Source organism: Pseudoflavonifractor sp. MSJ-30 (genome assembly GCF_018918045.1).
Taxonomy (GTDB): Bacteria; Bacillota; Clostridia; order Oscillospirales; family Oscillospiraceae; genus Faecousia.
Genome location: NZ_JAHLPU010000022.1, coordinates 57672 through 114260 on the forward strand (window position 1 = coordinate 57672; position 56589 = coordinate 114260).

57 protein-coding genes, 1 tRNA gene, 1 pseudogene and 1 riboswitch (2 of these 60 running past the window's edge) are annotated in these 56589 nt (G+C 54.3%); of the genes and pseudogenes, 23 read left to right on the plus strand and 36 right to left on the minus strand.

What is annotated here, in order from left to right; translation table 11 throughout:
* The 6 genes in view from KQI10_RS03350 to KQI10_RS03375 are tightly spaced (at most 18 nt apart) and all read left to right on the plus strand, a layout consistent with a single transcriptional unit that may run on beyond the window.
* A protein-coding gene (locus KQI10_RS03350; RefSeq protein WP_216565992.1) for a glycosyltransferase crosses the window boundary here: on the plus strand, window positions 1–473 show its 3' portion. Its footprint begins 637 nt before the window's first position; 473 of the gene's 1110 nt are visible here — the last part of the coding sequence; its start codon lies beyond the left edge, outside the window; it ends in the stop codon at window positions 471–473.
* Window positions 470–1729 carry a hypothetical protein gene (locus tag KQI10_RS03355; RefSeq protein ID WP_216565993.1) on the plus strand — a complete coding sequence of 420 codons (1260 nt, stop codon included), beginning with the start codon at window positions 470–472 and terminating at the stop codon, window positions 1727–1729. The genes KQI10_RS03350 and KQI10_RS03355 overlap by 4 nt, the downstream gene beginning before the upstream one ends.
* Window positions 1730–1747: 18 nt before the next feature.
* Complete coding sequence (locus KQI10_RS03360) at window positions 1748–2908, plus strand: glycosyltransferase (RefSeq protein WP_216565994.1); 1161 nt, start codon at window positions 1748–1750, stop codon at window positions 2906–2908.
* A gap of 4 nt (window positions 2909–2912) precedes the next feature.
* Window positions 2913–4178 (plus strand): glycosyltransferase family 4 protein, encoded by a 1266-nt coding sequence (locus tag KQI10_RS03365; RefSeq protein ID WP_216565995.1) that lies wholly within the window; start codon window positions 2913–2915, stop codon window positions 4176–4178.
* A 14-nt stretch (window positions 4179–4192) separates the two neighbouring features.
* Window positions 4193–5581: a lipopolysaccharide biosynthesis protein gene (locus KQI10_RS03370; RefSeq protein ID WP_216565996.1), complete on the plus strand. Its 1389-nt coding sequence runs from the start codon at window positions 4193–4195 to the stop codon at window positions 5579–5581.
* Window positions 5582–5593: 12 nt separating this feature from the next.
* Window positions 5594–6724 (plus strand): glycosyltransferase family 4 protein, encoded by a 1131-nt coding sequence (locus tag KQI10_RS03375; protein WP_216565997.1) that lies wholly within the window; start codon window positions 5594–5596, stop codon window positions 6722–6724.
* A gap of 380 nt (window positions 6725–7104) precedes the next feature.
* Here the strand turns inward: KQI10_RS03375 and hcp are convergent, their stop codons facing one another.
* Window positions 7105–8706, minus strand: coding sequence for a hydroxylamine reductase (hcp, locus tag KQI10_RS03380; protein WP_216565998.1), 1602 nt, complete (start codon window positions 8704–8706; stop codon window positions 7105–7107).
* 15 nt (window positions 8707–8721) lie between these two features.
* Window positions 8722–9426, minus strand: a complete 705-nt coding sequence (locus tag KQI10_RS03385; RefSeq protein WP_216565999.1) for an ATP-binding protein — start codon at window positions 9424–9426, stop codon at window positions 8722–8724.
* Between the two features lie 92 nt (window positions 9427–9518).
* On the opposite strand from KQI10_RS03385, the gene KQI10_RS03390 reads away from it, so the two are divergent.
* A complete protein-coding gene (locus KQI10_RS03390; protein ID WP_371818346.1) occupies window positions 9519–10211 on the plus strand; it encodes a Crp/Fnr family transcriptional regulator in 693 nt (230 codons plus the stop codon).
* A 100-nt stretch (window positions 10212–10311) separates the two neighbouring features.
* On the opposite strand, the gene KQI10_RS03395 is transcribed toward KQI10_RS03390, so the two are convergent.
* Entirely contained in the window at window positions 10312–10749 is a 438-nt protein-coding gene (locus KQI10_RS03395; protein ID WP_216566001.1) for a MerR family transcriptional regulator, read from the minus strand.
* Between the two features lie 106 nt (window positions 10750–10855).
* Here KQI10_RS03395 and KQI10_RS03400 point away from each other — a divergent pair, with 106 nt between their 5' ends.
* From KQI10_RS03400 to KQI10_RS03410, 3 genes and pseudogenes are all read left to right on the plus strand, one after another.
* Complete coding sequence (locus KQI10_RS03400) at window positions 10856–11395, plus strand: flavodoxin family protein (protein WP_216566002.1); 540 nt, start codon at window positions 10856–10858, stop codon at window positions 11393–11395.
* A 3-nt stretch (window positions 11396–11398) separates the two neighbouring features.
* A complete protein-coding gene (locus KQI10_RS03405; RefSeq protein WP_216566003.1) occupies window positions 11399–12163 on the plus strand; it encodes a carboxymuconolactone decarboxylase family protein in 765 nt (254 codons plus the stop codon).
* Window positions 12164–12211: 48 nt separating this feature from the next.
* Window positions 12212–12739: pseudogene (locus tag KQI10_RS03410) on the plus strand (alpha/beta hydrolase); the annotation flags it as partial.
* Window positions 12740–12790: 51 nt separating this feature from the next.
* Here KQI10_RS03410 and KQI10_RS03415 read toward each other — a convergent pair.
* Window positions 12791–13093, minus strand: a complete 303-nt coding sequence (locus tag KQI10_RS03415; RefSeq protein WP_216566004.1) for a type II toxin-antitoxin system RelE/ParE family toxin — start codon at window positions 13091–13093, stop codon at window positions 12791–12793.
* Window positions 13080–13352, minus strand: a complete 273-nt coding sequence (locus KQI10_RS03420; protein ID WP_216566005.1) for a type II toxin-antitoxin system Phd/YefM family antitoxin — start codon at window positions 13350–13352, stop codon at window positions 13080–13082. The genes KQI10_RS03415 and KQI10_RS03420 overlap by 14 nt, the downstream gene beginning before the upstream one ends.
* 278 nt (window positions 13353–13630) lie before the next feature.
* Between KQI10_RS03420 and KQI10_RS03425 the strand changes: the two genes are divergently transcribed.
* The 4 genes from KQI10_RS03425 to KQI10_RS03440 all read left to right on the plus strand — a co-directional run bounded on the left by KQI10_RS03425 (window position 13631) and on the right by KQI10_RS03440 (window position 16961).
* Complete coding sequence (locus KQI10_RS03425; protein WP_371818347.1) at window positions 13631–14203, plus strand: DNA-3-methyladenine glycosylase I; 573 nt, start codon at window positions 13631–13633, stop codon at window positions 14201–14203.
* Between the two features lie 298 nt (window positions 14204–14501).
* Window positions 14502–15116: a class I SAM-dependent methyltransferase gene (locus KQI10_RS03430; protein ID WP_216566006.1), complete on the plus strand. Its 615-nt coding sequence runs from the start codon at window positions 14502–14504 to the stop codon at window positions 15114–15116.
* A gap of 211 nt (window positions 15117–15327) precedes the next feature.
* Window positions 15328–15651 carry a helix-turn-helix transcriptional regulator gene (locus KQI10_RS03435; RefSeq protein ID WP_371818348.1) on the plus strand — a complete coding sequence of 108 codons (324 nt, stop codon included), beginning with the start codon at window positions 15328–15330 and terminating at the stop codon, window positions 15649–15651.
* Between the two features lie 56 nt (window positions 15652–15707).
* Entirely contained in the window at window positions 15708–16961 is a 1254-nt protein-coding gene (locus tag KQI10_RS03440) for an erythromycin esterase family protein (RefSeq protein ID WP_216566008.1), read from the plus strand.
* A gap of 306 nt (window positions 16962–17267) precedes the next feature.
* Here the strand turns inward: KQI10_RS03440 and KQI10_RS03445 are convergent, their stop codons facing one another.
* On the minus strand, window positions 17268–18650 hold the full coding sequence (locus KQI10_RS03445) for an exopolysaccharide biosynthesis polyprenyl glycosylphosphotransferase (protein WP_253285103.1): 1383 nt from the start codon (window positions 18648–18650) through the stop codon (window positions 17268–17270).
* A 187-nt stretch (window positions 18651–18837) separates the two neighbouring features.
* Here KQI10_RS03445 and KQI10_RS03450 point away from each other — a divergent pair, with 187 nt between their 5' ends.
* Complete coding sequence (locus tag KQI10_RS03450; protein ID WP_216566009.1) at window positions 18838–19431, plus strand: VanZ family protein; 594 nt, start codon at window positions 18838–18840, stop codon at window positions 19429–19431.
* 56 nt (window positions 19432–19487) lie between these two features.
* Here KQI10_RS03450 and KQI10_RS03455 read toward each other — a convergent pair whose 3' ends face one another.
* The 11 genes from KQI10_RS03455 to KQI10_RS03505 all read right to left on the minus strand — a co-directional run bounded on the left by KQI10_RS03455 (window position 19488) and on the right by KQI10_RS03505 (window position 27841).
* Window positions 19488–20681, minus strand: a complete 1194-nt coding sequence (locus KQI10_RS03455; RefSeq protein ID WP_216566010.1) for a pyridoxal phosphate-dependent aminotransferase — start codon at window positions 20679–20681, stop codon at window positions 19488–19490.
* Window positions 20617–20886 (minus strand): hypothetical protein, encoded by a 270-nt coding sequence (locus tag KQI10_RS03460; RefSeq protein WP_216566011.1) that lies wholly within the window; start codon window positions 20884–20886, stop codon window positions 20617–20619. Before KQI10_RS03460 ends, KQI10_RS03455 begins: the two co-directional genes overlap by 65 nt.
* A 271-nt stretch (window positions 20887–21157) precedes the next feature.
* Window positions 21158–21871, minus strand: coding sequence for an imm11 family protein (locus tag KQI10_RS03465; protein ID WP_216566012.1), 714 nt, complete (start codon window positions 21869–21871; stop codon window positions 21158–21160).
* A gap of 153 nt (window positions 21872–22024) precedes the next feature.
* Window positions 22025–22663: a helix-turn-helix transcriptional regulator gene (locus KQI10_RS03470; RefSeq protein ID WP_216566013.1), complete on the minus strand. Its 639-nt coding sequence runs from the start codon at window positions 22661–22663 to the stop codon at window positions 22025–22027.
* Window positions 22629–23321: a DUF3990 domain-containing protein gene (locus KQI10_RS03475; RefSeq protein ID WP_216566014.1), complete on the minus strand. Its 693-nt coding sequence runs from the start codon at window positions 23319–23321 to the stop codon at window positions 22629–22631. Before KQI10_RS03475 ends, KQI10_RS03470 begins: the two co-directional genes overlap by 35 nt.
* 312 nt (window positions 23322–23633) lie before the next feature.
* Window positions 23634–23720 (minus strand) — tRNA-Leu (locus KQI10_RS03480).
* Window positions 23721–23769: 49 nt separating this feature from the next.
* Complete coding sequence (gene yfbR, locus KQI10_RS03485) at window positions 23770–24345, minus strand: 5'-deoxynucleotidase (protein WP_216566015.1); 576 nt, start codon at window positions 24343–24345, stop codon at window positions 23770–23772.
* On the minus strand, window positions 24335–24964 hold the full coding sequence (locus KQI10_RS03490) for an HAD family hydrolase (RefSeq protein ID WP_216566016.1): 630 nt from the start codon (window positions 24962–24964) through the stop codon (window positions 24335–24337). Before KQI10_RS03490 ends, yfbR begins: the two co-directional genes overlap by 11 nt.
* A complete protein-coding gene (locus KQI10_RS03495) occupies window positions 24961–25947 on the minus strand; it encodes an ATP-binding protein (protein WP_216566017.1) in 987 nt (328 codons plus the stop codon). Before KQI10_RS03495 ends, KQI10_RS03490 begins: the two co-directional genes overlap by 4 nt.
* Window positions 25948–25950: 3 nt before the next feature.
* Window positions 25951–26829, minus strand: a complete 879-nt coding sequence (locus KQI10_RS03500; RefSeq protein WP_216566018.1) for a DnaD domain protein — start codon at window positions 26827–26829, stop codon at window positions 25951–25953.
* A 184-nt stretch (window positions 26830–27013) separates the two neighbouring features.
* The gene (locus KQI10_RS03505; RefSeq protein ID WP_216566019.1) at window positions 27014–27841 is read right to left on the minus strand and encodes a mechanosensitive ion channel family protein; all 828 of its coding nucleotides are present in this window, start codon (window positions 27839–27841) and stop codon (window positions 27014–27016) included.
* Window positions 27842–28084: 243 nt separating this feature from the next.
* Here KQI10_RS03505 and KQI10_RS03510 point away from each other — a divergent pair, with 243 nt between their 5' ends.
* On the plus strand, window positions 28085–29374 hold the full coding sequence (locus tag KQI10_RS03510) for a cation:proton antiporter (RefSeq protein WP_216566020.1): 1290 nt from the start codon (window positions 28085–28087) through the stop codon (window positions 29372–29374).
* A gap of 45 nt (window positions 29375–29419) precedes the next feature.
* Here the strand turns inward: KQI10_RS03510 and KQI10_RS03515 are convergent, their stop codons facing one another.
* From KQI10_RS03515 to KQI10_RS03595, 17 genes are all read right to left on the minus strand, one after another.
* A complete protein-coding gene (locus KQI10_RS03515) occupies window positions 29420–30196 on the minus strand; it encodes an ABC transporter ATP-binding protein (protein ID WP_216566021.1) in 777 nt (258 codons plus the stop codon).
* Window positions 30193–31206 carry an iron ABC transporter permease gene (locus tag KQI10_RS03520; protein ID WP_216566022.1) on the minus strand — a complete coding sequence of 338 codons (1014 nt, stop codon included), beginning with the start codon at window positions 31204–31206 and terminating at the stop codon, window positions 30193–30195. The genes KQI10_RS03515 and KQI10_RS03520 overlap by 4 nt, the downstream gene beginning before the upstream one ends.
* A gap of 9 nt (window positions 31207–31215) precedes the next feature.
* Window positions 31216–32364, minus strand: a complete 1149-nt coding sequence (locus KQI10_RS03525; protein WP_216566023.1) for an ABC transporter substrate-binding protein — start codon at window positions 32362–32364, stop codon at window positions 31216–31218.
* Window positions 32361–33245, minus strand: a complete 885-nt coding sequence (locus tag KQI10_RS03530; protein WP_216566024.1) for an iron transporter — start codon at window positions 33243–33245, stop codon at window positions 32361–32363. Before KQI10_RS03530 ends, KQI10_RS03525 begins: the two co-directional genes overlap by 4 nt.
* A gap of 74 nt (window positions 33246–33319) precedes the next feature.
* Window positions 33320–34555, minus strand: a complete 1236-nt coding sequence (locus tag KQI10_RS03535; RefSeq protein WP_216566025.1) for a sirohydrochlorin cobaltochelatase — start codon at window positions 34553–34555, stop codon at window positions 33320–33322.
* Between the two features lie 148 nt (window positions 34556–34703).
* Window positions 34704–34877, minus strand: a riboswitch (cobalamin riboswitch).
* Between the two features lie 89 nt (window positions 34878–34966).
* A complete protein-coding gene (locus tag KQI10_RS03540) occupies window positions 34967–37330 on the minus strand; it encodes a LuxR C-terminal-related transcriptional regulator (RefSeq protein WP_216566026.1) in 2364 nt (787 codons plus the stop codon).
* A gap of 218 nt (window positions 37331–37548) precedes the next feature.
* A complete protein-coding gene (locus tag KQI10_RS03545; protein WP_216566027.1) occupies window positions 37549–37743 on the minus strand; it encodes a hypothetical protein in 195 nt (64 codons plus the stop codon).
* Between the two features lie 221 nt (window positions 37744–37964).
* The gene (locus tag KQI10_RS03550) at window positions 37965–40412 is read right to left on the minus strand and encodes a glycoside hydrolase family 2 TIM barrel-domain containing protein (protein ID WP_216566028.1); all 2448 of its coding nucleotides are present in this window, start codon (window positions 40410–40412) and stop codon (window positions 37965–37967) included.
* A 64-nt stretch (window positions 40413–40476) separates the two neighbouring features.
* A complete protein-coding gene (locus KQI10_RS03555) occupies window positions 40477–41469 on the minus strand; it encodes an ABC transporter permease (RefSeq protein WP_216566029.1) in 993 nt (330 codons plus the stop codon).
* 52 nt (window positions 41470–41521) lie between these two features.
* On the minus strand, window positions 41522–42736 hold the full coding sequence (locus tag KQI10_RS03560) for a hypothetical protein (protein WP_216566030.1): 1215 nt from the start codon (window positions 42734–42736) through the stop codon (window positions 41522–41524).
* A 59-nt stretch (window positions 42737–42795) separates the two neighbouring features.
* Window positions 42796–43794 (minus strand): ABC transporter permease, encoded by a 999-nt coding sequence (locus KQI10_RS03565; RefSeq protein WP_216566031.1) that lies wholly within the window; start codon window positions 43792–43794, stop codon window positions 42796–42798.
* A 12-nt stretch (window positions 43795–43806) separates the two neighbouring features.
* Entirely contained in the window at window positions 43807–45318 is a 1512-nt protein-coding gene (locus KQI10_RS03570) for a sugar ABC transporter ATP-binding protein (protein ID WP_216566032.1), read from the minus strand.
* Window positions 45319–45588: 270 nt separating this feature from the next.
* Window positions 45589–46668, minus strand: a complete 1080-nt coding sequence (locus tag KQI10_RS03575) for an AraC family transcriptional regulator (RefSeq protein WP_216566033.1) — start codon at window positions 46666–46668, stop codon at window positions 45589–45591.
* A 19-nt stretch (window positions 46669–46687) separates the two neighbouring features.
* On the minus strand, window positions 46688–47206 hold the full coding sequence (locus tag KQI10_RS03580) for a DUF2284 domain-containing protein (RefSeq protein WP_216566034.1): 519 nt from the start codon (window positions 47204–47206) through the stop codon (window positions 46688–46690).
* Between the two features lie 18 nt (window positions 47207–47224).
* Window positions 47225–48538, minus strand: a complete 1314-nt coding sequence (locus tag KQI10_RS03585; RefSeq protein WP_216566035.1) for an MATE family efflux transporter — start codon at window positions 48536–48538, stop codon at window positions 47225–47227.
* Between the two features lie 12 nt (window positions 48539–48550).
* Window positions 48551–49246, minus strand: coding sequence for a DNA/RNA non-specific endonuclease (locus tag KQI10_RS03590; protein ID WP_216566036.1), 696 nt, complete (start codon window positions 49244–49246; stop codon window positions 48551–48553).
* A gap of 2 nt (window positions 49247–49248) precedes the next feature.
* Complete coding sequence (locus KQI10_RS03595) at window positions 49249–49653, minus strand: ribonuclease Z (RefSeq protein WP_216566037.1); 405 nt, start codon at window positions 49651–49653, stop codon at window positions 49249–49251.
* 192 nt (window positions 49654–49845) lie between these two features.
* On the opposite strand from KQI10_RS03595, the gene KQI10_RS11795 reads away from it, so the two are divergent.
* From KQI10_RS11795 to KQI10_RS03615, 5 genes are all read left to right on the plus strand, one after another.
* On the plus strand, window positions 49846–49980 hold the full coding sequence (locus tag KQI10_RS11795; RefSeq protein WP_256445295.1) for a hypothetical protein: 135 nt from the start codon (window positions 49846–49848) through the stop codon (window positions 49978–49980).
* The gene (ruvC, locus tag KQI10_RS03600; RefSeq protein WP_216566038.1) at window positions 49980–50474 is read left to right on the plus strand and encodes a crossover junction endodeoxyribonuclease RuvC; all 495 of its coding nucleotides are present in this window, start codon (window positions 49980–49982) and stop codon (window positions 50472–50474) included. The genes KQI10_RS11795 and ruvC overlap by 1 nt, the downstream gene beginning before the upstream one ends.
* A 199-nt stretch (window positions 50475–50673) precedes the next feature.
* Window positions 50674–51276, plus strand: a complete 603-nt coding sequence (gene ruvA / locus KQI10_RS03605) for a Holliday junction branch migration protein RuvA (protein WP_216566039.1) — start codon at window positions 50674–50676, stop codon at window positions 51274–51276.
* Between the two features lie 15 nt (window positions 51277–51291).
* Window positions 51292–52329, plus strand: a complete 1038-nt coding sequence (ruvB, locus tag KQI10_RS03610; protein WP_216566040.1) for a Holliday junction branch migration DNA helicase RuvB — start codon at window positions 51292–51294, stop codon at window positions 52327–52329.
* Window positions 52330–52560: 231 nt separating this feature from the next.
* Window positions 52561–52839 carry a zinc-ribbon domain containing protein gene (locus KQI10_RS03615; RefSeq protein WP_216566041.1) on the plus strand — a complete coding sequence of 93 codons (279 nt, stop codon included), beginning with the start codon at window positions 52561–52563 and terminating at the stop codon, window positions 52837–52839.
* Between the two features lie 47 nt (window positions 52840–52886).
* Here KQI10_RS03615 and KQI10_RS03620 read toward each other — a convergent pair whose 3' ends face one another.
* The gene (locus KQI10_RS03620; RefSeq protein ID WP_216566042.1) at window positions 52887–53291 is read right to left on the minus strand and encodes a YolD-like family protein; all 405 of its coding nucleotides are present in this window, start codon (window positions 53289–53291) and stop codon (window positions 52887–52889) included.
* 9 nt (window positions 53292–53300) lie between these two features.
* Window positions 53301–54836: a DNA methylase gene (locus KQI10_RS03625; RefSeq protein ID WP_216566043.1), complete on the minus strand. Its 1536-nt coding sequence runs from the start codon at window positions 54834–54836 to the stop codon at window positions 53301–53303.
* A gap of 75 nt (window positions 54837–54911) precedes the next feature.
* Here KQI10_RS03625 and KQI10_RS03630 point away from each other — a divergent pair, with 75 nt between their 5' ends.
* The gene (locus tag KQI10_RS03630) at window positions 54912–56018 is read left to right on the plus strand and encodes a hypothetical protein (RefSeq protein WP_216566044.1); all 1107 of its coding nucleotides are present in this window, start codon (window positions 54912–54914) and stop codon (window positions 56016–56018) included.
* A gap of 187 nt (window positions 56019–56205) precedes the next feature.
* Window positions 56206–56589, plus strand: partial view of an RHS repeat-associated core domain-containing protein gene (locus KQI10_RS03635; RefSeq protein ID WP_216566045.1) — the 5' portion only. The gene runs 9 nt beyond the window's last position; the window shows 384 of its 393 coding nt (coding positions 1–384); it begins with the start codon at window positions 56206–56208; its stop codon lies beyond the right edge, outside the window.

Consider the following 56589-nt stretch of genomic DNA (forward strand, 5'->3'; position numbering starts at 1 on the left):
ATTCCTCGGTCTTTAAGCCCACTTCCGGCGACTTTCGGAAACTCTGGAATCTGGAGGATGCCTTTCTTGTGCTGGGCGTTGCCAACGTATGGGAACCCCGAAAGGGTCTGGCAGACTTCATTCAATTGGCGACCCTTCTGCCTGCCCCCTGCCGCATTGTGCTGATTGGACTTTCCCCGGCGCAAATGCAGGGACTGCCTGCCAATATTCTGGGGCTTCCCCGCACCGGCAGTGCCCGGGAGTTGGCCGAAATATATACGACCGCCGATGTGTACGTCTGCCCCAGTCTGGAGGAGACCTTCGGCATGACCGTTCTGGAAGCCGCCAGCTGCGGCACCACACCTATCGTCTACGAAAATACCGCCTGTCAGGAGGTAGCCGCCGCCCATGGCGGCATCAGCGTCCCCCCGGGTGCGGAACACTTGGCCAAAGCCATTCTTGAAATTCTGGAACGCAAACAGGAGGAAGCATGATCGATCGTTACCCATTCCCCGAAAAGACGGTTTACAAAGTCCTGCTTGCCGCCTATCTGTTTCTGATTTTATATTTCACCCGGGTCAGTCAGGTCTCCCATTATCTGATCGGGTTTTACAGGGCGCAGTTCGTCTCTCTGCTGCTGACCGCCGGGGCGGCGCTGTTCTTCCTGATCTACAGGCGAAAAGACTTCAAGCGCATCGTCCTCAACTACCGGGTGGCGCTGGCGCTTCTGTTCGCCGCCGCCATTCTGATTCCCATGGTTTGCAAGCGGGATTGGCAGATGATGTATTTCAGCATTCTGTTCAGCATCCTCATTGGGGTATTCCTCTCCTATTTTGTCACCTGCTGCCAGGCGGCGAAAGTTTACACACTGATCCTTACCGCGCTGGCTGCCTATTCTCTGCTGACCTTTTTCCTGCTGCGTCCCCTGGCGGACCGGGGAATTCTGCCGCCTCCCGTTTTTGTAAACGACTACGGCGGAGAATTCTACAATTTTCTCTTCGCCTTTGTCCCTAAAACTCTGGTGCGGGAACGGAATTTCGGTATTTTTCGGGAGCCGGGCGTATATCAGTTCTTCCTGGTTCTTGCCCTGTATCTGAGCTTTTATCATGTCGATTGGGAGAAGCATTGGCATATGTGGCTCTGCACCGGGATCCTTTGTGTGACGATTCTCAGCACCTTCTCCACCGGCGCCGTTCTGGCCATGGGACTGCTGCTGATCACTGTGTATTTTGAGCGAAAGCTCTACCGGGAAAAGTCGGGCAGGATCCTCACCATCGCCGCCCTCGTCCTGACCGCGGCAGTGCTGGGCTATCTCGTCATTTGCAAACCGCCGCTGTACACAACACTTGTGTATATGTTCCGGAAGGTCACCCCGGGCAACCCTTCCTTTGACGACCGGTTTGAGAGCATTCGGGTAAATCTGCACTTGCTGTCCTTTAATCCCAAGGTAGGCCGGAACGTCTCCTATATTCTGGAGATCATTCAGGACAACACCAGTTCCACCACCATTCTCTTTGCCATTCTGGGCGTTATCAGCGGCTGGCTCCATGTTATCGCCTGGGCCTGTCTGGTCTTCCGGGGCAAAGGACATGTTGTTTACAAACTGGTCTGCCTGCTGGCTTTGGCCATCACCTTCAATACGCAGAATCTGATCTCCGAACCCTACCTGTGGATTTTCCCCATCATGGCGCTGGTCGAATGCGTTGGGGAGCTTCCTGCCCGGATCGCATCCAAAAAGAAAACCGCTTGAAGAAAGCCGGAGGGCGTTATGCACGTTATCTATGCCGTAACCACCTGTTCTGAACGGGCTTATCGGGCACTGTTTGCGGATACCCCGCAGAAGCCCGCCTTTCAGTCCCAAAAATACCACCGGCTGCTGATTGAGGGTCTGGCCGCCCACACAAAAGTGGACGTCGTAGCCTCGCTGCCCCTGAACCGCAGCCTGATGACGGAAAATAAGGTCTCTCTCCCCCCCGAGCAGGAGGGCGGCGCCGCCTATCACTATGTCACCGCCTACCGGAACCCCCTCCGGAAAATTCTCTCCGGCGCATGGCAGGTCTATACCATGGTCTCTGCCCTGGCGCAGCCGGACAGCGTGGTCTTTGTGGACTGCCTGAACTGCACCACCGCTTTTTTTGCCCAGCTGGCGGCCCGGAGAAAGGGCTGCCGCTGCGTGGGCATCATTACGGACCTTCCGGATATGCTGGACTACAACCGGCTCTACCGGCATCTGACAAACAAGGTCATTGCCCGGTGCACAGACTATGTTCTGCTGACCGAGCAGATGAACAGCCGGGTCAATCCCAACGGCAAACCCCATGTGATTCTGGAGGGCCACGCGGATATTGCCATGGCCAAAGAACAGCCCTCCCTTTCCCGGAAACGCAGCCCCCGCGCCTGCCTGTACGCCGGAAGCGTCCGGAAAATCTACGGGCTGGAAACGTTGGTGCAGGGCTTCCGGCTGGCAGATCTGCCGGACACCCAGCTGCTGATCTATGGACCGGGGGACTATGTAGAAGAGCTGAAGCGCATCGATGACCCACGGATCGTCTACGGCGGTATGCTGCTCAGCAGCGAAATCGTGGGGAAGGAAATGGAGGCCGCTCTTCTGGTGAACCCCCGGCCAACAGACGCGGAATACGTCAAATATTCCTTCCCTTCCAAAACCATGGAATATATGGCTTCCGGCACCCCCGTGCTGACGACCAATCTGCCCGGTATGCCCCGGGAATATCTTCCCTATGTGAACCTCATTGAAGAGGAGACCCCTCAGGGCATCGCCAACGCTCTGAAAAAAGTGCTGGCGCAGTCCGATGAAGCTCTGATGGAGCAGGGGATCAGGGCAAGACGCTTCGTGCTGGAACAGCGAAACAACCTGGTTCAGGCGAAGAAAATACTCACCATGCTGGAATCCACCGAAAGGATCTGAGACCATGCGGCTTTTGTGGCTTTGCAATTTGATACCCGGCACCATCCAGCAGGCCATTACCGGCACCGCCGGAAACGGCCTGTGGATTGACCACACGCTGGAAGACCTGCACGGTATGCCGGAAACGAATCTGCGCGTCCTGTGCCGGGGGCAGAAGGCTGCCGAGGGCACTGCCGATGACCGGCTGAGCTACCGTGTCTTTGAGGAACCGGTAATGCACCGGTATGAGCTTTCTCTGGAGCCGCTGTTCCGGCAGGAGCTTCGGCAGTTTAAGCCGGATATAATCCACATCTGGGGCACGGAATACAGCCACACCCTGGCAATGCTGCGGGCCTGTCGGGAGGAAGGACTGCTGGACCGGACCATTGTGGGCATTCAGGGTCTGTGCGGCATCTGCGGAAAGCACTACGGCGAGGGTCTGCCGAAGGCAGCCCTCCGTAGCTTCAGTCTGCGGGATCTGCTGCGGCTGGACAATGTGCCCATGCAGCGCCGGCACTACCTGCAGCGGGGGCAAATGGAGGCAGCCGCCCTCGCCATGACAAAGCATGTTTTGGGCCGCACCCACTGGGATGAGGCCGCCTGCAAAATGCTGGCCCCTCAGGCAAAGTACCACTTCTGCGGCGAAACTCTGCGGCAGAGCTTCTATTCCGGCACCTGGGAATACAATGCCTGCCGGAAGCACACCATCTTCGCCTCCGGTCCGGACACCCCCATCAAGGGCTTCCACCATCTTCTGGAAGCTCTGGTCCTGGTTCTGAAGCAGTACCCGGACGCCTGCGTCACCGTTCCCGGGCCGGATATCTTCCGGTCTTCCGGCAGAGCGCGGCTTCTGGAACAGACCTATCATCAGTACCTGCGCCGCTATGCCGCCCGGTACGGCCTGACAAATCATGTCCGCTTTCTGAACCGTCTGGACGCGGAGCAGATGAAGCAGGCCTTTTTAAGCGCCAACGTCTTCGTGCTGCCCTCCGTCATGGAGAACTCCCCCAATATTCTGGGCGAGGCCATGCTTCTGGGGCTTCCCTGCATCGCCGCGGACGTAGGCGGCGTGTCCTCCATGCTGCACGCCCCTGAGGAGGGGCTGCTCTACCAGTCCTCCGCCCCTTATGTGCTGGCGCAGGATATCTGCCGGGTCTTTGCCATGGAAGCGGACGCCTCCAATATGGGCGCCGCCGCCCGGCGCAGAGCGCTGCTCACCCACGATCCGAAGCAAAACCTGGACACCCTTCTGGACATCTACCGCAGCCTCTCCCAGGCTGACGAACCCTAACAGGATCTCATTTCATGAAAAAACGAACCCGTGTCGGCTTTTTGAATATTTTGAGCACCTGCCTGCTCTACGGCATTTCGATCATCACAGCCCCTCTGTTCTCCCGGCTTTTGGGCACAGGCGGCTACGGAAACGTGTCCAATTACAATGTCTGGGTCAGCATTCTCTCCATCGCTGCCACTCTGCAGACCCAGGCCACATTGGCAAACGCCATGGTAGAGTACCCGGAAAGCCTGCAGGACAAATACCAATCCAGCGTGCTGAGCCTGTCCTTTCTGGCCTTTGCCATTGTCTCCGCTCTGATTCTGCTGTTTCTGAATCCTATCAGCCACGCCCTGAATCTTTCCAAATTCTTTATTCTTCTGGTGCTTTTCCAGTCCATCGGAACCTACGGCGTGAACTTCATGAACCGGAAGCTTACCTACGAGATGAAGGCCGGCCGGAATATGCTGCTGTCCCTAGGCACAACCCTGGCGACCCTGGGGCTTTCCCTGCTGTTTGTACTGATGCTTCCCCAGGAACTGCGGTATTACGGGCGGATTGTGGCCATCGCGGCGGTCTATGGGCTTCTTGGCCTGGGGCTGTGCGTCTTCATCTGGGCCAAGGGCAGAACCTTTTACAACCGGGAATTCTGGCGCTTCTGCATTCCTCTGGCCATTCCCTATGTGTTCTATAACCTTGCGGATCTGCTGCTGGGCCACTGCGATGTGATCATGCTCCGGCAGATGATTGGAGACAGTGTCAGCGGCATCTATTCCATGGCTTTCCAGCTGGGGACTGTGCTCTACACCATTTTCACCGCTCTGAATAACACATGGGTACCCTTCTTCTATGAGGACACCAAACAGGGAAACGGAGATGCCGTCCGGAGCAGCGCCAAAAATTATCTGGAACTGTTCACCGTCCTCTCCGCCGGATTCATCCTGCTGGGCACAGAGGTCTACCATCTCTTCGCCGACCGGAGTTTCTGGGGCTCCACCAATTTGGTCCCTTTGTTCGCTCTGAGCCACTATCTGAATTTTCTGTGCACCTTTCCCATTACCTATGAGCAATACCATAAGCAGGTGAAAATGGTAGCCGCGGCCACCATCGTCTCCTCTTCCATCAATATTCTGCTGAATTACCTGCTGATCCCGCCCTTGGGAATGCTGGGCGCGGCTCTGGCGACGGTTCTGTCCCACGGACTGCAATTCGCCGCCCACTACATCGCCACCCGATTCTTCCTGGGGAAAGGGGACTACCCCTTCGGCATCACATTATGCGGGAAGTACGCCCTGTGCTTTGGGGCGGTGCTTCTGCTCGTGTACCTGCTGCCCAACGCCTGGCTGATCCGCTGGGGGCTGGGTGCGGTCATCGGCATCTGGGAGCTGCTGCGCATCCGCAAGCGCAAGGCTTTGATATAGGGAGGAATTCTTTTGACCGGAAAAAAAGTGCTTTTTGTTGCCACGGTGGTCAAGACCCACATTGTACAATTTCATATTCCCTATCTCAAAATGCTGCACGATGCCGGCTGGGAGACTGCCGTCGCCGCCAAAAACGACTACGATGATCCCAAGGACTGCGTTATCCCCTATTGCGACCACTATTTCCCCGTCTCCTTCGGCCGCTCTCCCTTCACCCGGGACAACCTCCGGGCCTATCGGGAGTTGAAGCGCATTATCAATACCGGGGACTTTGACATGATCCACTGCCATACCCCAGTCGCCGCTTTTCTCACCCGTCTTGCCGCCCGGGGCGCCCGGAAAAAGGGCTGCAAAGTGCTCTACACCGCCCACGGCTACCACTTCTACAAGGGTGCGCCCCTTCTGAACTGGCTGCTGTTCTTCCCGGCGGAGTGGTTCGCCTCCTTCTTCACGGATGTGCTCATCACCATCAACCGGGAAGACTACGAATTCTCCAAGAAGTACTTTCACGCCAGGCGCCTGGAATATGTCCGGGGCGTTGGCGTCCGGCTGGAGCGCTTCCAGAACCATTCCGGAGAACGGGACGCCGTGCGTACCTCCTTGGGGCTTCAGGAGGATGACTTTGTCCTGCTGTCCGTTGCGGAAATGACAAAAAACAAGAATCACCGCATGATGCTGGAGGCCCTTGCCCGGATCCCGGACCAAAAGGTGCATCTGCTCTGCGCCGGACGGGGACAGGAGCTGGAAAACAACAAGGCCCTCTGTCAGGAACTGGGTCTTGAAGACCGGGTGCACTTTCTGGGCTACCGGTCCGATGTTCCCATGCTGTACGCCGCGGCGGATGCCTTTCTCTTTATCTCCTTCCGGGAGGGCCTGAGCCTGTCTCTGATGGAAGCCATGTCCAGTGGCCTGCCCAGCATCGTCAGCCCCATCCGTGGGAACGTGGACCTGATTTCTGACGGAAAGGAGGGCATCTATGCCCGGCTGGATCCCCAGTCCGTGGCCGGTGCCATTACTGCCCTGAGATCAAATCCGTCTCTCCGCGCCCAATTGGGTGCCGCCGCCAGAGAAAAAGTCCAGGCCTTCAGCTTGGACACCGTCGAAAAGCGGATGGAAGAGATTTATCGGTCTGTTTCGGAATAGCAGCATATGTGACCAACACATAATATTGCTGTCACTTCCTCGGTCCCTTGGCTGCCTGATTCGTTGAGGTAGTCTCGGACTGCGGCACGCATGAATTCTGAGGAATACTGCAGATTCTTTGTGTGCTGAAATCCTTCCGGCTCAAATGTTTCAAAATGCAAGGAAAGATTTTCTCTGGCGGACAGCAGGAAGCACGGTGTCCATTTGCGGCAATCGGATCGCGAAAAAATACTGGAATACGATGCTTAACGAGCAAAAGGCAAGCCCGGCAAGGTTTCAATACTTGCCGGGCTGTGTCTTTGTATAGGGGACAGGGAGAGAAAGTGGAATTGAAAGGTATTGATGCGTGGGGAAGTGCTTTGAGTGGCGGAATCCTCGCTTTATTTCTGGTTCAGGAGGGCGTTCATGTCTTCTTCCGGTGTAGTAATAGGCGCGATGCCATAGTTTTCCACCAGGAAGTTCAGAATATTGGGGGACAAAAACGCCGGGAGAGAGGGACCAAGGCGGATGTTTTTAATACCGAGATGCAGAAGAGTCAGCAGGATACAGACCGCTTTCTGCTCATACCAGGACAGAACGAAGGAGAGGGGAAGTTCATTTACAGAACATCCAAAAGCCTCCGCAAGTGCCACGGCAACCTGAATTGCGCCGTAGGCATCATTACACTGGCCCATATCCATCAGCCGGGGCAGACCGCTGACTTCTCCCAGATCAAGATCGTTGAAACGGAATTTTCCACAGGCGAGGGTGAGGATGATGCTGTCAGAAGGGGCTTGTTTCACGAATTCTGTGTAATAGTTTCGGCCCGGTTTCGCACCGTCACAACCGGCAACCAGGAAGAAATGGCGGATGGCACCGGATTTTACGGCTTCTACGACTGTACCCGCATGGGATAGGATGGCTGCATGACCAAAACCGGTTGTCACCTTCGTGCCGCCATTGATACCGGAGAATTGCCGGTCTTCTTTGTAACCGCCCAGTTCCAGCGCTTTTTTGATAACCGGCGCAAAATCCTTCTGTTCGTCAATATGAACAGCACCCGGGAAAGCAACTACTTCTGTTGTAAATACTCTGTCTGCATAGCTGTTCTTGGGCGGCATCAGGCAGTTTGTGGTGTAGAGAATCGGGGCGGGAAGATAATCAAATTCCTTTTGCTGATTTTGCCATGCGGTTCCGAAATGTCCTTTCAGGTGAGAGAACTTTTTTAAGAAGGGGTAGGCATGGGCCGGGAGCATTTCACCGTGGGTGTAGACGTTGACCCCTTTTCCCTGGGTTTGTTCCAGCAAAAGCTGAAGGTCCTTCAGATCATGACCGGTCACAACAATAAACGGCCCTTTTTCTACGGCAAGGGTCACAGCGGTCGGTTCCGGTGTCCCATAGGTCTGTGTATTGGCCTTGTCCAGAAGTGCCATGCACTTCAAATTGATTTCCCCGACTTTCAGCACGGTAGGAAGCAGCCCTTCGACACTTTCTTCATAACCGATTTTAAATAGAGCTTCGCAGAAAAACTGATCCACATCGGCATCTTCATAATTCAGAACACTTGCATGATAAGCATAGGCTGCCATTCCGCGAATTCCGAACAGAATAAGCGATTTTAAGGAACGGATATCTTCATCGGCATTCCATAGCTGCCGCATATCGTATTCGTCTGTCTTACCGCAGGGGGATTGACAGCTGCTGCAATCGGGAACCAGCCGTTCTTTCTCGGCTCTGACTTTTTGTATCATCTTTTCGATGGCCGCATTGTCAAAGCTTACGTTTGTAACTGTCGTAAACAGCCCTTCAATGATGACCTGCCCGGTCCTTTTGGAAACGGTTTCCGCACCATCGACTGCTCTTGCCAGACCAATCAACGCACCTGTCAGTTCATCCTGCAATGCAGCGGTGTCTGCCTTTTTCCCACAGACACCGGCACTTCCTGTGCATCCCGTACATCCAAGTGTCTGCTCACACTGAAAACAAAACATCTTCTGCTCCATAGTTGTATGCTCCTTTTACTCTATCATTTTACCGTCAATACTGATGGTGACAACCTGCCAGGGGATGAATTTCCCGCTGTTTTGAAGTGCTTTCTTGGCCGCCATCTCCAGACCGCCGCAGCAGGGAACTTCCATTCTTACAATGGTTACGCTTTGAATGTCGTTACCTTGAATGATTGCGGTCAGCTTTTCGCTGTAATCCACCTGGTCCAATTTGGGGCAGCCGATGAGGGTCAGCTTGTTCCGGATAAAATCCTGGTGAAAGCTTGCGTAAGCATAAGCGGTGCAATCGGCGGCAATCAAAAGCTTTGCGCCGTTAAAATAGGGTGCGCTGACCGGTGCCAGTTTGATTTGTACCGGCCAGTTCCGGAGTGCGGACATCTGCCCTGGGTTGGGAGCGGGGGTGCCGGTTTCGGGTGCTGCCGGACGCCGGATCTGCATACTTTTCGCGCCGGGACAGCCCGTGTGTTTGGATGCTGTCTGGTTTTTCTGGGCTTCTTTCACGGCTTTTTCATCGTATGCGGGCGCTTCCCGTTCTTCAAAGGAAATGGCACCTGTTGGGCATTCCGGGAGACAGTCGCCCAGCCCGTCGCAGAAGTGTTCTCTCACCAATTCCGCTTTTCCGTTTCTGATCTCAATGGCCCCTTCGTGGCAGGCCTGGGCACAGGCACCGCACCCGTTGCAGCGTTCCCGGTCGATCCGAATAATTTTTCTTATCATTTTTTGACCTCCGTCAGTAGCATTTCTTGTTTTTCTGTTAGAATTATAGTATTATAAATACAACTTGTATGTTTGATTTCCAACATGGAGGGATGATTTTGAAAAAATATTTGCCCATTCTCAGAAACAGTCCGTTTTTCAAAGGCCTTACGGACCAAGAAATCCTGTCCATCCTGCACTGTGTAAACGCAGCAACTGTATTCAAAGAACGGGATTCTTATATTTTCAGAGCGGGAGACGCCACCGAGGTCATGGGGCTGGTGGTGTCAGGCGGTGTTCTCATTATTCAGGAAGACCTTTGGGGGCATCGGAATATTCTGTCCAAGTGCTACGCAGGTGACTTCTTCGGGGAACCCTATGCGGCCAGCCCCGGAGCCATTCTGAATATCAGCGTGGTAGCGGACGAGGATTGTGAGATCATCTTCTTAAACGTCCAGAGACTACTGATCTCCTGCCAGACGGCCTGCGAACACCACCAGAAGCTGATTCGCAACCTGGTCAGCGTGCTTGCCAATAAAATCCTGATTTTTAACGATAAAATCACCCATGTTGGCAAGCGAACCACCAGGGATAAACTGCTGTCGTATCTGTCGGCAGAGTCCACCAGACATTCGTCACTCTCCTTCGATATTCCCTTTGACCGGCAGCAGTTGGCAGACTACCTTTGCATTGACCGAGCGGCAATGTCTACGGAGATTTCCAAGCTGCAAAAAGAAGGGCTTTTAAAAACCAATAGAAATCATTTTGAGTTGACCGTCAGCAGCTCTGTGTCTGAAAAAATATAATATATCAGGAGCCGCGGAAGAAGGCTTGATGACCATCCCACTGTGCTGGATTCAAATGCACTTAGAATGCGGTGCTCACTGAACATAGGCACAGCCCGGCTTAGCCATGCGCGTTTTCATACGCTCTTTGGATTTCCTTCGGCAGGTGGTCGGGAATCAGTTCCTTTAGTCTGTCTTCACTGCCGTCCTTGATTGCCTGCTCATAATACCAACATTTGAATTTCAGCATATCCAGCGCCCGATTCATGTGCGCGATCTCCGCTTCCATGTGGGCTTTCCGCTCCTCAAACATGGCCCTGCGTTGGGGATAAGTGGATGGGCCTTCAGCGCACCAATCCATGAACTGCCGGATGTCCTTGATCTCCATACCAGCCTTTTTCAAACACTCAATCACTCGGAGCGCCTCGATCTCCTGCTCACTGAATCTGCGAATACCAGATGAGCGTTCCATGTTCGGAAAAAGCCCCTGCTTGTCATAATAGCGCAGCGTGGAGATGGGCATTCCGAACATCTCCGCCACTTGTCCGATCGAATACATAAAAATTCCTCCGAAAATTTTCAAAAATTATCTTGACCTAAAGTCAGGTTTAGGTGCTACTATGAGAATAACACAAAGAATATAAAAATGCAAGGAGTGTTCTACGATGAATAGAAAAGTACTAATCATTTCCTCAAGTCCCCGTAAGGGCGGCAACTCCGAAACACTGGCGGCAGCGTTTGCCAAGGGCACACGGGAGGCGGGCCATCAGGTAGAAACTGTGTATCTGCGAGAAAAGCAGGTTGGCTTCTGCAAAGGCTGTCTTGCCTGCCTGAAGTTGGGGCACTGCGTCATCCAAGACGATGCCGTAGAAATTGCCGCCAAAATGCATGATGCCAATGTGCTGGTGTTCGCAACACCCGTCTACTATTACTGCGTCAGCGGTCAGCTCAAGACTATGCTGGATCGTGCCAACCCATTGTTCGATACGGACTACGCCTTTACGAAAGCCTACTTGCTGGCAACAGCGGCAGAGGACGCACCGGAAACCTTTGCGGGCACAGAGAAGGCCGTGCAGGGCTGGGTAGACTGCTTCCCTCGCTGTGCACTGGCTGGCACAGTGTTTGCAGGCGGCGTAAACGGCGTGGGAGAGATCGCAGGGCATATTGCGCTGGAGCAGGCCTATCAGATGGGCAAGGAGGTGTGAGCCATGGCAGTTAAACAAACGGCAGGCAGAGAGGCTCTGGGGGAATTCGCTCCCAAATTTGCGGAATTGAATGATGATGTGCTGTTTGGGCAGGTGTGGAGCCGGGAAGACAATCTTTCCCTGCGGGACCGCAGCATTGTAACAGTGGTAGCGCTGATGGCGCAGGGACTGACGGATTCGTCCTTTCAGTACCATCTAACCACTGCAAAGAACAACGGCGTGACCAAAATGGAAATTGCGGAGATCCTGACCCACGCGGCATTTTATGCGGGCTGGCCCAAGGCATGGACGGCCTTCCGTATGGCAAAGGAGGTATGGGCAGAGAACGATACCGCCGACGCAAAGGCCAAGCATCAGAATGAAATGGTCTTTCCCATCGGCGCACCCAATAACGCTTTTGCGAAATATTTTATCGGGCAAAGCTATCTCGCGCCTCTTTCTACGCAGCAGGTTGGCATTTACAATGTGACCTTTGAACCTGGCTGCCGCAACAACTGGCACATTCATCATGCGAAAAACGGCGGCGGACAGATTCTCGTCTGCGTAGCCGGACGAGGTTACTATCAGGAATGGGGCAAACCGGCACAGGAGCTTCGCCCCGGCGATGTGGTAAATATTCCTGTGGGCGTAAAGCACTGGCACGGCGCAGCGCCGGATAGCTGGTTCTCTCATCTGGCAGTAGAGGTTCCGGGGGACGAAACCTCCAATGAATGGTTGGAAGCCGTGGACAACACAACATATTTTAAGGCAACAGGCAAGGAGGTCTGAATATGAAAAAACTGAATATGACATAGGAATGAGACAAGGTGTTCCCGAAAAGCGACCGCTGCTATGACCATGTACGATATGACCCGTGTAACTGCCAACGGATATTTTGATGCTGAGGATTCTGAGCAGGCACGTTTTGAAAAGAGAAAGGCGTTGAATGCACAGCGTACGGAAGATTACAGGAGTGGTACTTATGCATTGGCAGGCGGTGTGGTCGATCCGCTGCCGGAGGATGCGCCTCAGTTTGTGAAGGACTATTACGCCTACTACAAAACGCCACGTGGCTACCATCCCCGCAGCCTGAACTCCAACGGCGGTTGGAATGTGACATCCTCGCTGTCGTTCCTGAATATGCCAATTTTGCAATACAGCTGCGAAATCCGCTCCGCCGTACTACTGGTACACGGAGAGAAAGCGCACTCCCGCTATTTCAGTGAGACAGCTTACAGCAAGCTGACCGGGGACAACAAGGAATTGCTCATTATCCCCGGTGCAAACCACACCGACCTCTACGATCAGATGGACGTCATTCCGTTTGAAAAGCTGAAAGTGTTTTTTGAGAAATATCTGAAATGAGACATTCCTTATCATATAAAAACGGAGTGGGCATTTTCGCCCACTCCGAAATCATAGCAGCTGTTTATAGTCTCTTTTGGCGTACAGAATTCTCCGAATCTGAACAACGGGACCGACGATCACATAAAAAACCAGGTAATTTCCTACTATGAGGTAGCGGTAGCCCTTGGCGGCCAACGCCAGGTCTCTGGGGCGGGGGCAGCGTTCCGGCATAGTGGACAGGCTGGCAATTTCACTGACAAGTCTATCATAAAAGTTCAGGGCCGCTTCTTTGGAAAGGGTATTGAGATAGTCGATCACATCAATAAGGTCCTGCTGCGCAGTTGGGAAAATGCGAACATCATACCGTTCCATGGATACGCTCCCGCATCTGCTTGGCAACCGTCATAAAATCCTCCCCGACTGCACCGTAGGAAATCTCTGCTTCCGCAACTGCTAACTTGCCATACAAGTCGATCAGTGCCATTTGATGTTCATATTCTTCGATGTTCATAACAACCATATCACCAGTGCCGTTTCGTGTGATATAAACAGGCTCCCTGCTTTGGCGGCAGAAATCCGAAATATCATTGGCACTGTTTCTCAAATCAGAAATGGGGCGGATACTTGGCATTGTCATCACTCCTTTGCGTTTTTAGTATAGCAAGATTATGAGTAAATATCAATGCCTATTTTGCTATTTTCTGCAAGAATCTTGTGACAGGCTGATAACCTGGGCTATTCCTGCTCCATAATCTTACAGTGGCCACTGGTATATTGTACAGAAACAGCAGCCTCAAATAGGCCAAAACAACGAATACGATCCGGACTCTATGATTATGATTGCTTGCCTGATATAATGGTGCTAAGCTAAAGATATGAAAACTTGGTTTATAGGATAAAGGAGCTGAGATGCAGATGGAATGGTCAGACGGAAAGAAACGCTGCTGTTGGGCAAACCCCAAAAATGAACGGTACATCCGTTACCATGATGAAGAATGGGGCGTTCCTGTTTACGATGATGGGAAGCTGTTTGAAATGCTGGTGCTGGAATGCTTTCAGGCCGGGCTGTCCTGGGAGTGTGTTCTGAACAAGCGGGAGGCGTTTCGGGCAGCCTTCGATGGGTTTGATTTGGAGGCGGTCTGCGCATACGGGGAGGACAAGGTGGAAGCCCTGATTCATGACCCCGGAATCATCCGGAACCGACTGAAAATACAGGCGGCTGTTACCAATGCCCGGGCGTTTCGTGAAATACGGGGGGAATATGGCAGCTTTGCCGGGTATCTCTGGCACTGGACTGCCGGAAAAGTGGTCTGCGAAAGTGGGCTGACACATTCGGAGCTTTCAGACCGGATTTCAAAGGACCTGAAGAAACGGGGCATGAAATTTGTTGGGACGACGGTGATCTACGCATATTTGCAGGCAGTCGGCGTGATCTATTCTCACGATGAGGGCTGTTTTTTAGAACGCAAGACGGTGGTATAGAGAGGTGCATGGAAATAAATGGGCAGCTGCATTCAGCATGCAGAAATACGCACCGCGCCTTGCCGTCGACGTCCGATTTCGGGCAACGGAATACCCTATGCGGATGATACGCCAGAGCCTTGGATAGAATGGAAATCTTGACATCTGCCGGAGATGGTCTGTCATCAAAACAGGCGGGCCCACCAATGCAAGAAGATGAACTTTTGAAACTGGCAGGGCGTTTCGGATTTTCTCATTTTGAGATGGTATAATTTGGCGAAGATTGAGAAGCAATTCGGGACTTGAGGAGGAAGCAAGGATGCTCAACAACAAAGAGTTCGACCTTTGGGCGGATGGTTATGACAAGACTGTCGGCATTTCTGATGAGGAAAACACATACCCTTTTGCTGGTTATAAAAAGGTGCTTGGGTTCATTTTTCAGATCATCATGGAAGCCCCCAATGCCGTTGTGCTGGATATTGGATTCGGAACAGGCACATTAACGACAAAACCATACGAGCGAGGCTGCACCGTTTATGGGCAGGATTTTTCATCAAGAATGATTGCGTTGGCATCTGAGAAAATGCCAGATGCGCATTTATATCAGGGAGACTTTACAAAAGGGCTTGTTAACCCCCTGCGCAGCGTTCGTTATGATTATATTGTTGCGACGTACTCGCTGCATCATTTGACGGATGCGCAAAAGAGCGGCTTCCTGTCAGACTTGCGTAACTGCTTAAAGGAAAACGGTAAAATTATAATCGGCGATGTGGCCTTTGAAACACGAAAGGATTTAGAACAGTGTAAACGGAAGACAGGAGACACATGGGATGAGGATGAAATCTACTTTGTCGTGGAGGAACTGAGGAAAGACTTTCCGGGCCTTTCCTTTACGCAAATGTCCGATTGCGCGGGTGTCCTGATTTTGGACTGATAACTTCTAAATGAATCAAATAAATCAAGGTTTGTTAATTTACATATATGCCTTTTACATAAAAAAGTGTTATTTTAGTTCCGCAACCGTTCGCAACCAAAGAAATATCGTGATAGTTGGTGGTAGCAACCATGAAATTTCGCTATCATGAAGTCACGAAAAGAGGTGATTATAAGTGAAATACGATTTTTTAGGAGTTGTTGTTTTTGGTATTGTACTGCTAATCGGGGTGGCGGTGATAGCGGCATTTATCACTGTGGGAATTTTCCTCATAAGAGCATTGAGTAGATATATCAAATCAGGCAATGTCAGAAGAGAAAAGTCCAGCATCAAGAAATCTCTCGGTGAGGTTTTGAAACAGCATCGTGAAGAGTGCAAGATGACGCAGGAGTTTGTTGCAGAATCTATCGGCGTAAGCAGGCAGGCTGTCTCTAAATGGGAGACTGGCGCATCTGACCCAAGCACTTCCAATCTGCTTACACTTGCAAAATTGTTCAACACTACGGCAGAAGAACTATTACGTGAAGTACAATAAGCGTGGAAAACGGATGTAAGACAACTGATTCATTATAAAGGAAAAGGCTATCAGATATGAAGAATAAAAAGACAAGAAGATTTAAGATAAGATATATCGTTTTTGGATTATTAGGTATTATGGCTTTAGCGGCACTTGTATTTATGCGTTTTGGAGGTTTTGGCACAGGAGAAAATGTGAATCCGGAAGATTTTTTAGCTTATGCTGAACCCGTGGAAAATATAACCGTGCCTGAAAGTGCAAAAATAATTGCATTGGGAGAAGCTACTCACGGAAATGCAGAATTTCAGCAGTTGAAGCTGGAAGTGTTCAAGCAGATGGTAAAAAATAATGGTGTTAGGGCGTTTGCCCTTGAAGGTGACTACGGCGGTTGCGAGCAGGTAAACCGATATATACACGGCGGTGAGGGGACAGCACAGGAAGCAGCCGCAGCGATTGGATTTTCCATTTATAGAACGGAAGAGATAACAGAACTTATCTCCTATATGCGCCAGTACAATGAAAGTGCATTGGAAGGCGAAGACCTTCGCTTTTACGGTTTTGATATGCAGAGGATTTCTTACAGCATGAGGTTTTTGAAAGAAACCTGCAAAGAACTGGAAGTGGACACAACAAACTTGCAGAAACTTGTGGAAGGCGAAAACTGGAGCAGTGAATGCGATTTATCTACTCGAATTGAAACCCTTACACAAGTGAAGAAAGAATTGGAAAGCAAGAACGGTTCGGAAAATGCAATTCACTTTGTAGATATTTTAATGCAGCATTCCGAGCTTCAAACTCTGACAAATGATGATGGTGCTACATTAAGAGATCAATTTATGGCAGAAAATGTACAGTGGATTTTACAGCAGGAGCAGCGAAATGGGCATGAAAAAATCTTTGTGACAGGTCACAACAGCCATGTCGCAAAATGGGGCAGTTTTGACTCGATGGGTAAACTTCTTTCCAAGGACGCAGCAAACGGTTACTATGTCATTGGTACCGATTTTTATAAAACCCATTGCAATATGCCGACCTGTTCGCCTGAAAAGCGTACAATTCAGGTGTTTTATTCCCATGACCCTTTAGCAAAGGCAGCAAAACTGGCGGGATTTGATATTTGTTGGTTGGATTTTACTAAAGTCCCCGAAAATTCTGAACTGGGTAGGCAGGCTTCTGAATACACCTATATGGGAACACTTGGAGAAAGCTACTCAATCATTATGCGGCTTCTTCCTCCAAGTTATCGAATGTTTCAACCTCCTGCGGAGCTTTATGATAGTATGATATTTGTAACGGATGCGAACCCTACAAAAATATTAGAAGAATAACGTATGCAAAACTTCCAGTTTGTCAATCTGAATACAAAACTTGAATACTGAAAACCAGACCGTTGACTTGCCGCAATGAGCGAGAAGCTGACGGTCTGTTTTATTCCCAAAATCAAAAAAGAAGGTCACGCTGTAAATCAAATATCCACCATAACGCCCAAGATAAATGGATGTTATGGTGGATATTTTTCTTTGAACGTCATATTTGGCGTTTTTCCCCGTGATTATAAAGTTGTGGTATGATGAAAATAGAAGACAGTAACAGATGTCAATAAAGTTTGGCAGCAAGCACCGGCGGCTGTTCGTTTACTTTTCTTCGTTTCTGGACGCAGTCGTCTGGGACTGGGCTACGCCCTCGGTGCTTTCCGGCTGGAACAGGATCTTCACCGTGGCAAAAATAATCTTCAGATCCGTTACGATGCCCATGGAGCCGATATACTGCAGGTCCATCTGCAGCTTATTGTAGGGCGTTGTATTGTACTTGCCATAGACCTGGGCCATGCCCGTCAGGCCTGCCTTTGCCTGAAGCCGCAGCGCAAATTCCGGCATTTCCCTTTCGTACTGGGCAGCAATCTCCGGTCGCTCCGGTCGGGGGCCGACGATGCTCATGGCTCCGGACAGGATGCAGAACAGCTGCGGAATCTCGTCAATGCGTACCATGCGGATGATTTTCCCCACAGGGGTTATCCGGTCATCGTTTTCCCTGGCAAGCCGGGCCACGCCATCCTTCTCCGCGTCCACCCGCATGCTGCGGAATTTATAGAGGTTGAATTCTTTCCGATCCTTGGTCAGCCGTACCTGCTTATAGAGGATGGGGCCACCATCGTAGAGCTTGATGGCAACAGCCGTCACCAGCATGAACGGACTGAACACCACCAGAGCCAGCAGGCTCAGAACAATATCCATAATCCGTTTCACAGCCAGATACCAGATGGCCGGGCTGGAACGCTGGCACAGCAGCACGGGCAGATTATCCAGCTGCAGCTGTTTGGCGCCCTTGATGAGGAAGTCGCCGATATTGGGCCGGACATAGGCCTCGATACCGTTGTCGATGCAGTACTTCACCAGATCGTTACGGATACTGGAGGGCACGCCGCAGAGCATGATTGCTCTGGCCTTCGTCTCCCGCAGCCTGGCCCGGATAACATGCTTCCCGGATTCAGCAGAAATCGAATCCAACAGCATAAAACTGCTGGGCAGACTTTTCAGAATGGCTTCGCCATCCTCCCGGGCGTCCCGGTTGTCGTAGATCAGCACCGTAGGCCGGGGCCGCAGCAGTTTCAGCGTCAGCTTCTTGGCGCACAGGGCCCACAGAAAGGCGGCAACAGCCGCGCAGAGCATCATCAGCAGCATTGGGACAACATTGGGCATGGCCCGGATCAGCAGTGCTGTCACGAAGTACATCATGCCGCAGCTGAGCACCAGTGCCACCAGATGGGAATAGGACAGCTCCTCCACAGAATGGAACATCACATCAAAGCCGCCGTAAAGTCGGGCAAAAATAAAATAAAGCAGCCCGAACAGGCCTATCACGCCGATATCACCTTTGGCAAAAAAGGTATAGATATACATCTGGTTCCGGTAATACCGGTACCACAAAACGCCAAACAGCAGCGTATTCACTGCCAGCAGCACCAGGCCAAAGAGGAAAAGCATAGCCTGACGCTTTTGTTGGCTGTTGTATTTCATAATTCCCACCTCATTGCATCATTTCAATCCACGGCCCATTATAGCAATGATTCCCCATAAAAGCAAGCAAAGCTTACCTTTTCGTCAGCACCATTGCTTTTTCCTGAAGATTCCTTTAAGATTTTTGAAAGTGTGTTCCATTTCCTGGAAAAATGTGGTAAACTCAGTCCAGAAGGAGGCTGTAATAATGCTTGGTTTTATGCTTCAGGAAGCGCTTGTGAATATTCCGATTGCCGGGCTGGGGCTGCTGCTGTTCCGTCTGTGCGCAGGCGTCTGGCGTAAGCTGTATACAGGCAATTGGGCGGTTCCATGCCTGCTGGCGGTTTACCTGTGCCTTATGTATGCCGTTACCGGAATCCCCAGTATCCACTACTGCGTCTTCTACCCGCAGATCAATCTGATCCCCTTCTCCGATTTTGGAGAAAAAAGATTTTTTATGCTTTCCTCGCTGAACATCCTCATGACCGTACCTCTGGGCGTGCTGCTGCCCCTTTGCTGGCAGCAATATCAGCGGTTTCCCCGGACTCTGGCGGCGGGATTTCTGACCTCCCTCGCCATTGAGCTTTCCCAGATGTTCTGCTTCCGGGCTACGGACATTGACGATCTCATTCTCAACACGCTGGGCACAGCAGCAGGCTTCTTCCTCGGCAAGCTGATCTTGGGCCGGTTCTGGAAGCACACGAAAACCGGCAAAAACGGCTATCTCGTCCTGAGTCTGATTCTGGTCCTCCTCTGCTTCTTCCTGCGGCAGGAGCTGTATAATCTGGCGGCGGGGCTATAAATACGAAAAAGGACCGGTGTACCGCAATTCGCGGCACACCGGATTTTTCCATAGTTTTACCCGTTCAGTCCGTACTCCGCAGCAAGCTCCCGGAAGCGGGGCAGGCTGCGGCGGATGGTGTCCGGGGAGACGCAGTAGGCAATGCGGACATAGCCCGGCATGGCGAAGGTGGATCCTGCCACAAGGATCAGGTTGTGGGCCTTGGCCCGTGCCACAAACGCCTGCTCGTCAGGTTCAGGGGATTTTACGAACAGATAGAACGTCCCCTCCGGCTTGACGCATTCAAACCCCAGTTCCGTCAGGCCGCCCCAGAGCAGCTTCCGGTTGTTGTCATAGAAGGCCACATCACATTTTTCGTCCAGGCACCGGGCGACGGCCTTCTGCAAAAGACTGGGGGCATTGACATAGCCGCAGATCCGGTTGGAAACCGAAATCGCATTCGCCATCTCCTGCCACTGCTCCATTTCCGGAGAGATGACCAGATAGCCGATCCGTTCGCCGGGGATGGACAGGGTCTTGGAGAAGGAATAGGCCACAAAGGTGTTGGCATAGAACTTCGTCACATAGGGGATATCTACGCCGTCATAGGCCAGCTCCCGGTAGGGTTCGTCGGAGATCAGATAGATCTCATGGCCGTACTCCTTCTGCTTCTCCTTCAGGATCCCGGCGATGCTCGTCAGAGTCTCCGCGCTGTAGGCTACGCCGGAGGGGTTTACAGGGTTGTTGATGATGACCGCCTTGGTCCTCGGCCCCACCTTGCGCCCAAAGTCCTCCAGATCCGGCTGGAAGCTGGGCAGCCGGGGAGCAACCTCCACGATCTCCCCGCGCCAGTTGGCCACATAGTTGCGGTATTCTCCAAAATAGGGCCGGAAGGCGACTACCTGATCCCCGATATCCAGAATTGCCCGGAGGACGATATTGATAGCGCCGGCGGCGCCCACAGTCATAACAATGTTCTCACCCGTAAGCCCCAGATCAAACCGGCGGTTCAGGCTGTCCGCTACCGCCTTGCGGACCTCCGGGTAACCGGCGTTGTTCATATATCCGTGCAGCGCCAGAGAATCCTCACTGCGGATAACATCCATCAGGGCATCCGTAAAGGCCTGGGGCACAGGGGCAACCGGATTGCCCAGAGAAAAATCAAAGACATTCTCCGCCCCGACCTTCTCTGCCAACTTCTGCCCCTCAATAAACATTTTCCGGATGGCCGAGGAGTTTTTCAGCGTTTCCCGCATTTGTTCTGACAGCATTTTCTTCAACCCGCTTTCGCTTTTTTCCCATTTTATCACACGCAGGCGGCAAAATCAATCTGTATTGCTTCTGCCGGATCACATACAGGATGCCCAGACGCTCCCCCATGGAAGTCCTTGTCATCAGTGTCGCGCTCACCCCTGCAATGACGATGGCCACGATGATAAGGACCATGATCAGATTCGCGTTTTTTCTCTTCTTCATAGCGATCCCTTTCCACCCATGTATTTGGATTTATTGTACACGTCTGATGGAAAAATTGCAAGGGACGCAATAAATAAACAAATCCGCAGCTGTTTTCTGTGTTCTTTGCCAAAGCAGGCTGCCCCTCCAGGCTGTGAAACCGGCCCTGAATTGTTTTGCCGCACCGGCATTTTGAGCCCCGTAGGCAGCAAAAATCCCCCACCTCAAAATGTGGGGCGAGGGATCTCAATTGGGTATGTTTTTTATCTTTTGCCGTATTCCACGCCGGCACTCAGTTACTCACCATATCATCCTCATCATTGTCGTCCTCAATTCCATCCAGAAAGTATTTCGCTTCCTTTGTTCCGTACTTTGCCGCGGGCCGGAAATGCAAATTCGTCAACCCATTTTCCCGGCAGACATCCACAAAGCGCTTAGAAAGGAAGGTTGTCGTACCCAATTCATAAGTAAAGAAAATATCATAGCCTTCATATTTCTCCGTATGAAATTCCAGATGCCGAAGAAAATCATAGGTGCCCGGCACCGGACGGCACAGCGGACAAACCTTAGAATAGGGGTCTCCTTCCCGACAATTCCCATAGGCAATCGACGATTTCGCATGATCGATTGTCATTTTGCTTCGTTCCAAATCAATGTAGTAATACTTAGGAATAGGGACTTCCTTCTTCCCCTTTCGCTGGAAGCGGACATGCTCGATTTCCTGCACATCTTTGATGCCGGTAAGTCCTTCCTGCCGAATTACTGCCAAAGCCCGTTCTGAAATCAGGAAGTCTGCCTTACTGCTGAAAGAATACAAGAAGTCTGGGACTCTGCGGTTGGTAAGCACCACCTCACGGGGCCGCATCCAAAGGCTGCCTGAAACCCTCTTTCCGCACAAAGGGCATACGTCTGCTTTGCTATCATCGTACTCTACGTTATCTATCAAAGCTGCCTCGGCATATTTTGTTTTCCATGAATATGTTGCAATATACAATTCCGGCCCCATAGGTAATCCCCCTGCTTTTGTCAATAAGAGAATTCGAGTTTGTTTTCATCTATTTGTTTCAACATAACGCTTTGCGAGGTAAGAAATATGCAGTTCCGGTTCTATTCTAGCTATACCTGCCCATCGATTTCGTGATGATTTTACTGCTTATACCTATTTCTCAATCAAATCTTCCATAGTGCATCCCAACACCTTCGACAAAGACAGCAGGGTTTCTGCGCTGGCTTTGTTGATGTCCTTATTTCGCTGTTCGTACATCTGAATGGAGCGAAGACTCACACCGGAGCGCTTTGCAAGCTCCGCTTGGGTACAGCCGTAGTTTAATCGAATTCGCTTCAAATTGGTATCTGAAAAGACTTCCCTCAATCTGGCATCCATAATGTCCACGAACTTGCTGATGTCTGCCTCATGGAGTGTCGTATACAGTTCCTGAAGCTCTTCAAAGGAAACTGCTTTGAAAATTTCGCTGTATTTTCTGTCAGACCACCATTGATAATAGGCGGTTGCCCAACCGATCCAGTATTCTCTCGACCTGCCAAAATGCTCGGAGGACGCTGCCTTTGGGGCTTTCCCGGTGGTTTCTGACAAAACATCCACAGCAAGCTCAATGCCGCTTTTCCCGGCCAGGCAGTCCGGTTCCCCGTTCTCCATCCGCCGACTGATGGTACTTGCCGCAAACAGCTTCACGAATTGCTCGCCGGGAATCCTGCAATCATGGATGGCATAGTCGAAGGCCTCCCCAAGGGCTGCCTGGGCATTACTCAGATAGATTTCTTGGTATGCGTGGGTCATCGTTTTGAATGCCTCCTCTCATAATATCCTGGATGTACAGCCCATCGTCCTCTTGTTCCAACATTTTCAGGTACATCCTGTTTGCGTCATCATCCCGTGCCTTCCGTATGGAAAAGTATTTCTCCTTTTGCGCAATATCAAACCCCGCATAGTGGAGCTGGGAAAACGCGAACTTGGACTTGACTGCAATCTGCTCTCCCAGCTTTCCCAGACGCATGGCCTGGGCCAATTGCTGCACCGTAATTCCATTGTTCAGGAAAGATTCGGCATAGTCAAAGTAGGAGTCATCTGCCCGGTAGCCGGTGATGAGGTCGAAGGCATTCACATTTACGCTGAAATGATCGATGAGATATCGCTTCGCCCGTCTGGCCACCGGCGTTTTGATGGCGAACAGGCGGTGTTCCACCAGAACTGCAATCCAGTTCAGGATTGTATAGTCGGGACTGTTGAGATTCAGAATATTCATGTATTCCGTGTCCAGTGTATAGCGATTGGCAAAGCCGCTTCGCAGAGAGGATACAGCCCACTCCTTTGCCAGTTCTTCATTTTCCGTGCAGTAAAAGCCTAGACCAAAATCGTTGTTCGCTTTTCCTTTCCCAAAAGTCGGTTCTTCTATGATCTGTTCCGAGCCATGATACAAGGTTACAAAATGTTCCACTGTCTGTTTTCCCCCCTGATGGATTTTCTTTCATTGTATCACTTTGGCGATACTCAATCAAGTAAGATTTAACGATTCTATGTCGGTGATACCAAAAATTGCGCACCCGCAAGGGGTGCGCTCGCTCGTGCGAATCACTTCTGAAATTCGTCCACACCCCACAAGGGGGTGCGTCCGAATATCAGCGGGAATCTACCCACTTATCTTAAAACAGTCCACCGGACTGTTTTTACGCTGGCTTTGCCAGCGCCGCCCTTTCGATTCCCGTCGGTGATACCAAAAATTGCGCACCCGCAAGGGGTGCGCAATTTTTGGTGCCGCCAACGGGAATCGAACCCGTACGGTTTTGAGGCCGAGGGATTTTAAGTCCCTTGTGTCTACCAGTTCCACCATGGCGGCCTGTCTGTGGCTGTTATCATAGCACAGAATCCCCCCGCCGTCAAGGATTTTACAACTGGTCCAGGTTCCTTGTGAACGGTTCCAGACAGTTTTCCAGAAACCAGCGGACCTCTTCCCTGCCTGTATCTTCCAGAGCCGCCAGGGTCTGAGCGGAGGCTGTGGCAAATTCCTGATTTCCGGCCTTCAGCTCCTCCAGACATTTGATATGGGCGGAAAGCTTGTCCGCCGCCTTAACGATTGGATTCAAGTCCTGGTCGTTTTCCAGAACGTAGCTTTCATAGCTCCCCCGCAGCTCCTGGGGCAGCATATCCAGCAGCCGCTCCCCCGCTACATGCTCAACGACCTTATAGGCATTCCGGATCTCCGGATTGTAGTATTTGATGGGCGTTGGCATATCCCCGGTCAGAATCTCAGAGGCATCGTGATACAGCGCCGCCACGGCGCATCTGTCCGGATCCGGGCCGGGCAGATGCAGGATATCCCGGCGGATCAGGGCCAGAGCGTGGGCCAAAACCGCCACCTGATGGCTGTGTTCCTGGATATTCTCCGAAAAGCTGTTGCGCATGAGGCCCCAGCGGGTAATATAGCGCATTCTGCCGAGAAGGGCATAAAATTCATTTGCCACAGGCCATCTCCTCCAGCATGGGGACCAGCCGATCCACCGTCTCGCAGTACCGGCTCCCGCCGATCTGCTCCCGGTCCCGGAATCCCCAGAGAACGCTGAGGCAGGGAACCCCGGCATTTTTTGCCGTCAGCACGTCCACCTCGCTGTCCCCCACATAGACGCAGTCCGTCACGCCGATGGCCTCCATGGCCTTGCGCACCATGGCAGGGTCCGGCTTTCTGGGGCAGCCCGCCGTCTCGCCCAGTGCGAAAATGCCCGGGAAATAGTGGGCACACAGGGGCTTTACCGCCGCATCCGGCTTATTGGACACAATGGCAATGGGGTATTTCTTCCTTAGCTCTGCCAGCGCTTCCAGAACGCCCGGATAGGGCGCCGTTTTGATCCGGCAGTGGGCCGGATAATAGGCCTGAAAGGCTTTCAGCACCGGTGCCGGATCCCGGCCCGCGGGAACCGCCTGGGCAATGAGATTTGCCGCTCCGTTGCCCACGAAGCGCCGGACCTCTTCCAGTGTTCTCCGGGGATAGCCGAAGGAAGCCAGCGCATGATTGGTCCCGTCCGCCAGATCCTCCAGCGTATTCAGCAGCGTTCCATCCAGGTCAAAAAGGAAGCCGATGCTCATAACATGCCTCCGTTTTTCAAAAGGCGGATGTCGTCACCGATAAAAGGCACCCGCTTGAAGCTGCCCCGGAGCCGGGACGCAATCTGGGGGGTGTAGCGCTTGGCGATATCCTCCGTGGTCAGGTTGGTGGAAATAATGGTGGGCTTGCTCAGCAGCAGCCGGTCGTTGACAATGCCGTAAAGGGCCACATTGGTGAACTGGCCGGGCATTTCAGTGCCCAGATCGTCCAGAATCAGCAAATCGCACTGAGTATAGCTCTCTGTCTCCAGACGGGCCTGCTCGTCATTTCCGAATTTCGCCCGCTCCATTTTCGTAAACAGATGGCCCGCGGTCTCATAGGCCACACTGTAGCCCCGGTCCGCCACAGTCCGCGCAATGCAGGCGGAAAGAAAGGTCTTTCCTAACCCGGGATTTCCGGAAAGCAGCAGGTTTTCCGATTTATCCGAGAAAAAAACAGCGTAATTCTTGCACTCCCGCAGATTCTTTTCCATGACCGTCCGGGGGCTGACACCGTAGTTGGGGTCCACCCGGTCGGAATACACATCCAACCGGAAATGGCTGAAGCTCTCCCGGCTGCCGGAGAGGATGGAGACTTCCTTCTTCTGCTCCTGACGGCACAGCTCCCGCAAACATTCGCACATATTCGCGCCCACATAGCCGGTGCCGCCGCACTTTTCGCAGATGGGTGTCTCGTCAAGGAAGCCCACCTCAAAGTTCTCCTCCACCAGCCGTGCCCGCTCCCGCTGCAGGGCGAGATTTCTGTCCCGCACCGCCTCCAGCTCTTTCTTTCCGTCCGTTCCCGCCTGGAATGCCGCCATGGCAGCCTGGGCCATGGTCATACGCAGCTCCCGGTCGATTTCCCGAATCCTGGGTACCCGCTCGTAGGCCTCCGCCAGGTGCTGCCGATCCTCCGATGCCCGGTCTTCCCGGGCCTGAGCCAGGCGGTCTCTTGCCCGGCGCACCACTTCCGCACTGTATCCCATGGCTTAACCCTCCTGAAACATCCGCTTGATGGCCGCCGCCTCGTCCGCGTCCAAGGGACGGCGTTCGGCCTTGACATCCGTCTTTTTGTCGCCCGCCTGGACCGCGTGAGCCGTATGGAGCCCCTGACCGTGCCAGCGTTGCAAAATCTTATTCATATACGCCCAGTTCAGTCCGCCGGTATTCAGGCAGGTGCGCTCATAGGCCATGGAAATGGTCTCGTTGTCAAAGCCCATCTCCAGCCAGCTCTGGGCATAGCGCTCCTCTGCCGGGGTCAGATTCCTGCCCCGGATCTGCAGCGCCTGCATGAGCTTGGACAGCCGGGAGGCCCGGACATTCTGAGCCTGTATAAAAGCGGACGCCTCTTCAATGGAATCGATACCCCGCTCCGCCCAAGCGTAAGCCTCTTTTTCGATGGTCCGCAGGCTGGGATTCCGTGAGGAACCCCGCTGCCTGGCACGGTCCTTGCAGTAGCAGATCAGCATCTGGATCACCTCGGCAGGCAGATTCAGGTACCGCACAAATCCCAGCAGAATTTTCAGTTCCTCCGTGTTCAGACTCCGGCCCAGCAGCCGCTGGACCTCGCCATAGAGGGCACGGAAGGAATTGTCGGAATCCATAGCAGACAGCACATCCCGCTCGGTATAGTCCGGCCGCTCCCCGGGGGCCACCCGCACGGGCCGCTCCTCCGGCCACAGACCCATCTGCCGCAGAGTCGCCGCGGCGCAGGACACCCGTCCGGTGCTCAGGGAGAGCTCCTGCTCCGCCCGGGCCGGATCATTGCCGGCCTGCACATATAAGTAAAGCAGCGCCGCCTCGGGACTTGCCGCCCCCAGAATCTTGCGCATATCATTTTGCGAAACAGAAATTGCATCCGCGATCATTGTTTTTCCCTCGAATTCTTGTCATGTAGCACCATTATACAAAGGTAAGGGCAAATTGTCAAAAGCTATCTTTTTCCACGGAAAAAGCAGAGGCGGAGCGGCCTCTGCTTTTTGAAAACTGTCTGATAAATCTGGAGCTGAGACATCTGCTTCCCCAAACAGGAGGGTTTTCCCGAAATGTGCCTCAGACCTTACGTCTCTCCAGATACTCCTTATCAAAGTGCACATTCAGGTGCGGGTATGTCATGGGGATGCCCTGTTCATCGAAAATATTCTTGACGCGCTGATTGACCTTGTAGTACACGTCCCAATAGTCCTCCGTCTTTGTCCAGAAGCGAAGCACATAGTTGATGGCGTTGTCCCCGTAGCTGTCCACCGCGGCAAAGGGGGCGGGCTCCAACAGAGCGTTGTCCACTGTGGCTGCCAGGGCCAGGGCATCGATGACCTTCTGGGTGGGGGCGTCGTAGCCCGCGGAAACCTTGATTTCCGCCCGGCGGGTATCGTTGGCGGAATAGTTCACCACCTCAGAGGCCAGCACCGTACTGTTGGGGATGCAGATCACCTTGTTGTCCGGGGTCACAAGTCGGGTATAGCTCATATCGATCTGAGTCACGGTGCCGGACTGGCCGCCGATATCCACATAGTCGCCGGAGTGGAAGGGATGGGTCGTCAGCAGGGTGAATCCGCCCAGAACGTTGGTCAGTATGTTTTGCAGGGCCAGGGATACAGCCAGGGTAAGCACACTGGCCAGCGCTACCACGCCGGTAACGTTAATGCCGATGCTGGTAGCCAGACTCAGTCCCAGCATTAAGTAAAGGCCAACCTTGGCCAGGGACAGAATCAGGCTATAGGCCGCCTTTTCCAGCTTGGATTTTTCCAGAGCCCGGGTCAGCAGCCGCATGACAGCCTTGATGATCAGAAGGCCCACAACCAATGTAATAACCGCAGTAAGCAGCTTGTCCACCAGGCCTTCTGCCAGCCATTTTTTTACAAGGGTATTCAAAGATTCCATGGTTTTTCTCCTCCTTTTTATCCGCATTATAGCCTGTTTTATTTTTCAAATCAAGCGTTTTCGCCGCACTTTTTCAGTATGAATGCCGGTCCTTTGCCAACATCTATAAATATTTACAATTTCCCGCAAAAAAAGCCAAAAAATCTTGTGAAATACAAGCTCTTGCATCATGAAAATGCCATGCTATAATAGCTAAGCAAAAAGGAAAATCAAAATAGCTTTTATGAAAAGAGGCATTTCTTTATGGAATATTTGCTTGCCATCGGTCTGGCCATGTTTGCCGGACTGTTTCTCTCCCGGCTGACCTCCAAATTCAATCTGCCTGACGTAACCAGCTATCTGGTCGCGGGCGTATTGATTGGGCCGCTGTGCCTGGGTGCCCTGGGCATCCCCAATCTGGGCCTGCCCTCCTTTGACTTTGTTGAAAAGCTGAGTCTCATCAGCGATGTATCCCTGGGTTTCATCGCTTTCTCCATCGGCAATGAGTTCCGGCTGGAGGAGCTGAAGCATACCGGTCGTCAGGCCACGGTCATTGCCATTGTTCAGGCTCTGTCCGCTACACTATTTGTAGATTTGGGGCTCATCGTCCTGCACCTGTTCCTGGGCGACAAGCTGCCGGTTTCCACCTGCATTGTGCTGGGCGCCATCGCCACCGCTACCGCTCCTGCCGCCACCATCATGGTCGTCAACCAGTACAAAGCCAAGGGCCCTCTGACCAGCCTGCTGCTGCCCATCGTTGCCCTGGATGACGCTGTGGGCCTGATCGTCTTCGCCGTCTCAACCGGTATCGCCAAGGCACTGACCTCCGGCTCCATCAACCTGATTTCCGTACTGGTAAACCCCCTCATTGAGATTGTTGCCTCCGTCGTCATGGGTGCGGCTCTGGGCTGGGTTTTCAGCATTGTGGAGAAGTTCTTCAACTCCCGCTCCAAGCGTCTGAGTCTGGCCGTGGCCTTTGTGTTCCTGTGCACTGCCTTTTCCAAAATTGAGATGACCTTCTCCAACGGCGTTGAAATCGGTTTCTCCTCCCTGCTGGTGTGCATGATGTGCGGAACCATCTTCTGCAACCTCTGCGACTTCTCCGATGAGATCATGTACCGGACCGACCGCTGGACCGGCCCTGTTTACGTCCTGTTCTTTGTGCTCTCCGGTGCGGAGCTGGACCTGCGTGTGTTCGGCAGCGCAGCTGTTGTAGGCATTGGTCTTGTGTATATTCTCATGCGGTCCGCCGGTAAGATCTTCGGCGCCAGTGTCAGTTCCCGGTTCATGGGCTGCCCCAAGACCGTATGCAAATACCTGGGCATCACCCTGCTGCCTCAAGCCGGCGTGGCTCTGGGCATGTCTGCCACCGTCGCCGCGGACTTTGGCGCCGAGGGCACCATCATGCGCAGCATCGTCCTCTTCTCTGTGCTGATCTATGAGCTGGTTGGACCCATCCTGACCAAGATTGCATTGACCGACGCCGGAGAGATTACGCCCAAGACCATCTCCAACCGTGGTGTCATGCCTGAAGAACTGCATAAGACCAACTGATCTTTCCAAAAAATCGGCGCCGCAAGATTTCGCGGCGCCGATTTTTCATACCTTCGGTACATATTCCAATGTGTCAAAGCAGGGGTCATACTTTCCCGGCTCCATGTGGTAGAGCTTTGCGATGTAGTCGCTGGAAAAAATCTCTTTTGGGCTGCCCATGCGGTCGATGCGGTCTCCGGAGACGCAGACCACCGTATCGGAGACACGTTCCGCCAGTTCCAGTTCGTGGAGGGACATGAGCACCGCCAGATTTTTTTCCCTTACCATGGTTTTCAGGATGGTGAGCAGCTCCAGCTTGTAGCGGATGTCCAGATAGCTGGTGGGTTCATCCAGAACAATGATCTCCGGCTGCTGGCACAGAGCCCGGGCCAGCAGAATCCGCTGCCGCTGGCCGTCGCTGATGGCGTCAAAGGGCCGGTCCGCCAGATCCTCGCTGTTCACCAGCGCCATGGCCTCCAGGACGATGGACTTGTCCTCCCTGCTCAGCAGGCCCAAAGCCCCGGTATAGGGGTAGCGTCCGGTACTGACCACATCGAAGCAGGTCATCAGTTCCGGATGGACCCGCTGGGTCATTAGAATTGCCATACGTCTGGCAGTCTCGTTCTGCCGCATCTGGGCCATGTCCTTATCTTCCAAAAACACAGTGCCGCTCACCTTGGACAGCTGGCCCACAATGGTTTTCAGAATCGTGGATTTGCCGGAGCCGTTGGGGCCGATAAGGGTCACGATCTTGCCCCGCTGAACCCGGAGGCACACGTCCCGGATCAGGGCCCGGCCGTCATAGCCCACAGATAAGTTTTCCGTTTTCAGAAATTCGCTCATTCTCTGGCCGCCTTTCTGCGCACCATCATATAAATGACCACCGGCGCGCCGAATACGGCGGTCACGGAGCTGATGCTGACCTCTGTGGGGGCGAAGGCCGTCCGGGCAATGAGGTCGCACATCAGGCAGAAGGCTCCGCCGCCCAAAAAGCAGGCTGGAATTAGAATCATGGGCTCCGCGGTCTTAAACAGGGACTTCATCAGGTGCGGCACCGCAATGCCCACAAAGGAAATTGGCCCGGCAAAGGCCGTCACACAGGCGGAAAGAATGCTGGACAGCAAAATCAGTGCCGCCCGGAAGGCCTTCAGGTTCACACCCATATTCTGGGCATACACCTCCCCCATCTGATAAGCCCGGATAGGTTTGCTCAGGAGGAAGCTCAGAAGAATGCCCAGAGCGCAGACAATGGCCATGGCCCGGACGTCTGTCCAGGTTCTGCCAGAGAAGGAACCCACGGACCAGTTGTGCAGGTTCACAATGTTGGAATCGTCCGCAAAGGTCACAAGGAAATCCGTCAGCGCCGAGCAGATGTAGCCGATCATCACGCCGCAGACCACCAGCAGACTCATTTGCTTCACCTTCTGGGAAATCAGCAGCACAAAGCCCATGGAGAGCATTGCCCCCAGGAAGGCGGAGAGGATCAGGGTCGCCGAGCTGGAAACCAGCCCTCTGCTCAACAGGAAGATCATGGTGACGGACACCGTGAGCTTGGCCCCGGAGGAAATGCCCAGCACAAAGGGCCCCGCAATGGGGTTATGGAAAAAGGTCTGCAGCAGATAGCCGGACACCGACAGTGCCCCGCCCAGAATCAGAGCGGACAGCAGCCGGGGCAGCCGGATGGAGCGGATGATATTCCACTTGGTGCTGTCCTGCCCCCGGCCCAGCAGAATCTGTCGAATCTCCCCGGCGGAAATGGACACGCTGCCTGCGTAAAGATTCCACAGCAGGAAAACAAGCACCAGCAGAATCAGCAGGGCAAAGCCCAGTATTCTGCGTTTTTTCGGTTCCATAAGCCCTCCCTACTTCAGCTGTTTCAGAAAATACGGCTCCCGGCCGTTTTCATCGGCCACGGCGTTTACATCCAGAATAAAGTCTCCCAACGCCAGGGACTCCTGGTAGAAATTCTTGGCAATGCACCAGACTTGACCGGTTTTAACTGCCTTGAAGTCTGCCAATAGCGGCGCTTTTGTCAGCAGATCGTCCAGATTCGCCAGCTCTCCGTCCACGGTGCTGTTGTAAATCAGGATGTCCGCGTCTATGGCGCCGTCATAAAATGCCTCCATCTGGACGGTCTGGGAGGCGTTGGCCCCCGTGTCCTCATCCTCCCGGAAGACAATGGGTGTACATCCTGCCAGGGAGATGGATTTGGAAATGTAGTCCGACCCTTTGCGGACATTCACAGCCCCGGCGGCGGTGATGTAGAAAAATGCCACGGTCTTGCCCGTAGGCTCCTGATCCAACACCGGGGTCAGGTTGTTGAGCAAGGCGTCATAATAGGCGGCGGCTTCGCCGTCCTTTCCCAGAATGGCTCCATAGAACTTGATCCACTCCATGCGGCCCAGAGGATGGCTCTCATAGCTGGAACGGTCCACAATGGCAGGGATGCCCAGGCCTCTGATCTGCTCCAGAACGTCCGGCGTGTGGTAAATCATGGCATTTTCCACGGCCAGGTCACAGTTTTCCGCCAGAATGGTCTCGTAGTCCGGGGCAGAGTACTTGCCCGCATAGAGAATCTTCCCCTCCGCCATGGCCTGTTTGGCCTCGGACAGATACCAGGCGCTCTCCTTCTGGCTGCTGAGGCGGATAGAATCCACCGCGTCCAGCTTGCAGAAATAGTCCATAGCCGCGCTGGCAACCAGATAGATGTGTTCCAACGGCTGCCGCAGAACTGTTACGTCCGCCGGAACACCTTCCGGGATCCGGCCGCCCTCCGGCACCACAAGAATGGTCTGGTCTGTGCCCACAGTGATTTTCCGATAGCCGGACGGTTCGTCATAAATGGCAAACTCCCGGGCGTATTGCAGCGGCCGGGGCCCGGAAAAGGTCAGGCTGTCCCAGCTGACCGCCTCAGCCTGGACAGACGGCTCCGTCCCGGCGGTCTTTTCCGGCCCGGCGGCGCAGCCACAAAGCAGCAGCGCCGCCAGGATCAGGGTAAGCAGTCTTTTCATTGCAGCGCTTCCAGGGTCGCGGAATCCAGAAGGATGGTATACTCGATCTCATGGGGCTCGCTCATGGCCACAGTGTCAGCGACAACGGGGATCTTCACGTCCAGTCCGGTCACGGGAATCTCAAAGGTGGAGCCGCCCTCGGTGGTAACAGGCTCGTACTTCACGCCATCCACGATCATATAGTCGTACTTGCTGCTGCTGAGGACAACGGTAGCCACGCCCTGACCATTGGTCACGGTCAGCTGTGTGGGATTGACCAGAGTAGTCTTGCCCGTGCCGCCTTCCAGGGTTCCACAGACGGCATAGCTGCCGTCCGCCAGATCAGAGACCGGGGTCACCTTGGGTTCCGGGTTGGAAACAGAAACCTTGTGGTCATACCAGACGCCCTTTTTGCCGATCAGGGCCAGGTCGAACTCCTGATCCAGATAGGGTACGGGGATGTCAAAGCCATAGACCGTCTCGGTCAGGCCGTCGGAATAGGTCACTTCATCCTCCGTGGGCTGCAGCAGCTCCGCCCCCTCCTTCTTGGCATCCTCCGCAATACCGGGGAACAGATTGACAATAGATCTGGATGCCAGGCTCACATGGATGGTCATTTTCCCGTCCTGAACGGTAAGCGTTCCCTTGCCGTCGCAGGTCTCGTTGGCATGGAACATGGAGCTGTCGGTATTGAATTCGGCGGTGTATACGCCGTCCTCCAGAGGGCAGACAGCTTCGGTGGTTTCAGGATCGGCGGCCTTCTCCGTAGTCTCGGCCTCGGTTTCCGCCACAGTCTCGGTGGTCTCCGGGGCGGCGGTGGTCTCGGCGGGAGCGGTCTGGCCACAGGCTGCCAGGGCCATCAGCAGCAGAGCTGCCAGCAAAAACGCGGTAATCTTTTTCATTTTCTTATCTCCTTTATATGGAATTCACCCAGGGGCATACGCCCCCGGGTGATCCCGGGTTTATGAAGCAAATATCAGTTCACGGAATCCATTGCAGCCTGGGTATGGGCAACATACAGCTGCTGAACAGCCTCAATGCGGCCCAGACCGGAAATCTGGCAGGTCACGTTCAGGCCGGCAGCCTCGAACATGGTCTTCCAGGAATCGTCATCGGAACCCGCCATGTCGTTGTTGGCATGGTCACCGGCAACGACCATCAGAGGACGCAGGACAACGTTGGTGTAACCGGCGGCCTTGACAGCCTCAATGACGTTCTCGCAGGCAGTCGCTTCGGGCTCGCCCTCAACGGTGCCGATGAACACATTGTCGTAGCCCAGGTTCTGCATCTGGGTCTGCATCTGGCTGTAGGTCACCTTGGCGACGTGGGCAGTGCCGTGGCCCATGAAGACGAACGCGGTGCTCTCCTCAGCGGCCTTCTCGGTGCTCTCAAAGCCGGCCTCTTCCAGAGCGGCGGCAACAACAGCCTTGGCAACGGCTTCCTTATCGGCATTGATCACAGTTGCGTCGCTGCCGACCTCGCCCAGCATGGGCTCGGCGACCACGATGGTCTCGATCTTGTCGCGGTAAGCATCCAGGGCCTCGCACATCTCGTCGTACTCAGCGCCGTGCATCAGGTGGGTGGGCTGCACAACCAGAGTCTTCACACCGTTGGCAACCGCACGGTCCAGAGCCTGTTCCATGTTATCGATCTTCTCGCCGTCACGGGCCTGGACGTGGTTGATGATGATCTGTGCGGTGAAGGCGCGGCGGACGGACCAGTCGGGGAAGGCCTCAGCCAGAGCATCCTCAATGCCCTTGATGTCCTTCGCACGGCTGTCGTTGAAGGAGGTGCCGAAGGAAACAACCAGCAGTTCCTTCTCGCCGATCTCGTCCTGGTTCCGGGGATCGTCCAGAGACGCGTCGCCGGTATCCAGGCCGAAGTACTCGGGGCTTGCCTCTTCGCCCTCGACCAGTTCCTTCTGCTCGTCGGTCAGTGCGTCCCAGGCGGCCTTGGCGGCCTCGCAGGCAGCGTCGGTGTCGTCGTTGCGGGTCTGGACATAGATGGCGTCGATCAGAGCGGCGACCTCGTCGGCGGCAGCCTGGTCGATCTCCTCCTGAGACTGGGTAGCCTCAGTGGCGGCCTCAGTGGAGGGAGCCTCGGTAGCCGCCTCAGTAGCGGCAGCGGTGGTAGCGGTAGCAGCGTTGCCGCCGCAGGCAGCCATGGACAGGACCATGCAGACGCCCAACAGCAGTGCAATCAGCTTTTTCATTGTGAATTACCTTCTTTTTCATTTTTCTCTGAACAAAATATAAAAGCGGCTGCATCTCCGCAGCCGCTCTTCCTGGCAATGTATCCCCGTTCCGAAAACCCGAAAACGGAACAGACGCTGGCGGGAAGGTCGATTTGTAGACAGCAAATCGGAGATTCCACGCAAAGGCAGGTCTCCTGGCTCGGTTCCACGCGCTTCTGCCTTCCCGGTTTCCCAGTGGCACTTGGGAAGCGCTCCCCTTCACAGTGACTGCATCGCCCCGGATTCACACCGGGTTCCCTTTTCACCGCCTCGCGGCGGCACCTTTACGCTGCTTTTATATTCAATTCAGGTGTTCTGAAAGTATAGCACATTGCCGCGTATTTGTCAACATCCGGCCATTGGTACCTTTTCTGTTCTTTTATTCATTTTCTACAATTCTTCCGGAATCAGCCAGAGCTTTTTTGCGGCATTTTTCGCCTCGCTGCGGCGGTTGACGCCCAGCTTTTCCAGCACTCGGCTCACATGGGTCTTGACGGTGGGCAGCTTGATATCCATGATCCTGCAGATCTCCGCGTTGCTCTTATCCGCGCAGAGCAGGTGCAGCACCCGCATTTCCGTAGCAGTCAAAGTCTCCTTTGGAGAAACGCGCGGCCGCAAATAGTCAGGATAGAAGCTGGCCTGGTTTCGGGTATCGGCCATAACATTTTTAAACCAATTGCTGTCCGGCTTCCAGTCCATCTCCTCCAACAGCGGCAGGATCGCCGCGCCAAAGACGCTGACAGGCCGGACAAACCGGTAATTCTCCGCCTCTGTCAGCGCGCTTTTCAGGAAGCCGCGCCATCCGTCGTCCTTCACCCGGTACAGAGCCATGGCACGCAGCAGATCTGCGGAAATGCCGTCCAAATGGCGGCCGCAGGCTTTGCAGAATGCGTCCAGGGGCGCAAGCGTCAAAAACACGTTTTCCGTTTGACCGGCAACAAGCTCCACCGCGGCCTGGGTCAGATACTGGTAGCGCTTCAGTGCGTCAAAATTCAACGGATCCTTCGGCGCTTTTTCCAGATACCACGCATCCGCCGCATCCAGGTTCCCCATACGCAGCTCGATACGGCATAGAAAAGCGTCCAGATTGGGCAGATATCGGGTAAGTCCCGCATCCTCAAAGCGCAGACGCAGTGTCTCCAGCGTCCTTTGGGCATCCCCTACCCTTCCGGAAGTCATCTGGCTTCTAGCCAGCAGAGCCGTCAGCGCGAATTCTATTTCCGGTGTGCCGCTGCGCCGGATCTCACCTATACGCTGCACCAGATCCAGCATCCGGGCAGAAATATCCTCGCCCTTTTCATATTTGCTCTCCGCGATGGCGCATTCTGCCAGTCCCACACTGTTTTTTCCAAGGACCGTCTGCAGCGGGCCGCTCATGGTCTTATATATCAGGTCATCCTTCTTGCACCATTCGGAAAAGTCCTTGCCGCCGTTTACGATGCTGGGCAAGCCGCTGGTGGCAGAGAAGGTCTGCGGCGTTATCTCCTTCCGCTTGAGCATCTGAGCTACCCGGGGAAATATCTCTGTCAGTTCCTCCGTTTTCCGCTGGGGCAAGCTGATATCCAGCCGCACCAGACTGCCGCGTACCTGTTTCAGCACCGCGTCCTGGGGACTGAGGTTCTCGCCGAACGTCTTCAGCGCCTGATACCAGCGCTCAGAGTCGGCGTAGTCTCCGGACAGCGCACGGAGCATGCTCATACCCTGCATCAGGGCCGGGGACGCCAGAATCTCCTTTTCCGGAAGATTCCTGTAATATTTCTCCATTTCCCGGTAGTGGCTCATGCCGGGGAAATTCTCCACATTGCGAATCAGCAACTCGGAGACCTTGGCATGATCCCATCCTTCTATATAGCAGTCAAGCGCACGGGGATAGTCCTCTTTCAGTTCGTAGTACATACCGCCGCGGATCAGAAGCGCCCGCTTCCACTCCGGCGAATACTCCCGGCCCATCTCCCACATCAGGAACATTCGAAACTGCGCCCAGAAACGAAAACGCAGGATATCATCATATTGCAGCATGCAGGTATTGCGCTGGACCCAATCCAGCATCTCAGCGGCGTCGTGACTGCCTGTCACCATACGTGCCAGGTCCAGATCGAAGCTTTCAAAAGGCGCCAGCTCCAGGATAAAGCGCCGGATTGGCGCATCCAGACGTCTATAGATTGCCGTCTCAAAATAGAGGAAGACCTCCTGAAAAGACTGCCCCACCACTTCCGGCGAAAAGGCCAGTCCCTGCTTCATTTTTCTGGCCGTGATCACAACACCCAGAGGAAAGCCCATGGACTTTTTCAGAATCTCACCAATGTCAGAATCCGCGTAGGGGACCTCCCAGCTTTCCATCATGCGGATAGTATCCTCCCGGTCGAAGAAAAAGGTCTTCGTATCCAGCACGGTCATCAGCCCCGTATACCGAAAGGCCATCATACTTCCGTGGGGCGCTCCCCGGGACAGCAGCAGAAACCGCCGGTCCGGACAATCCCGTATCAGATTATACAGTTCCCTCCAGATTTGCTCGTCCTGAATTTCCTGAAAATCATCAATCAAAAGAATGCGCCAGTTCTCTTTTCGGCTGGGCACGCTGAATTCCGGATCCTCCCCGGAAAGCTTCCGAACGTTTTTTCCCTTTACCAGCGCGTCGGCGATGCAGGTCTTTCCGCATCCACAGGGCGCGCTGAAAAACAGCACTCTGCCCTGTTTCATAAATCTGTCAAAGCTTTCCTGAATCGTTCTTCGGATAATCACCTGCTCCGTCATACGGCATACCTCCATTTTGGTCTGTTCTGCACGAGGCTTACACAGGTATTCTATCAGTTTTTGGCAGGATTGTAAACCATTCCAAAGTATGATTTTTGAGTAGAAAAAATGATACCGTCCGGAAAGGTATCATCTCATGCGGACCGTCCCTTTTCCTTCTCCCGCGTGTAAACGCACTGTAAATAATGTGTAAACGCTGCATAAATCTGTTTTTCGCTTTACAGAATGTCATATACCGTTTTCATCATCAGGTTTTTCCGCAATTGCTCAGGCGTACGATCCATTTTTGCCGTCAGGATAAAATCATCCTTGTCCTTCAAATCAACAAAACTATCGGTAAGGATGATGTCAAAGTCCCGGAAATCCGATCCTGCATCTCCGCCAAACACCTCCGCCCTCACCCGCAGTGTCACACCGTTGCATCTTCACTGGCGTCACCTGAAAGGTTTGCCCATCAGGGAATCTTGGGCTCCTAAATCCGGCTTTCTCCAGATTCCGCCTTACGACGGCCACCCTTGCCTTTGGCTAAATCTTCCCGCTGCCGGGCGACTTCGGGACTTTCACCCCAGAGAACGTGCGCCCAGGCGCACGAAAATTGAGGCGGCCGCCGATTGGCAGCCGCCCCAATGATTTACTATACGGTTTCCACCTCGACCGTCACGCTCTTCATTCCCTCCGCGCTGACGGTAAGGCTTGTCTTCCCGGCCTGCTCGCCCGCCCGAAGGATCGCAAGTATTCTTCCCTCAAAGAAGCGATGCGTCAGGCTGTCATAGCGCTCCTCCGTGCAGGGATTGGCGGATCCGCATCCTGCCAATACCGCAGTGCCGTCCACCCGGACCGTAGCCGTACGGTCCGATGTCATATAAAGGATCCCATTTTCGTCCCGCAGTTCAATTTCCACATAGCTCAGGTCATTGCTTCCGGCCCGAAGGATCCGCTTGTCTGCCCGTACGCTGAGCCGCGGTGTTCCGGCGGTACTCAGTTCATAGCGTCCGGCCTCCCGTCCGCCGATATAGGCCACCGCCAGCAGAGTTCCGGGTGCATATGTAACGTCCCAGCAGCAATAGAACTGATGGAAATCATTGCCCACCTTCTTTCTGCCAAGAGACGCTCCGTTCAGGAACAGCTCCACCTCTTCCGCGTCGGAATAGACCTCCACGGCAGTCGGCTTTCCCTCATAGCCCGGCCATGTCCAGCTGTTTATCGCGTCTGTGAAATTCCACCGGCTGATATAGAGCTCCTTGCCGAAGTTCTGCATCCGGTGGACGGCAATATAGGGAACATGCTCCCTTCCGCCCCAGATGATTTCCCGCCAATAGGACATGGGTCTGCGGAATCCGGTCAGGTCAAAATCGCCATCGGCAGACGCAAGCCATGGATAGTCCCCCATGAATGCGCCGCTGTCCTGGTCCTTGGGGGCAATTCGGCCGCAGCCCGCTTCTCCCAGATAGTCCATAGAGGTCCAGCAGAAATCTCCCAGCACATAGGAGTTGCGCTTTACAGTATCCCAGTTTTTGTCCAAGGCCCCCGAGAACGTCTCGGAGCCAAAGAAAATCCACTCCGGATGCAGCGGATGTTCCCGCTCATAGCGTTCGTTGCTGTAGTTATAGCCGATCACGTCCAGCAGATCGCAGGACTCCTCCACATAGGGATCCAGCATGGGGCTGGAGGTAATCACGCTCATCATATCCGCCGCGCCGCCGGAGGTTCCGATAATATCGTTGACCCCGTTCTTAGCCTGATTCTCCATAATCTGCTTGAAATAGGGAATGCACGATACCATAACATTGATTCCGTTGGTAATAAAGCGGGTATGGTCCAGCGAACGGAACTTTTCCGCCAGCTTTCTTCCCCACTGCGCCCCCAAGGTCTCTCCGGTCTCAGGGATCTCATTGCCGATGGACCAGAAAATAATGCTGGGGTGGTTGTAATCCCGGCGCACCACGGCTTCCACATCCGCCTCCCAACTCTCCGGGAAGTACTCGGAATAGTCAAAGGCCGTTTTGTTCTGGGTCCAGATGTCCGTAAACTCGTGCATAACCAACATGCCGTACTTGTCGCAGGCATTCAGCAGAGCCGCGCTGGGAGGATTGTGGGCGGTTCGCAGCGCGTTGTAGCCCATGCTCTTGTGCAGCAGCACCCGGCGGGTCTCCGCGTCATCCACGCTGACCGCACCCAGCAGGCCATTGTCATGGTGCACGCATCCGCCCTTGAGCTTTACGCTTTGGCCGTTGATCCGCAGGCCGTGAACGCTGTCCAGCTGCAGCTTGCGGATACCGAAGGTGGTCTGGGCCGTATCCACGGCCTGCTCCGTCTCCCGATCGACCACCTGACAATCCACGCTGTAGAGGTTCGGCGTATCCACATTCCAAAGTGCGGGCTTTTCAAGATGGATGCGCTGGCGCACCGTCACACGGCCATTGCTGTCCACATAGAATCTTGCCTTACGCCCGGCCACCTCCCGGCCGCTTCCGTCATGCACCGTGAGCTTTACATAGCCCTCCCGGCTCCGCTGTCCCTCATTTTGCAGCTCGGCCTTGACCTCCAGCACTGCCAGCTCCCGGTCGCAGTCCAGTGTCGTCACATGCAGACCGTCCGGAGCCACATGCAGGTAGTCGCCGGTAAGGATCCAGGCATCCCGGTAGATACCCTGACCGGAGTACCAGCGGGAATTTGGCAGATTGGTGCCGCGAATCGCCACCTGCAGGGTATTGGGAGCATCGTAACGAAGGTAGCGGTCGATCCGCATGCAGCAGGGGGTGTAGCCATAGCGGAATTTTTGAACAAAGGCGCCGTTGATGAAAAACGTCGGGTTCATGTACACGCCGTCGAAGTAGAGATAATGCACCTTGTCTTTTTCTTCCGCGGGAATGACAAACTCCTTGACGTAGACAATGTTCTCGCCCTTGAAAAAGGCCATATCCACACCGGAGGGCGCATCCGCAGCCCGCTCCATTGTAATCATTGCGTCATGGGGAAGGGACACCTTTTCCTCTTTGGACTGGACGCCCCAGACACTGGACATGATAGAACCCAGCCGATGCTTTACCACCCAGTTCTTGTTAAAGCTCTGTTTTTGCATGAATTAACCTCCTGTTTTCAAAAAAACGGGGAACGCCAGGCGTCCCCCGTTGATAAAACGCAGCTTACCATGCCCGCTCGGCGTTTGCCTGGGCGGCAAAAAGCCTGTCGGCCTTTCGTTTTGCCGGAAGCGTAGCATTTTCGGAAATCGCCATGATAACCAGCATGAACAATCCGGTAACAACATCCTTCCATGTGGATTCCAGTCCCACCGCCACGAAGCCGTTGGCCAGAATTTTCATGGTCAGAACGCCGCAGAACACCGCAATGCTGGGATCGGACCAGCGTGCCAGCAGCATTCCCAGGAACACACCCATAAAGCCGTCCATCATGACCGCCATGGAGCCCAACGCGGAAACATTCTGCACCTTACCCTGGGCAGACATATACAGCACCGCCGCAACGCCCAGGAAGAAGCCGCCCACAATAAAATTGGTGAATTTGATCTTGTCCAGATTCAATCCGGCAGCCAGAGCAACAGACTGGTTGGCGCCAATGGCACGGATATTGTGGCCATAGGGGGTCTTGTTATAGATGATATAGAACAGGACCATCACCAATGCCATAACCACGAAGCACCAGGGCTGACGGGCCAGGAACGCATCCTGCGTCGAGATCACCGCGCCGCCGGGGAAAAAGAACCGGGGCAGAGACTCGAAGAACAGCATCAGTCCCAGACTCAGCACCATACAAGGCACCCGCAGCCAGTTGTACAGCAGGCCCATAATGGCACTGCACGCCAGGCTCACCACAATAGCGAAGAAAACAAGTCCCGGCAGGCCCCAGCCAAGAAGATTGCTCAGTCCATTGCCCATGATGGCCGCACAGGTGACAAAGGCGCCGGCGCTGAAATTCATCATACCGATGCTCATGCCCAAAAGAAGCGCGTAACAGATGATGGACGGCTGAATGGTCTGACGCAGAACGGTAATCATGGCGCGGGAATTAAACATACGGCCGCCGGAGAGGATTCCAAACAGCAGATATACCGCAACCGGAATGGCCAAAGTCTTGATAAGACCAACAACCTGCCCGGCGAATTTATTTTGATTCTTCAAGGTTGCACCCCCATTGGCCGCATGCCGCGGCAAATTTGTGAATTAGATTGGATTACTGCACCAGGTCGGCATGGCGGGCAATCACGTCCTCCAGAGAATAGGCCTTGCACAGCTCAGTCATCTTTTCGGCGTTGAAGCTCTCGTCCACATAGTGGGTCATGTCCAGAATCTCCTGGGCCGTATAAGCGGGAACGGCAGAATCCAGATACTTGATGTAGTTGTTGTAATCCTCCAGGCTGGACAGGTTGATGTTGTTCAGGGTCAGGTTCACAGTGGGATCGGCAATGACGCGGGTGCCGTCCAGCAGATAGTTGTACAGGACCGCGAAGCAGATCTGCTCACAGGCATAGTTGCCGCCGGCAATGTAGGAGAGGGAGCCGTTTTCAAACGCGCGGCCGGTGCCCTCGGACACATCAATACCCGCCAGCTGGACCTGACCAACCAGGCCCTCGGACTCAATGGTATTGTAAATATTCGCCATCAGGCAGGTGCAGCCAACGCCGTCCAGCTCGGGATAGGTGGCCGCGGCGGTGGCAATGCCGTCCGCCCACTGGGTGTAGTCCCAGTTCTCCACAATGAGCTTCATATCGTCATGGGATGCAACTCCATCGGCGAAACCAGCGGCACGGGCATCGTGCTGTCCGGAGTAGCCACGGGACAGGCCGTCCCACATGACATTGCGGCAGCCGTCTGCGTACAGGGCCTCTGCCATCGCGTAGCCGGCGGCGTAGTCATCCACGACAACGCTGCCCAGATAATTCTCATAGCTCGCCATAGCCTTTGCCTGGGTCTCATCGGAGGGCATACCGCCGCAGACCACATAGGGCACGCCGGCCTTGTCAAACAGGGCAGCCCGGGCCTCGGAAGCCACGGTGCCGATGCAGCCGTCATAACCGCTGACCAGAGCAGCCTCAATGGCGGCCATGGCCTCGTCGCCGCTGCTGCCGGTCTCCAGGAATGTAAAGTCAATGTTCAGAGGCTCGGCAATGTACTCCATGGAGGACTTGTACTGGGAGCCCAGCTTGTCCGTGAAGCTGTTGTACAGAACCAGAATACGGAACTTCGGCAGTTCCTTATCGGTCTGAACGGTTGCCTTGTCGTAATTGGTGATAACACTTCCGTCCGCGGCAATGGAGGTACCCTTGCCGTCGGCCGCAGTGGCGGCCTGTGTCGTTTCCGCCGTGGATGCGGTGGAGCCGGAGGCGCCGCAGGCCGTAAGGGCCAGCAGCAGGGTCAGGGTCAGAATCAGAGCAATTATCTTTTTCATGATGTTCCTTCTTTCTCAGTTTCTTATTTTTGACAGCTTTCCGCTGTTTTGCGACTGAATCAGGTGACCAGCTTACCCGCGCTGCGGTCATAGCTCAGGCCGATCATGATTACAAAGATCAGGCCCTTCACGCCGTTGACCAGACTGGGTTCCAAACCCCACATGGAAAGGCCGTTGGTCAAAAGAGTTGCCGTAATGGCACCGATCACGGCTGCCGGAAGGGTAGCCTTGTCGCCGCCGGACATTGGGAATCCGCCCAGAACTACCGCCAGCATAATGTTGAACTCAATGCCGCTTCCGGAGCCCATGGACACCGTGGAGTTCCGGAACAGCTGGAACACGCCGGCGATGCCCACGCACAGACCCAGAAGAACATAGGCCAGGAACTGCTGCTGGACGATTTTGATACCGGCCTGCTTTGCCGTATTCCGGTTGCCGCCGATGGCCTTGGCCCATTTGCCGATACGCGTGAAGTGGAACAGGTAAACGCCGATAGCGATCACCGCCACCTGCACGATTGCCTTGAACACGCCGTTTGTCATGATCGGCCAATTGCTGACGGGCACTACAATCTCCTGCTTGGCAACGCCGATGGTCAAAAGTCCCGCCAGCAGGGAGCGGACACACATGGAGCCGATGAACACCGGCACATGGAACACTACCGCAATGGTAGACACGATGCAGCAGGTGACAACAGGGATCAGAATCGTTACCAGCATTGCCAGCGGCATAGGCCACCCCTTGTGCAGCAGCAGGATCGCGCCGCACATCTGGGCAACGCCACAGGCGGAGCCGATAGAGAAGTCCATATTTCCCTGGGCATAAACGAATGCCGCGCCGGTGGCGATAATGCACATGGTAAAGCATTGCTCCACCATATTGCTTAAATTCTTGGGACTGATAAACAGACCGCCCGTTACAATGGTAAAGAAAACGAATAGAAATACCAGGCCCAGGTAGGGGACTACCCTGCCGATTGCCTGCTTTCTGGCGGCCTGCCGGTCCAGCTGTGCCTGGATCTGCAGGTTTTCCGCGCTTGTTCTGCTCAATGCCGCCATAGCTTTTCCTCCTCAGATAATGTACTCAATGATATCGTTTTCCTTCAGGTCCGCGCTGCGCTGGAATTCCCTGGCCAGCTTGCCGTCCTTGAAAATCAGCATTCTGTCGCTCATGCCGATGAGCTCCAGCAGCTCTTCAGAAATCATGATGATGCCCTTTCCCTGCCGCTTCAGCTCCATAATCAGCTTGTACATATCCGCCTTGACACCGACGTCAATGCCGCGGGTAGGACAATCCAGAATGAATACATCACTGTCCGTGCCCAACCATTTGGAGAAAACAACCTTCTGCTTGTTGCCGCCGGAGAGTTCCTTCACCAGCTGATTGCCGTTGCGGCACTTGATGCTCATGACCTTGATTTGTGTATCAGACAGTGTTTTCTCTTTTTTCGGCGAGACAAACCCCAATGCGCCGGTCAGCTGGCGCATGGCCGGCATTACGATGTTGTTTTTGATGCTTGCCTGCAAAACGATGGACTCCTTGTCCCGGTCCTTGGAAACATAAGCCATGCCGTTGTCCACCGCTGTGTCCGGAGAGGAAATGCTGATCTCTTTCCCGTCCTTGTACAGTGTCACACTGCCGGTCAGCGTCTTTTCCAAACCGAACAGCAACCGTCCAAGCTCATGCATACCGCAGTTGGACAGGCCGCCGAAGCCCAGAATTTCTCCTCTGTGCAGCGTCACATCGACGTTTTTGAAGTACGGCCGCAGGGTCACATGCTCTGCCTTCAGCAGGACCTCTCCCCCGTGGCTGCCGTCAAAGTCCGGGCGATAATAATCCCCCTGGAGTTCACGGCCGATCATCAGCGAGCGCATTTTTTCGATGGACATGTTCTCCCGGTCCAACGTATCGATAATCAGGCCGTCCCGAAGCACAGTGATGGTATTGCAGCGTTCCATAAGCTCGTCCAGGTCATGGGAGATGAACAGCACGGCTTTGTTTTCCTGTTGCATCCGCTCAATCAGCGCGTAAATCAGCTTGCGCCCCTTGGCTGCCAGAGCCGTGGTCGTTTCATCGATGATGAGTATTTCCGGCTTGCAAACCATGGCCCGAGCGATCTCCACAATCTTGCGGTCCTCGAAATTCAGCTGCTCGATGTTCATCCGGCCCTTGATTTCCGGCACACCGATGTCCGCCAGGATTCTGTCCGCCTCGTCATAGATGCTTTTCCAGTCCAGGAAGCCGCCCTTCGTATACTGTTCCAACCGGCCCGCAAAAATGTTGGAGGCCACGTCCAGCCTTGGAAATGTCGCCGCTTCCTGGACGATCATTGCCACGCCATGGTTCTGGGCGTCCACCATGCTTTTGGGCTCGTACTTCTGTCCATGCAGCTCCAGCTCACCGCTGTCCTTTTCCAAGGCGCCTGCCACAATGGAGCAGAATGTGGATTTGCCGGAACCGTTCTCGCCGATCAGGCCACGGATTTCTCCCTTTCTTACCTCCACATCCACATCGATCAGCGCCCGGGTGGGACCGAATGCCTTACACACCTTATGTGCCGCCAGGATCAATTCTCTCTCCATGATGGTCCTCCATTTCTTCTTTGGACTTCAGAAAATATATGGTAATTTCGCATTATTTTGTTATTTCTTTTTCTCTGTTTCTTGTTGTATTTTAACAAGCAATATACAAATATACAATGACCCCGTGCGGATAGTTCTCTTTTTTCAGTATCCTTTTTCGTTTTATTTAACTGTTTTGCATAGTTTCTTTCATGAATTTTGTGCATTTTAACCATTCCCAATGCACGATCATATCTCCGTCAAAAATAAAAAGCGCCGCAAACGCGGCGCTCAGGCTTTTGAAGTATGCTCTTTTCGATATTCCATCGGGCTCTGACCGAAACGGTTTCGGAAGACCCTGTAAAAATAGGTTTTATTCTGGTATCCGCACTTGTCAATGATCTCCCCTATGGACACCTCTGAATTAATCAGCAGCCAGGCCGCATAATCCAGCCGCCGGGAAATGCAATATTCCGTAAAGGAAAGGCCCGTGCTTTTGCGTACCAGCTTATTCAGATAGTTGCAGCTGTAATGCAGTTCCCGTTCCATACTTTCCGGCTCCACCTGCCAGAAATGGTCCTCCAGATACTTGTTCAGCATACGCAGGATCTTTGCCTCGCCCTTTTCCTCCTCAACAAAGAAGTGGGACAGGTATTCCGGCGTTGTTCCCAAACTGTGCAGCAGTCTGGTGAGAAGGCCATATATGATATACCTGCTGCCCGGGCGTCCGCTCAGCTTTTCCCGGAAGATCCATACCAGCAGCCGCCGCAGCTGCGCGTTTCCCCGGTGCTCCAGATAAATATATCGGAAATCATCGGGCCGCTTTCGCCCATGGGCTGAGAAAAAATGCTCCATTTCCGGCTGCAAACATCCATCCCTGATGATGGCATCCACAATTGTTCTGGGCAGCTGCAGATACTGCACCACGGATTCGTCGTCCACATACTCGGCGTGGACGGTATTCAGATCCAGCAGCAGCATATCGTCCCGGTACAGCGTCAGCTCCTGGTCCGCAATACGGTGCTTCAACTTGCCGGATAGCACATACACCAGTTCATAATAATCATGCCGGTGGGGATACATCACCTGCGGCGTGGACAGCACCATGCCCGCGTGATGGAGCTGTTCACCTACAAAGGTATAGTAGTCATATGTAAAACCATCCCCTTGCCGTTGGATCCTGCTTAAATTGACCCCGAATTCCAGGCAATAGGACACAAAATAATCCATTTCCTCCCGCAGTGCATCCAGCTTCATATCCGTAATGTACTCCAGGACCGTTCGTCCAAGGACCATATCGTGTTCCCGAAAACCGCTTTCAAGCAGCTCCCGGTAAACTTCTTCCAACTCTGTATCCCGCTCCAGCTCCATAAACGCCTCCATCGTATCCCTACAGCACGATCATACTGTAGACGGACAGCTTTTTCGTATCCCATCGGAAGTCCATACCGCAGCGTTTGCACAGCTCCGCCACGTCCACACAGTAGGCGGACATGCAGCTGAACCGCAGGTCCGGGTACAGGCAGTCCTCCCCCGCCCGCATCCGGCAAGGCGAACACAGGCAGCAGCAGCTGCCGCCGACACACAGACCGTGCAAAGTCTCATTCAACCGAAGCATTGCGCGGTTGTGGGACAGTTTTGCATCCTTGATGGTCTTTGCATCCTCATAGCTGTCAATGGGCCACTGGGTCCTCAGCACCAGAGCAGTCTTTCCTGCATAGATCTTCGCCGCCATTTCTTCCACCGTGCCGCATGTGGGCGGGCAGGAATAGTTTGCGTTATACTGGCCGCAGCGGTTTTCCTCGCAGAAAGCACGGAATTTTCCGTCCGCAGGCACCTTGGAAGCAGGCAGCACCGCCGCTTCAAACCCGGCATTCCGGGCAAACTCCAGAAGTTCGTTGTTTTGCATATGTGTTCCCCCTATTTATTAATTCTTCTTGTAGAACCACATTCCCACGCCGTCTGCCAGTACCCAGCCGATGGGGATGGCCAGCCAGATGGCGGTGACGCCCAGCGGAGTTCTGGGAGCCAGGGCATAAGCAAGCAGAACCCGGGTACCGAGAGAGATCACCGTCAGCACCAGAGAAATCTGCGGCCTGCGGATGCCCCGGAAGTAGCCGTACCAGAGGAACAGCACGCCGATGCCCACATAAGCCGCGCCCTCAATGCGCAGATACCGCGCCCCCTGGGCAATGACCTCTGCCTCCCCGGCGTCCAAAAAGCACCCCATAAGTCTCGGAGCCAGCAGGAAAATGCCGCAGGACACCAAAGCGCAAAAAATGGCGGACAGCAGGAAGGACAGCCTTGTGCCCTTGCGGATTCGCCCGTGCTCCCCTGCCCCAAAGTTCTGGGAGACGAACAGGGAGTAGGCGTTGCCAAACTCCTGAGCCGGCATATATGCCAGGGTATCAATCTTCACCGCCGCGGCGAAGGCTGCCATGATCACTGTGCCGAAACTGTTCACCAGCCCCTGAATCATGAGGATGCCGAAATTCATGACGGACTGCTGGATGCCTGTAGCCACATCGTTTCGGACAATCTGTCCAAAACGCTCCCAGTCCCAGTTTTCCCCGCCCCGGCGCAGCTGGGGCAGCTTCGCGAAGCTGTAGGCCATAATACCCAGACCGGAAACCGCCTGAGAGATCACCGTGGCCCAGGCTGCCCCGGCAACGCCCATGGACAGGCCCATGACGAACCAGATATCCAGAACAATGTTCAGCACCGCCGACGCTGCCAGAAACAGCAGCGCCGCCAGAGAATTGCCCATAGACCGCAGCAGATAGGCAAAGAAGTTATAGAGAAACACAAAGAAAATGCCCACAAACACCGCGGAAACGTACTCCCGCATGAGGGGCATCAGCTCCGGCGGCGTCTGCAGCAGCCGCAGTATGGGGTCCATACAGGGATAGATCACAGCATAGATCAGCACAGACACGCCAAAAATAAACCAGAAGGAGAGCTTCACATCCTGCCGGAACCGGGACTGCTCCCCCGCGCCGTAGTCCTCGGAGAAAAAGGCGCCGCTGCCCATGCACAGTCCGATTAAAATGGAGGTCAAAAAGGTCATCAGCGTATAGGCTGATCCCACAGCCGCCAAAGCCCCGGCTCCGATGCCTCGACCCACCACCAGCGTGTCCACCAGATTATAAACCTGCTGGAGCATATTGCCCGCGATCATAGGCAGACTGAAGCGTACCAGACGGCCAAGGATTGGCCCCTGGGTCAGATTTACTTCCCGCATAGCCTCTTCTCCTTACGCCGCCCAGTTATCCCCGGTGGCGTAGTCGATCTCCACCCCGGGCTGGACGTTATAGCAGTAGACATTGAAGCAAATACCCTCTCCGTTGTCCTCCACGGACCATGCCTCCATCAACACGCCCCGGGCTACCAGGTCTGTACCGTCAAATATGGGCGTTACCCGGTAGAGCACATGGTTGTCCGTTTCTTTTACATAGTCCGCCACCATGTTTTCAAAGGGCAGCATACCTGTGACGTTCAAGTACCGGGTGCCGGTGATCAGATTCTGCTTGTTGGCATTTTCCGCAGCCAGCTGATAGCCGATGAGGTGACAACGGTTATACAGGTTTTGCCCATCTACAAAGTCATACTTGGATGTATGCCAGCCTGTGGGCTTCACCGAGCCGATATTCCCCCGCTTCTCTGTGGGCATCAGGTCCTGGCCTACATTGGCTTCCGCCGCGCCGCAGCGGCCCAGGCTGTCCAAAGGCGAATAGGTTTCATAGGAGACTGTTGTATAGTCCGCTTCCGTAAAGAAGGGCTGATTGCCGTTGACGGCTACATAGGCCTCACCGGAGTACGCCGGGATGTCGTCCAGAGAAATAATCTGCTCGCTGCCGAAGTAGAATCGGTAAAGCGCGGTCAGTCCCAGCAGCACTGCCAGAAACAGTATCTGGGGCAGCGTATATTTTTTCTTTGCCGTCTTTGCCATGGTTATTCTCCTCTATCGTAAAGACGCTCCGTAATCAGTGGGTGGGAGAAGCCTTCAAAATCTGTTTCCGCTGTCAATCTCCAACGGTCTTCCCCACCGGGGAAAACAAATTTTTCATCCGACGGATAGTCACGGTTCCAGAAATAGAGCACCAGTCCTTCCGGCTCCGCCTCCGGCGCGGGCAGCTCCCAAAAGCAGTATCCGCCCTCCGGCACCTGAGACATATCCGGGACGATGTGCAGCGCCGCCTCCGGGAACTCCCGGAACAGCCCCGTGCTGCTCTCTGCCAGCCAGAGTTCATTCCCCGCCCGCTCCAGAATTCGTCCGCACACCGCCCTGTCCCGGCTGCACCGACGATGGTTGAACAGCAGCCCCAGAGCGTTTTCCACACAGGAAATCAGGATCATGCCGTTTCCTCCAATAAAAACGTATTTTTGGATATTTTAGCATATCCAACCTGCAATTGCAAGCGTGCGGAGGGGCTTCCCCGCCCCGGAGCGCAATGGGTTAAACGGAGCGTCTTTTCTTTGATCCTTCTGAAATAATACTTTGAATTCGCTCAAAAGTGTGATATAGTATGCTCTGAGGTGAACTATCCCATGGAAAATGAAACGGAAGAAAAGAGCTATGTTCCCCGCCCTGCCTGGCAGGTCTGGGCGGCGCGGGTCGGCGTGGTGCTGGCCATTGGCTTTGTGATCTATCAGCTCATAACCATCGCCGGAGGTGGGCTGTAATGCGCATTCTGGGCATCGACCCGGGCTATGGCATTACGGGCTTCGGCATCATTGAAGCCCAGCGGGGCGCCTGCCGCCTGCTGCGCTGCGGCGCCATCACCACGCCCCCCAATACGGACTTCAATTGGCGCCTTGGAGAAATCTACAACAATATGACAGAGCTCATGCAGCTGGCCCGGGCCGACGCCGTGGCCATCGAAGAACTGTTCTTCGGCAACAACGTAACCACAGGCATCAAGGTCGCTCAGGCCAGAGGGGTTATTCTTCTGGCTGTCCAGCAGGCGGGCGTCCCGGTTTATGAATATAAACCCATGCAGGTCAAGCAAGCCGTGGTTGGCTACGGCAACGCCTCCAAGCATCAGGTCATGGACATGACCAAGCGGATTCTGAATCTGCCCGCCGTGCCCAAGCCCGACGATGCCGCCGACGCCGTGGCAATTGCCCTGTGCCACGCCCGTTCCAGCACGTCCCTGCTGGCGCTGGCGCAAAAATAAGGAGCGTGTCAAAAAAGCCCAAAGGGTAGCATGTCATTCCGAACCAGTCCTCAGACTGGTGTGGGAATCCCCCCGTTAGACATAAAAGCTTCCGGTTTAGAAAACAAGATGTTTGAAAATCCGGGGGATTGCCACGGCAGTGTGCGCACTGCCTCGCAATGACATAGTTCTTTGACGGTTTGATAAGGAGAGTCTTTTTATGCTGTATTATGTTTCCGGTCCCGTGACCGTTCTGGAGCCGGGGCTGGCGGTCATTGACTGCGGCGGTGTGGGCTATGGCTGCCGGGTCACCGCCTATACCGCCGCCCAGCTGAAATTGAATACCCCCACCAAACTCTATATCACGGAGTCTATCAAGGAGGACGCCTACGATCTCTACGGCTTCGCCACCCGGGAAGAGCAGCGGTGCTATGAGCTCTTAACCGCCGTCAACGGCGTTGGCCCCAAGGCTGCACTGGCGATCCTTTCCTCCGGCGGCCCCCAGAACTTTACTTTGGCGGTCATGACCGGGGACGAAAAAATGCTCACCGCCGCCCAGGGCGTGGGCAAGAAAATCGCCCAGCGAATTATTCTGGAATTGAAAGATAAAATCGGCGGATCCCATATGGAACTGGACTTCTCCGGTGGTCCTGCCGCGGCCCCAGTCCAGCAGAACAGTAATATTGTTCTGGCAACCGCGGCCCTGCAGGAACTGGGTTACTCCCCCGCCGAAATATCCGTGGCCCTCAAGGGGGCCGACCCCAATGCTTCTACGGAAGATCTGATCCGTCACGCTCTGCGGGCCATGGTCATGAAGGGATAACAGGAGGTAACGCAAATGAGTCTGGAATTTTCCCAGGAGACGGAAGCCCCGCTGGTGCTGCCCACCTATACCCCCCAGGACGCCGCGGAGATCGGTCTGCGGCCCAAGCTGCTCTCCGACTATACCGGCCAGGAGAAAGCAAAAGGAAACCTGTCCATTTACATTGAAGCCGCCCGGCGGCGTAATGAGCCGCTGGATCATGTGCTGCTCTATGGCCCTCCGGGCCTGGGCAAGACCACGCTGGCCGGGGTCATTGCCAACGAGATGGGAGCGGGCATCCGCGTCACTTCCGGCCCCGCTATTGAAAAGCCCGGGGATCTGGCGGCGCTGCTGACCAACCTGAACGCCGGAGATATTCTCTTCATTGACGAGATTCACCGTCTGAACCGGGTAGTTGAGGAGATTCTCTACCCCGCCATGGAGGACTTTGCCATCGATATCATCGTGGGCAAGGGCCCCAGCGCCAACTCCATCCGCCTGGATCTGCCGAAATTTACCCTTGTAGGCGCTACCACCCGGGCGGGTCAGCTCTCCGCCCCCCTGCGGGACCGCTTCGGCGTCTCTCTGCGCCTGGAGCTGTACACCCCCGAAGAACTGGCCGCCATCGTCACCCGTTCCGCAACGATTCTGGGAATGCCCATTGAGCCGGAGGGCGCTATGGAAATCGCCTCCCGAAGCCGGGGCACACCGCGAATCGCCAACCGTTTCCTGCGGCGGGTCCGGGACTTCGCCCAGGTCATGGGTGACGGCACCATTACCAAAGAGGCCGCCGACCTTGCCCTGCGGCGTCTGGAGGTGGATAAGCTGGGCCTGGACGCCATCGACCGGCGGATGCTCACCGCCATCATCCAGAACTACGGCGGAGGCCCTGTGGGTCTGGAAACACTGGCTGCCACCATCGGCGAGGAGGCTGTGACGCTGGAAGACGTATATGAGCCTTATCTCATGCAGCTGGGCTTCCTGACAAGAACCCCCCGGGGCCGCTGCGTCACTCCTCTGGCCTACGACCATCTGCACATCCCCTACCAGGGCCAGACACAGTTTTCCATATAAAGTCTATCTTATCTTTATCCTTTTCACCAAAAACTTTGTTCAAGACTTGGAAGTATTGCATAAATCTCAAATAATTGGAGAAATATCTTTCATAGAGGATTGACAAATCCACTTGGATTGTGTATAATCCAACATGCGGTCAAAGAGCACCGCACATTTTATTCACCCTGCGTTACAACCATTTCCTGGTAGATTTTCACGGGGCAAAAAACCGAAGAGAGGTATTTTCCAATGTACGAAGACAAGACTTTAGTTTGCAAAGATTGCGGCAAGGAGTTCGTGTTCACCGCCGGTGAGCAGGAGTTCTACGCAGAGCGCGGCTTCCAGAATGAGCCCCAGCGCTGCAAGGCCTGCCGTGATGCTCGCAAGAACAATGCCCGTGGCCCCCGTGAGTTCTTCACCGCTACTTGCGCACGCTGCGGCGGCGAGGCCAAGGTGCCCTTCCAGCCCAAGTCCGACCGTCCCGTGTTCTGCAGCGAGTGCTTCGCTCAGATGCGTGCCAACGGCTAATAGAGCGTCTTCAAAAAACAGGAGAAGCGATTGCTTCTCCTGTTTTTTTATGTCTCCACCTCAAATTCGCATATCCGGAAGAATGGGATTTCCCGGCCGTCTGTCATCACCAGACCGCCTTGGTACAGGTCGATTTTCTTCAGATTTCCAGTGACCGTCTCAAACCGGCCGCCCTCTTTCCGGGCGTCCTCGTAGAAAACGGTCATGGTAACTTCCGGCTGTGTATCGATTTTAACCGCGGCCAGCTTCAGCTGCCGGTTCAGCTCCTCCAGGCTTTCCTCCGTCAGAAAAACCGGGTGCTGGGTCAGGCGGGCGGTCTCGGTCAGCACATCGTCGTAGCCCGTCAGCGCCGCGAAAGGGGCAAACTGGGCGGCCCGGTCTTCTATGGACATCCGGGGCCGGCTGGTCGGCCGGGGCCAGTGGGTATTCAGAATATCATCATAACGTCCCATAGTGTCCCCCTAGGCCTTATGTCCGCCGATCTGGCTGTTGCGTTCCCGGGCGGTGGCGCCTTCTTCCAGGTTCATGCCCCGGAAAATAGCGTTCTTCCCGAATTTCTTTTTGATTTCCAGCATGGCCTGAAGCCGGGCCTGTTCCCGTTCCATATCCTTCTGCTGCTCCTGTTTTTCCACAGGGTCTGTGAAAAAGTCCAGCTGTTCCGTCCGGGCCAGTCTGGCCTCCTCTTTGGGATACAGGTCCGCAGTCAAAGTCAGCCGCCGCTGTAAAAGCGCCGCGTCCACGATGCTGTCGTAGAGCGTCATGAATGCCTGACTGATCTGCTTTTGGGAGGCGCACTTTTCCGGCAGATTGATGGTCCCGTGGGCACTTTTGGGAATCCGGCGGCCATAGCGGTCCATGACCACCGGGCCTGTGTAGTGAATCTCCGGCTGTTCCAGACTTTCCCGGTCGTAGCCAAGGGTCAGGGTCAGCTTTTGGGTGACAAGGCCCTTGGCCACCAGGTCCATGGCCAGCTGATCTGCCATCTCCCGGACCACCAGCCGGGCCTTATCGCTTTTGTAGGGACACTGCAGCACCTGTCCTGAGCTGACGCTGCGGTTTTCCGGGCGGTATGCCTTGATCTTGTCAATCGTGCAGGGTTCGTAGCCCCAGGCGTGGTCGATGAGCAGCTCGGCATTGACGCCGAAGAGCTTGTACAGACTCTCCTCGCCGAAGGGCCCGGGGTCCAGAGAGACCCGGGCAATGTCGCCCATAGTACGGATGCCCCGGCGCTCCAGCTTTCTGGAAATGCCCGGCCCCACACGCCAGAAGTCCGTCAGCGGCCGATGGTCCCATAACCCCCGGCGGTAGCTCATTTCATCCAGGCAGGCGATTCGGGCCCCCTGGGCGTCCGGTGGGATCTTCTTGGCCATGATATCCATGGCAATCTTGCACAGGTACAGATTGGTCCCCACACCGGCGGTAGCCGTAATGCCCGTCTCATCCATGACGGCCTGCATGAGCATTTTCGCAAAGCCTCTGGCGTCCACGCCATAGAGCTTCAGATAGGCCGTGGCGTCAATGAAGACCTCGTCAATGGAATAGGGGTGGATGTCCTCCGGGGCCACATAGCGCAGATAGACGCTGTAAATCCGAGCGCTGCACTCCATATAGTGGGCCATCCGGGGCTTCGCCACATGGTAGCCCAGCTTCCAATCCGGGTGTGCCGCCAGATCTTTGCTGTCCAGTGCCTCCCCGGTGAATTCCCGGACGCGGTTCTGAGCCTTACGCAGGGCGTTTACCTCCGTCACTCGCTGCACGACTTCAAAAAGGCGGGCCCGGCCGGAAATGCCGTGGGCCTTCAGCGCCGGGGACACCGCCAGACAGATGGTTTTCTCCGTCCGGGAGGCGTCGGCCACCACGAGATGGGTAGTCATAGGATCCAATCCCCGCTCCACGCACTCCACGGAGGCGTAGAAAGATTTCAGATCAATGGCAATATACTGCCGCGGCACGGAAACCACCCCCTTTATTCTGCGCTTTTGTATATTATAGAACATATGTTTTCGCCTGTCAATACATTGACGGCCCCGCTTTTCCCTGTTATAATGTTCACTAAGAAAGGAGGCTATGCAATGGCCAAATACGTATGCCCCAGCTGCGGCGCGCCCTTCGATGGGAAAAAGTGTCGGAACTGCGCCTATGAGAGCTTCTCAGAGGAGATCGCCCACAATCTTCACGTCCATAAAGGGGAACCTCTGGTCATCAAGGACACGACCCGGAAACGGGTACCCTACAAGGATCCCTTCTCCTGTCCGGGACCCCGCAGGGAAACGAAAAAGTCTGCCAAAATCACCGGCCTGCCCAAAGCCCTGCTGATTATTTTCCTGATCATCTTTCTGATTAATGTTCTGACATGGGTGTTTGCGGCCATTGGAGACCACGCCGATTGGCCGGAACCGGAGCCCTCCGCAGAATCCGTTTCCCTGCCGCTGAACGGGAAAACCCTTTTTGATGACAATAGATTCACCATTATTGCCCAGTGGCAGGACGGCAAAAGCGACAGTACCTATATCCCTGTCTACATCATCAACCATACAGACAAAGCGTACGATTTCTCTTCGAAAAATGTCACCGTAAACGGCTTCTGCCTGGACGATTTCAGCGGTCTCTATGCCCAGGTCCAGCCGGGGGAGACTTTGGAGTCCGGCCTGCACTTCAGTGACCAGGGCTTACAGCTGGCCAATATTGCACAGATCCAGCAGATCTCTTTTTCCCTGGAGGCCACAGCCTTCGGCAAGGATTACAGCGTTGCTGATTCCCTTGATCTGGGAACCTTCACCCTCCGGGGCAACGCCGCGGCGGACTATATTCAGTCCGATATGCCCGGCGGCCAAATGCTCTATTCCGATGAAACGCTGACCCTCTCCTATGTAGCGCTCTGGGCCAATGACTACGACGAAAAGCTGGAGGATATGGAGTTGGTCTTCTGCGTGGAAAACAGCAGCGGAAACGATCTTTCCATCTTTGATGAACAGATTCAGGTAAACGGCGAGACCTGCGACGTCTCCCTATGGGCCAGCGTCCCCGCCAATTCCAAAACACTGTTTACCGCCTACCTCTACGGTATCAATCTGGACCGGCCGGAGGATATAGAGTCCTTCATCATGGACCTCAACGTCTGCCCGGAAGACGGGGATGGCTATCTGATTGAGAACATCTCTGTGCCCATAAACGAATAAGGACTTTCAGCGCCCGGTGTGCAAACCGTCACGCCGGGCGCTGCCGTAAATGCTCCGAATGTGACCATTCAGCTGCTTCATTACCGACGCCAACGGCGCGCCTCTCACGCTGATCCACAACGGGACCGTCTACTACTACATCACCAACCTACAGGGCGATGTAATAAGCCTCGAAACCACCGACGGTATGCAGGGCGCACACTACTATTACGATGCCTGGGGTAAGATCCTGGCATCGACCGGTGAGCTTGCAGAGCTGAACCCCCTGCGGTACCGCAGATATGTCTACGATCAGGAGACGGGGCTCTACTATGTATCCAGCCGTTATTATGATCCTGAGATCGGTCGGTGGATAAATGCAGATAATCAGCTCTCAACGGGTAGTGATTTAACAGGATTGAATTTGTTTGCAAACTGCGGAAATAACCCTGTTAATAGAATTGATCCTACCGGAGAATCTTGGTGGCATTGGGCGCTCGGTGCGGCAGTTGTGGCCGTAGCCGCAGTTGCTACAGTTGTTACCTGCGGTGGATTTGCGGCCGCAGCAACAGCAGTGTGTATGGTTGGTAGT

Bases quoted from the DNA above. Each gene is read 5' to 3' on its own strand.
- hcp (WP_216565998.1), bottom strand. From the start codon at position 8,706: ATGGAGCAGAAGATGTTTTGTTTTCAGTGTGAGCAGACACTTGGATGT.
- KQI10_RS03615 (WP_216566041.1), top strand. From the start codon at position 52,561: ATGTACGAAGACAAGACTTTAGTTTGCAAAGATTGCGGCAAGGAGTTC.
- KQI10_RS03570 (WP_216566032.1), bottom strand. From the start codon at position 45,318: ATGGAGAGAGAATTGATCCTGGCGGCACATAAGGTGTGTAAGGCATTC.
- KQI10_RS03365 (WP_216565995.1), top strand. From the start codon at position 2,913: ATGCGGCTTTTGTGGCTTTGCAATTTGATACCCGGCACCATCCAGCAG.
- KQI10_RS03515 (WP_216566021.1), bottom strand. From the start codon at position 30,196: ATGAGCGAATTTCTGAAAACGGAAAACTTATCTGTGGGCTATGACGGC.
- KQI10_RS03540 (WP_216566026.1), bottom strand. From the start codon at position 37,330: ATGACGGAGCAGGTGATTATCCGAAGAACGATTCAGGAAAGCTTTGAC.
- KQI10_RS03390 (WP_371818346.1), top strand. From the start codon at position 9,519: ATGATTTTGAAAAAATATTTGCCCATTCTCAGAAACAGTCCGTTTTTC.
- KQI10_RS03560 (WP_216566030.1), bottom strand. From the start codon at position 42,736: ATGAAAAAGATAATTGCTCTGATTCTGACCCTGACCCTGCTGCTGGCC.
- KQI10_RS03535 (WP_216566025.1), bottom strand. From the start codon at position 34,555: ATGAAAAAGCTGATTGCACTGCTGTTGGGCGTCTGCATGGTCCTGTCC.
- KQI10_RS03360 (WP_216565994.1), top strand. From the start codon at position 1,748: ATGCACGTTATCTATGCCGTAACCACCTGTTCTGAACGGGCTTATCGG.
- KQI10_RS03595 (WP_216566037.1), bottom strand. From the start codon at position 49,653: ATGATCCTGATTTCCTGTGTGGAAAACGCTCTGGGGCTGCTGTTCAAC.
- KQI10_RS03525 (WP_216566023.1), bottom strand. From the start codon at position 32,364: ATGAAAAGACTGCTTACCCTGATCCTGGCGGCGCTGCTGCTTTGTGGC.
- KQI10_RS03370 (WP_216565996.1), top strand. From the start codon at position 4,193: ATGAAAAAACGAACCCGTGTCGGCTTTTTGAATATTTTGAGCACCTGC.
- KQI10_RS03405 (WP_216566003.1), top strand. From the start codon at position 11,399: ATGGCAGTTAAACAAACGGCAGGCAGAGAGGCTCTGGGGGAATTCGCT.
- KQI10_RS03440 (WP_216566008.1), top strand. From the start codon at position 15,708: ATGAAGAATAAAAAGACAAGAAGATTTAAGATAAGATATATCGTTTTT.
- KQI10_RS03580 (WP_216566034.1), bottom strand. From the start codon at position 47,206: ATGCAAAACAACGAACTTCTGGAGTTTGCCCGGAATGCCGGGTTTGAA.
- KQI10_RS03445 (WP_253285103.1), bottom strand. From the start codon at position 18,650: ATGAAATACAACAGCCAACAAAAGCGTCAGGCTATGCTTTTCCTCTTT.
- KQI10_RS03355 (WP_216565993.1), top strand. From the start codon at position 470: ATGATCGATCGTTACCCATTCCCCGAAAAGACGGTTTACAAAGTCCTG.
- KQI10_RS03395 (WP_216566001.1), bottom strand. From the start codon at position 10,749: ATGTATTCGATCGGACAAGTGGCGGAGATGTTCGGAATGCCCATCTCC.
- ruvB (WP_216566040.1), top strand. From the start codon at position 51,292: ATGAGTCTGGAATTTTCCCAGGAGACGGAAGCCCCGCTGGTGCTGCCC.
- KQI10_RS03495 (WP_216566017.1), bottom strand. From the start codon at position 25,947: ATGGGATACAGTGCGGAAGTGGTGCGCCGGGCAAGAGACCGCCTGGCT.
- KQI10_RS03500 (WP_216566018.1), bottom strand. From the start codon at position 26,829: ATGATCGCGGATGCAATTTCTGTTTCGCAAAATGATATGCGCAAGATT.
- KQI10_RS03470 (WP_216566013.1), bottom strand. From the start codon at position 22,663: ATGACCCACGCATACCAAGAAATCTATCTGAGTAATGCCCAGGCAGCC.
- KQI10_RS03510 (WP_216566020.1), top strand. From the start codon at position 28,085: ATGGAATATTTGCTTGCCATCGGTCTGGCCATGTTTGCCGGACTGTTT.
- KQI10_RS03465 (WP_216566012.1), bottom strand. From the start codon at position 21,871: ATGGGGCCGGAATTGTATATTGCAACATATTCATGGAAAACAAAATAT.
- KQI10_RS03520 (WP_216566022.1), bottom strand. From the start codon at position 31,206: ATGGAACCGAAAAAACGCAGAATACTGGGCTTTGCCCTGCTGATTCTG.
- KQI10_RS03505 (WP_216566019.1), bottom strand. From the start codon at position 27,841: ATGGAATCTTTGAATACCCTTGTAAAAAAATGGCTGGCAGAAGGCCTG.
- KQI10_RS03565 (WP_216566031.1), bottom strand. From the start codon at position 43,794: ATGGCGGCATTGAGCAGAACAAGCGCGGAAAACCTGCAGATCCAGGCA.
- KQI10_RS03430 (WP_216566006.1), top strand. From the start codon at position 14,502: ATGCTCAACAACAAAGAGTTCGACCTTTGGGCGGATGGTTATGACAAG.
- KQI10_RS03575 (WP_216566033.1), bottom strand. From the start codon at position 46,668: ATGGAGCTGGAGCGGGATACAGAGTTGGAAGAAGTTTACCGGGAGCTG.
- KQI10_RS03550 (WP_216566028.1), bottom strand. From the start codon at position 40,412: ATGCAAAAACAGAGCTTTAACAAGAACTGGGTGGTAAAGCATCGGCTG.
- KQI10_RS03625 (WP_216566043.1), bottom strand. From the start codon at position 54,836: ATGTTCTATAATATACAAAAGCGCAGAATAAAGGGGGTGGTTTCCGTG.
- KQI10_RS03490 (WP_216566016.1), bottom strand. From the start codon at position 24,964: ATGAGCATCGGCTTCCTTTTTGACCTGGATGGAACGCTGCTGAATACG.
- KQI10_RS03415 (WP_216566004.1), bottom strand. From the start codon at position 13,093: ATGGAACGGTATGATGTTCGCATTTTCCCAACTGCGCAGCAGGACCTT.
- KQI10_RS03460 (WP_216566011.1), bottom strand. From the start codon at position 20,886: ATGAAGAAGAGAAAAAACGCGAATCTGATCATGGTCCTTATCATCGTG.
- KQI10_RS03420 (WP_216566005.1), bottom strand. From the start codon at position 13,352: ATGCCAAGTATCCGCCCCATTTCTGATTTGAGAAACAGTGCCAATGAT.
- KQI10_RS03385 (WP_216565999.1), bottom strand. From the start codon at position 9,426: ATGATAAGAAAAATTATTCGGATCGACCGGGAACGCTGCAACGGGTGC.
- KQI10_RS03585 (WP_216566035.1), bottom strand. From the start codon at position 48,538: ATGCGGGAAGTAAATCTGACCCAGGGGCCAATCCTTGGCCGTCTGGTA.
- KQI10_RS11795 (WP_256445295.1), top strand. From the start codon at position 49,846: ATGGAAAATGAAACGGAAGAAAAGAGCTATGTTCCCCGCCCTGCCTGG.
- KQI10_RS03400 (WP_216566002.1), top strand. From the start codon at position 10,856: ATGAATAGAAAAGTACTAATCATTTCCTCAAGTCCCCGTAAGGGCGGC.
- KQI10_RS03630 (WP_216566044.1), top strand. From the start codon at position 54,912: ATGGCCAAATACGTATGCCCCAGCTGCGGCGCGCCCTTCGATGGGAAA.
- KQI10_RS03455 (WP_216566010.1), bottom strand. From the start codon at position 20,681: ATGCTGTCAGAACAAATGCGGGAAACGCTGAAAAACTCCTCGGCCATC.
- KQI10_RS03590 (WP_216566036.1), bottom strand. From the start codon at position 49,246: ATGGCAAAGACGGCAAAGAAAAAATATACGCTGCCCCAGATACTGTTT.
- KQI10_RS03425 (WP_371818347.1), top strand. From the start codon at position 13,631: ATGCAGATGGAATGGTCAGACGGAAAGAAACGCTGCTGTTGGGCAAAC.
- ruvA (WP_216566039.1), top strand. From the start codon at position 50,674: ATGCTGTATTATGTTTCCGGTCCCGTGACCGTTCTGGAGCCGGGGCTG.
- ruvC (WP_216566038.1), top strand. From the start codon at position 49,980: ATGCGCATTCTGGGCATCGACCCGGGCTATGGCATTACGGGCTTCGGC.
- KQI10_RS03620 (WP_216566042.1), bottom strand. From the start codon at position 53,291: ATGGGACGTTATGATGATATTCTGAATACCCACTGGCCCCGGCCGACC.
- KQI10_RS03530 (WP_216566024.1), bottom strand. From the start codon at position 33,245: ATGAAAAAGATTACCGCGTTTTTGCTGGCAGCTCTGCTGCTGATGGCC.
- KQI10_RS03450 (WP_216566009.1), top strand. From the start codon at position 18,838: ATGCTTGGTTTTATGCTTCAGGAAGCGCTTGTGAATATTCCGATTGCC.